This is a genomic window from Streptomyces albicerus (assembly GCF_008905045.1).
Lineage (GTDB): Bacteria > Actinomycetota > Actinomycetes > Streptomycetales > Streptomycetaceae > Streptomyces > Streptomyces albicerus.
Genome location: NZ_VWMY01000039.1, coordinates 1 through 55,629, shown reverse-complemented (window position 1 = coordinate 55,629; position 55,629 = coordinate 1). Strand labels below are relative to the sequence as shown.

The 55,629-nt window shown below is 68.7% G+C and carries 53 protein-coding genes and 12 pseudogenes (1 of these 65 only partly in view); 38 read left to right on the top strand and 27 right to left on the bottom strand.

The features are described 5' to 3' along the window. Positions 1-129 (top strand): annotated as a pseudogene (locus GAS53_RS32240) (SDR family NAD(P)-dependent oxidoreductase) (its annotated part extends 402 nt beyond the left edge of the window); the annotation flags it as partial. A 43-nt stretch (positions 130-172) separates the two neighbouring features. Here GAS53_RS32240 and GAS53_RS55415 read toward each other — a convergent pair. Both GAS53_RS55415 and GAS53_RS32230 read right to left on the bottom strand, forming a co-directional pair. After that, positions 173-499 (bottom strand): hypothetical protein, encoded by a 327-nt coding sequence (locus tag GAS53_RS55415; RefSeq protein WP_225859218.1) that lies wholly within the window; start codon positions 497-499, stop codon positions 173-175. A 28-nt stretch (positions 500-527) separates the two neighbouring features. After that, entirely contained in the window at positions 528-920 is a 393-nt protein-coding gene (locus GAS53_RS32230) for a winged helix-turn-helix transcriptional regulator (RefSeq protein ID WP_151481254.1), read from the bottom strand. A gap of 106 nt (positions 921-1,026) precedes the next feature. Between GAS53_RS32230 and GAS53_RS32225 the strand changes: the two genes are divergently transcribed. Next, positions 1,027-1,860, top strand: coding sequence for an enoyl-CoA hydratase/isomerase family protein (locus GAS53_RS32225; RefSeq protein ID WP_151481253.1), 834 nt, complete (start codon positions 1,027-1,029; stop codon positions 1,858-1,860). 65 nt (positions 1,861-1,925) lie between these two features. Here the strand turns inward: GAS53_RS32225 and GAS53_RS32220 are convergent. Beyond that, positions 1,926-2,477 (bottom strand): annotated as a pseudogene (locus GAS53_RS32220) (IS5 family transposase); the annotation flags it as partial. A 349-nt stretch (positions 2,478-2,826) separates the two neighbouring features. Here GAS53_RS32220 and GAS53_RS58495 point away from each other — a divergent pair. Together GAS53_RS58495 and GAS53_RS32210 are read left to right on the top strand one after the other, a co-directional pair. After that, on the top strand, positions 2,827-3,279 hold the full coding sequence (locus tag GAS53_RS58495; RefSeq protein ID WP_151481252.1) for a peptidoglycan-binding domain-containing protein: 453 nt from the start codon (positions 2,827-2,829) through the stop codon (positions 3,277-3,279). A 107-nt stretch (positions 3,280-3,386) separates the two neighbouring features. Beyond that, positions 3,387-3,803: a nuclear transport factor 2 family protein gene (locus GAS53_RS32210; RefSeq protein WP_151481251.1), complete on the top strand. Its 417-nt coding sequence runs from the start codon at positions 3,387-3,389 to the stop codon at positions 3,801-3,803. A 159-nt stretch (positions 3,804-3,962) separates the two neighbouring features. Here GAS53_RS32210 and GAS53_RS32200 read toward each other — a convergent pair whose 3' ends face one another. Next, positions 3,963-4,289 carry a DNA polymerase thumb domain-containing protein gene (locus tag GAS53_RS32200; RefSeq protein WP_151481250.1) on the bottom strand — a complete coding sequence of 109 codons (327 nt, stop codon included), beginning with the start codon at positions 4,287-4,289 and terminating at the stop codon, positions 3,963-3,965. A 145-nt stretch (positions 4,290-4,434) separates the two neighbouring features. Here GAS53_RS32200 and GAS53_RS58085 point away from each other — a divergent pair, with 145 nt between their 5' ends. Genes GAS53_RS58085 through GAS53_RS32180 form a run of 7 tightly spaced genes read left to right on the top strand, consistent with a single transcriptional unit; the run spans position 4,435 to position 8,296 of the window. Continuing rightward, the gene (locus GAS53_RS58085; protein ID WP_318723277.1) at positions 4,435-5,025 is read left to right on the top strand and encodes a hypothetical protein; all 591 of its coding nucleotides are present in this window, start codon (positions 4,435-4,437) and stop codon (positions 5,023-5,025) included. Further along, complete coding sequence (locus GAS53_RS58080) at positions 5,004-5,252, top strand: site-specific integrase (RefSeq protein ID WP_318723276.1); 249 nt, start codon at positions 5,004-5,006, stop codon at positions 5,250-5,252. The genes GAS53_RS58085 and GAS53_RS58080 overlap by 22 nt, the downstream gene beginning before the upstream one ends. Before the next feature lie 13 nt (positions 5,253-5,265). Next, the gene (locus tag GAS53_RS58075) at positions 5,266-5,463 is read left to right on the top strand and encodes a hypothetical protein (protein ID WP_318723275.1); all 198 of its coding nucleotides are present in this window, start codon (positions 5,266-5,268) and stop codon (positions 5,461-5,463) included. Between the two features lie 9 nt (positions 5,464-5,472). Further along, a complete protein-coding gene (locus GAS53_RS58070; RefSeq protein WP_318723274.1) occupies positions 5,473-5,598 on the top strand; it encodes a hypothetical protein in 126 nt (41 codons plus the stop codon). A 4-nt stretch (positions 5,599-5,602) separates the two neighbouring features. Beyond that, positions 5,603-5,953: a helix-turn-helix domain-containing protein gene (locus GAS53_RS32190; protein WP_151481249.1), complete on the top strand. Its 351-nt coding sequence runs from the start codon at positions 5,603-5,605 to the stop codon at positions 5,951-5,953. Positions 5,954-5,955: 2 nt separating this feature from the next. Next, positions 5,956-6,843: a hypothetical protein gene (locus GAS53_RS32185; RefSeq protein ID WP_151481248.1), complete on the top strand. Its 888-nt coding sequence runs from the start codon at positions 5,956-5,958 to the stop codon at positions 6,841-6,843. Then, complete coding sequence (locus GAS53_RS32180; RefSeq protein WP_151481247.1) at positions 6,788-8,296, top strand: site-specific integrase; 1,509 nt, start codon at positions 6,788-6,790, stop codon at positions 8,294-8,296. The genes GAS53_RS32185 and GAS53_RS32180 overlap by 56 nt, the downstream gene beginning before the upstream one ends. Before the next feature lie 700 nt (positions 8,297-8,996). Here GAS53_RS32180 and GAS53_RS32175 read toward each other — a convergent pair. The 3 genes and pseudogenes from GAS53_RS32175 to GAS53_RS32170 all read right to left on the bottom strand — a co-directional run. Beyond that, positions 8,997-10,124, bottom strand: a complete 1,128-nt coding sequence (locus GAS53_RS32175) for an amidohydrolase family protein (protein WP_192583368.1) — start codon at positions 10,122-10,124, stop codon at positions 8,997-8,999. A gap of 136 nt (positions 10,125-10,260) precedes the next feature. Further along, a complete protein-coding gene (locus GAS53_RS58490) occupies positions 10,261-10,473 on the bottom strand; it encodes an aromatic-ring hydroxylase C-terminal domain-containing protein (protein WP_404829346.1) in 213 nt (70 codons plus the stop codon). 5 nt (positions 10,474-10,478) lie between these two features. Further along, positions 10,479-10,890, bottom strand: a pseudogene (locus tag GAS53_RS32170) (IS110 family transposase); the annotation flags it as partial. Between the two features lie 258 nt (positions 10,891-11,148). Here GAS53_RS32170 and GAS53_RS32165 point away from each other — a divergent pair. From GAS53_RS32165 to GAS53_RS32155, 3 genes and pseudogenes are all read left to right on the top strand, one after another. Beyond that, positions 11,149-11,448 (top strand): annotated as a pseudogene (locus tag GAS53_RS32165) (transposase); the annotation flags it as partial. 127 nt (positions 11,449-11,575) lie between these two features. After that, complete coding sequence (locus GAS53_RS32160) at positions 11,576-12,259, top strand: response regulator transcription factor (RefSeq protein ID WP_151481246.1); 684 nt, start codon at positions 11,576-11,578, stop codon at positions 12,257-12,259. Further along, the gene (locus GAS53_RS32155; protein ID WP_151481245.1) at positions 12,256-13,707 is read left to right on the top strand and encodes a sensor histidine kinase; all 1,452 of its coding nucleotides are present in this window, start codon (positions 12,256-12,258) and stop codon (positions 13,705-13,707) included. The genes GAS53_RS32160 and GAS53_RS32155 overlap by 4 nt, the downstream gene beginning before the upstream one ends. A 204-nt stretch (positions 13,708-13,911) precedes the next feature. Here GAS53_RS32155 and GAS53_RS32150 read toward each other — a convergent pair whose 3' ends face one another. Together GAS53_RS32150 and GAS53_RS58065 are read right to left on the bottom strand one after the other, a co-directional pair. Then, complete coding sequence (locus GAS53_RS32150; RefSeq protein WP_151481244.1) at positions 13,912-16,059, bottom strand: MMPL family transporter; 2,148 nt, start codon at positions 16,057-16,059, stop codon at positions 13,912-13,914. A gap of 86 nt (positions 16,060-16,145) precedes the next feature. Then, positions 16,146-16,991, bottom strand: coding sequence for an aromatic-ring hydroxylase C-terminal domain-containing protein (locus GAS53_RS58065; RefSeq protein WP_318723273.1), 846 nt, complete (start codon positions 16,989-16,991; stop codon positions 16,146-16,148). On the opposite strand from GAS53_RS58065, the gene GAS53_RS32140 reads away from it, so the two are divergent. After that, a complete protein-coding gene (locus GAS53_RS32140; RefSeq protein ID WP_151481243.1) occupies positions 16,990-17,322 on the top strand; it encodes a hypothetical protein in 333 nt (110 codons plus the stop codon). The genes GAS53_RS58065 and GAS53_RS32140 overlap by 2 nt on opposite strands. A gap of 213 nt (positions 17,323-17,535) precedes the next feature. Here GAS53_RS32140 and GAS53_RS32135 read toward each other — a convergent pair whose 3' ends face one another. Next, positions 17,536-18,471, bottom strand: coding sequence for a DNA polymerase Y family protein (locus GAS53_RS32135; protein WP_151481242.1), 936 nt, complete (start codon positions 18,469-18,471; stop codon positions 17,536-17,538). Between the two features lie 759 nt (positions 18,472-19,230). On the opposite strand from GAS53_RS32135, the pseudogene GAS53_RS58475 reads away from it, so the two are divergent. The 6 genes and pseudogenes from GAS53_RS58475 to GAS53_RS58825 form a co-directional block, all read left to right on the top strand. Then, a pseudogene (locus GAS53_RS58475) lies at positions 19,231-19,491 on the top strand (transposase); the annotation flags it as partial. Positions 19,492-19,630: 139 nt separating this feature from the next. Next, positions 19,631-20,014: a hypothetical protein gene (locus GAS53_RS58470; RefSeq protein ID WP_225859217.1), complete on the top strand. Its 384-nt coding sequence runs from the start codon at positions 19,631-19,633 to the stop codon at positions 20,012-20,014. A 1,067-nt stretch (positions 20,015-21,081) separates the two neighbouring features. After that, positions 21,082-22,191 carry a hypothetical protein gene (locus tag GAS53_RS32120; protein ID WP_151481306.1) on the top strand — a complete coding sequence of 370 codons (1,110 nt, stop codon included), beginning with the start codon at positions 21,082-21,084 and terminating at the stop codon, positions 22,189-22,191. Positions 22,192-22,358: 167 nt separating this feature from the next. Next, positions 22,359-22,544: a hypothetical protein gene (locus GAS53_RS32115; RefSeq protein WP_151481241.1), complete on the top strand. Its 186-nt coding sequence runs from the start codon at positions 22,359-22,361 to the stop codon at positions 22,542-22,544. Positions 22,545-22,620: 76 nt separating this feature from the next. Then, positions 22,621-23,307, top strand: coding sequence for an IS5 family transposase (locus GAS53_RS32105; protein WP_225859216.1), 687 nt, complete (start codon positions 22,621-22,623; stop codon positions 23,305-23,307). A 29-nt stretch (positions 23,308-23,336) separates the two neighbouring features. Next, positions 23,337-23,525, top strand: a complete 189-nt coding sequence (locus GAS53_RS58825; protein WP_225859228.1) for a transposase — start codon at positions 23,337-23,339, stop codon at positions 23,523-23,525. On the opposite strand, the gene GAS53_RS32100 is transcribed toward GAS53_RS58825, so the two are convergent. Further along, positions 23,473-23,994 carry a hypothetical protein gene (locus GAS53_RS32100; RefSeq protein WP_225859215.1) on the bottom strand — a complete coding sequence of 174 codons (522 nt, stop codon included), beginning with the start codon at positions 23,992-23,994 and terminating at the stop codon, positions 23,473-23,475. The genes GAS53_RS58825 and GAS53_RS32100 overlap by 53 nt on opposite strands. 438 nt (positions 23,995-24,432) lie before the next feature. Here GAS53_RS32100 and GAS53_RS32095 point away from each other — a divergent pair, with 438 nt between their 5' ends. Together GAS53_RS32095 and GAS53_RS58465 are read left to right on the top strand one after the other, a co-directional pair. Next, on the top strand, positions 24,433-24,825 hold the full coding sequence (locus tag GAS53_RS32095; protein WP_151481240.1) for a nuclear transport factor 2 family protein: 393 nt from the start codon (positions 24,433-24,435) through the stop codon (positions 24,823-24,825). Positions 24,826-25,260: 435 nt separating this feature from the next. Further along, positions 25,261-25,500: pseudogene (locus GAS53_RS58465) on the top strand (DUF4158 domain-containing protein); the annotation flags it as partial. Between the two features lie 59 nt (positions 25,501-25,559). Here the strand turns inward: GAS53_RS58465 and GAS53_RS32085 are convergent. From GAS53_RS32085 to GAS53_RS32065, 5 genes are all read right to left on the bottom strand, one after another. After that, on the bottom strand, positions 25,560-26,303 hold the full coding sequence (locus GAS53_RS32085) for an NADPH-dependent F420 reductase (RefSeq protein WP_151481239.1): 744 nt from the start codon (positions 26,301-26,303) through the stop codon (positions 25,560-25,562). 229 nt (positions 26,304-26,532) lie between these two features. After that, positions 26,533-27,270 (bottom strand): NADPH-dependent F420 reductase, encoded by a 738-nt coding sequence (locus GAS53_RS32080; protein WP_151481238.1) that lies wholly within the window; start codon positions 27,268-27,270, stop codon positions 26,533-26,535. 105 nt (positions 27,271-27,375) lie between these two features. Next, positions 27,376-27,969 (bottom strand): TetR/AcrR family transcriptional regulator, encoded by a 594-nt coding sequence (locus tag GAS53_RS32075; RefSeq protein WP_151481237.1) that lies wholly within the window; start codon positions 27,967-27,969, stop codon positions 27,376-27,378. A gap of 247 nt (positions 27,970-28,216) precedes the next feature. Continuing rightward, entirely contained in the window at positions 28,217-29,053 is an 837-nt protein-coding gene (locus GAS53_RS32070) for a helix-turn-helix transcriptional regulator (protein ID WP_151481236.1), read from the bottom strand. Positions 29,054-29,698: 645 nt separating this feature from the next. Then, positions 29,699-30,259: a hypothetical protein gene (locus GAS53_RS32065; protein WP_151481235.1), complete on the bottom strand. Its 561-nt coding sequence runs from the start codon at positions 30,257-30,259 to the stop codon at positions 29,699-29,701. A gap of 155 nt (positions 30,260-30,414) precedes the next feature. Here GAS53_RS32065 and GAS53_RS32060 point away from each other — a divergent pair, with 155 nt between their 5' ends. The 5 genes from GAS53_RS32060 (at position 30,415) to GAS53_RS32040 (ending at position 36,695) form a co-directional block, all read left to right on the top strand. Further along, positions 30,415-31,608, top strand: coding sequence for an RNA-guided endonuclease InsQ/TnpB family protein (locus GAS53_RS32060; protein ID WP_151481234.1), 1,194 nt, complete (start codon positions 30,415-30,417; stop codon positions 31,606-31,608). A gap of 296 nt (positions 31,609-31,904) precedes the next feature. Then, a complete protein-coding gene (locus GAS53_RS32055) occupies positions 31,905-33,104 on the top strand; it encodes an MFS transporter (protein ID WP_151481233.1) in 1,200 nt (399 codons plus the stop codon). 177 nt (positions 33,105-33,281) lie between these two features. Continuing rightward, positions 33,282-34,226 carry a C45 family autoproteolytic acyltransferase/hydolase gene (locus tag GAS53_RS32050; RefSeq protein ID WP_151481232.1) on the top strand — a complete coding sequence of 315 codons (945 nt, stop codon included), beginning with the start codon at positions 33,282-33,284 and terminating at the stop codon, positions 34,224-34,226. A 232-nt stretch (positions 34,227-34,458) separates the two neighbouring features. Further along, entirely contained in the window at positions 34,459-34,611 is a 153-nt protein-coding gene (locus GAS53_RS32045; protein WP_192583365.1) for a carboxymuconolactone decarboxylase family protein, read from the top strand. 605 nt (positions 34,612-35,216) lie between these two features. Continuing rightward, complete coding sequence (locus GAS53_RS32040; RefSeq protein ID WP_225859214.1) at positions 35,217-36,695, top strand: hypothetical protein; 1,479 nt, start codon at positions 35,217-35,219, stop codon at positions 36,693-36,695. A gap of 16 nt (positions 36,696-36,711) precedes the next feature. Here the strand turns inward: GAS53_RS32040 and GAS53_RS32035 are convergent, their stop codons facing one another. From GAS53_RS32035 to GAS53_RS32020, 4 genes and pseudogenes are all read right to left on the bottom strand, one after another. Beyond that, positions 36,712-37,446 (bottom strand): GPP34 family phosphoprotein, encoded by a 735-nt coding sequence (locus GAS53_RS32035; RefSeq protein ID WP_151481231.1) that lies wholly within the window; start codon positions 37,444-37,446, stop codon positions 36,712-36,714. Positions 37,447-37,747: 301 nt separating this feature from the next. Further along, a pseudogene (locus tag GAS53_RS32025) lies at positions 37,748-38,110 on the bottom strand (ABC transporter ATP-binding protein); the annotation flags it as partial. Then, a complete protein-coding gene (locus tag GAS53_RS55405; RefSeq protein WP_192583364.1) occupies positions 38,095-38,259 on the bottom strand; it encodes a hypothetical protein in 165 nt (54 codons plus the stop codon). The gene GAS53_RS55405 and the pseudogene GAS53_RS32025, both read right to left, overlap by 16 nt. Next, complete coding sequence (locus GAS53_RS32020) at positions 38,256-39,473, bottom strand: outer membrane protein assembly factor BamB family protein (RefSeq protein WP_192583363.1); 1,218 nt, start codon at positions 39,471-39,473, stop codon at positions 38,256-38,258. Before GAS53_RS32020 ends, GAS53_RS55405 begins: the two co-directional genes overlap by 4 nt. A 406-nt stretch (positions 39,474-39,879) precedes the next feature. Here GAS53_RS32020 and GAS53_RS32015 point away from each other — a divergent pair, with 406 nt between their 5' ends. Both GAS53_RS32015 and GAS53_RS32010 read left to right on the top strand, forming a co-directional pair. Beyond that, positions 39,880-40,416 (top strand): transposase, encoded by a 537-nt coding sequence (locus GAS53_RS32015; protein WP_151481229.1) that lies wholly within the window; start codon positions 39,880-39,882, stop codon positions 40,414-40,416. A gap of 111 nt (positions 40,417-40,527) precedes the next feature. Then, positions 40,528-41,043 (top strand): hypothetical protein, encoded by a 516-nt coding sequence (locus GAS53_RS32010; protein ID WP_151481228.1) that lies wholly within the window; start codon positions 40,528-40,530, stop codon positions 41,041-41,043. 230 nt (positions 41,044-41,273) lie between these two features. Here the strand turns inward: GAS53_RS32010 and GAS53_RS32005 are convergent, their stop codons facing one another. The 3 genes and pseudogenes from GAS53_RS32005 to GAS53_RS31995 all read right to left on the bottom strand — a co-directional run bounded on the left by GAS53_RS32005 (position 41,274) and on the right by GAS53_RS31995 (position 43,478). Continuing rightward, positions 41,274-41,450, bottom strand: a complete 177-nt coding sequence (locus GAS53_RS32005) for a hypothetical protein (protein WP_398940117.1) — start codon at positions 41,448-41,450, stop codon at positions 41,274-41,276. 67 nt (positions 41,451-41,517) lie between these two features. Next, a pseudogene (locus tag GAS53_RS32000) lies at positions 41,518-41,914 on the bottom strand (dihydroxy-acid dehydratase domain-containing protein); the annotation flags it as partial. A 103-nt stretch (positions 41,915-42,017) separates the two neighbouring features. After that, positions 42,018-43,478 carry an Nramp family divalent metal transporter gene (locus GAS53_RS31995; RefSeq protein ID WP_151481227.1) on the bottom strand — a complete coding sequence of 487 codons (1,461 nt, stop codon included), beginning with the start codon at positions 43,476-43,478 and terminating at the stop codon, positions 42,018-42,020. Positions 43,479-43,549: 71 nt separating this feature from the next. Between GAS53_RS31995 and GAS53_RS58820 the strand changes: the two are divergent. Continuing rightward, positions 43,550-44,085, top strand: a pseudogene (locus tag GAS53_RS58820) (FadR/GntR family transcriptional regulator); the annotation flags it as partial. A 284-nt stretch (positions 44,086-44,369) separates the two neighbouring features. On the opposite strand, the pseudogene GAS53_RS56685 reads toward GAS53_RS58820, so the two are convergent. Further along, a pseudogene (locus tag GAS53_RS56685) lies at positions 44,370-44,522 on the bottom strand (PadR family transcriptional regulator); the annotation flags it as partial. Between the two features lie 133 nt (positions 44,523-44,655). Here GAS53_RS56685 and GAS53_RS31980 point away from each other — a divergent pair. Then, positions 44,656-47,713, top strand: a pseudogene (locus GAS53_RS31980) (Tn3 family transposase). Positions 47,714-47,941: 228 nt separating this feature from the next. Here the strand turns inward: GAS53_RS31980 and GAS53_RS31975 are convergent. Continuing rightward, positions 47,942-48,511, bottom strand: a complete 570-nt coding sequence (locus GAS53_RS31975; RefSeq protein WP_151481226.1) for a TetR/AcrR family transcriptional regulator — start codon at positions 48,509-48,511, stop codon at positions 47,942-47,944. An 84-nt stretch (positions 48,512-48,595) separates the two neighbouring features. Between GAS53_RS31975 and GAS53_RS31970 the strand changes: the two genes are divergently transcribed. Beyond that, positions 48,596-49,519, top strand: a complete 924-nt coding sequence (locus tag GAS53_RS31970) for an SDR family NAD(P)-dependent oxidoreductase (RefSeq protein ID WP_151481225.1) — start codon at positions 48,596-48,598, stop codon at positions 49,517-49,519. A gap of 141 nt (positions 49,520-49,660) precedes the next feature. Here the strand turns inward: GAS53_RS31970 and GAS53_RS31965 are convergent, their stop codons facing one another. Beyond that, complete coding sequence (locus GAS53_RS31965; protein WP_151481224.1) at positions 49,661-50,638, bottom strand: tyrosine-type recombinase/integrase; 978 nt, start codon at positions 50,636-50,638, stop codon at positions 49,661-49,663. A 196-nt stretch (positions 50,639-50,834) separates the two neighbouring features. After that, positions 50,835-51,029, bottom strand: coding sequence for a hypothetical protein (locus tag GAS53_RS31960; RefSeq protein ID WP_151481223.1), 195 nt, complete (start codon positions 51,027-51,029; stop codon positions 50,835-50,837). A 462-nt stretch (positions 51,030-51,491) separates the two neighbouring features. Here GAS53_RS31960 and GAS53_RS31955 point away from each other — a divergent pair, with 462 nt between their 5' ends. From GAS53_RS31955 to GAS53_RS31935, 5 genes and pseudogenes are all read left to right on the top strand, one after another. Further along, positions 51,492-52,013, top strand: a complete 522-nt coding sequence (locus GAS53_RS31955) for a hypothetical protein (protein ID WP_151481222.1) — start codon at positions 51,492-51,494, stop codon at positions 52,011-52,013. A gap of 740 nt (positions 52,014-52,753) precedes the next feature. Then, positions 52,754-52,912, top strand: a pseudogene (locus GAS53_RS56680) (prepilin peptidase); the annotation flags it as partial. Between the two features lie 203 nt (positions 52,913-53,115). Beyond that, positions 53,116-53,754, top strand: coding sequence for a dihydrofolate reductase family protein (locus tag GAS53_RS31945; RefSeq protein WP_151481221.1), 639 nt, complete (start codon positions 53,116-53,118; stop codon positions 53,752-53,754). 589 nt (positions 53,755-54,343) lie between these two features. After that, the gene (locus GAS53_RS31940; RefSeq protein ID WP_151481220.1) at positions 54,344-55,177 is read left to right on the top strand and encodes a PIG-L family deacetylase; all 834 of its coding nucleotides are present in this window, start codon (positions 54,344-54,346) and stop codon (positions 55,175-55,177) included. A gap of 240 nt (positions 55,178-55,417) precedes the next feature. Then, on the top strand, positions 55,418-55,629 hold a 212-nt coding region (locus GAS53_RS31935), incomplete at its 3' end, for a helix-turn-helix domain-containing protein (protein WP_151481219.1).

The following is a 55,629-nucleotide window of genomic DNA, read 5'->3' as shown; positions in this document are numbered from 1 at the left end:
CGGCCCAAGCGCACCTACGCGCGGTCGAAACTGGCGCAGATGTTCTTCGGCTTCGAACTTGACCGCCGCCTGCGCGCCGTGGGCAGCACGGCACCGCCGAGTTCGCAGGCCACCCGGTGGCCAGGCGGCCGTTCTTCGCGCCCGAGACGGTGACCAGCGATCACGGGAGCGTCTACAAGAACCACCACATGGTCCGAGTCGCCCGGACGCTGGGGATCGCTCTGCTGCCCGCCCGCCTGATGCGGCCGAGCGACAACGCCGCCTGCGAACGCGCCTCGCCGGGATCCAGTCCCTGCTGCTGGAACTCCTTCTGGGCTACCGGGGCGTTGACGTCGCGGACCGCGGCGCCGACCCGGAAGGGGACGCGGTCTGGACCCTCCAGGAGATGGAGCAACTGCTGGCGTCGTGGATCGTGAAGATGCGGCAGAACCGGCGCCTTGATCAGTACGCGCCGGTGCGGGCCAGCTGAGCCCTGCTCGTCCATGTCACTGCGCTCCACCTACACATCGACACCATCGAACAGGCGGTTAACCGCCAGCCCTGCTGTCGTACGCCCGCTGGTAGTTCTGGATCTCTTTGCTGTGCTCGACGGTCCAGTCGTAGAGATGCCCGAACGGCTCGCGCAGGGACTCGCCCAGCGGTGTGAGGGAGTATTCGACGCCGACTGGTGAGGTCGGCAGTACTTTGCGCTGAATCATGCCGTTCCGCTCGAGGCGACGCAGCGTCTGGGTAAGGACGCGCTGCGTCACACCCTCCAGACCGCGCTTCAGTTCATTGAACCGGGTAGGCCGCTCAAGCAGCGCCATGACCATCATCGACCACTTGTCCGCGATCTGGTCGAGGATTGGCCGGCTGGGGCAGTCCGCCCGGAAAACGGTACGTGTGTCGGTGTCAACACCGTGCAGATCGGTGTCCTTCATGATCCTTGGTTCTCCCAAAGTGCGTTCTTGACGATCCGAGCGGCGCCGCCGACGGTAGGTATGCATCGCAAACTTACATACCTTTTGACAACCTAGGGAGACCTTCATGGCGAACGATGCCTACCTCACCCTGCGCGTGAGCAGCGAACACGGCGTCACACGGATCATCCTCGACAATCCCCCGGTGAACGTGATCGGCGCGACGATGATGCGCGAGCTCCGCACCGTGCTGACCACGCTCGCGGACGATTCATCGGTCCGGGTGATCGTCTTCTCGAGCGCCGACCCGGAGTTCTTCCTCGCTCACGTGGACATGCGGATCGGGGAGAAGATGGACGTCCTCCAGGAGCTCGCCGCGTCGGCGCCGGCGGACGTCAACGTGTTCCAGGCTGTCGGCGAGCTCATCCGCCACCAGCCCCAGGTAACCATCGTCAAGCTGGCCGGGAAGGCCCGCGGGGGCGGGGCGGAATTCGTAGCCGCAGCGGACATGGCATTCGCCGCCGTCGAGACCGCCGGACTCGGTCAGATCGAAGCGCTCATGGGCATCATCCCCGGCGGAGGCGGAACGCAGTACCTCCGGGACCGTGTGGGTCGCAACCGCGCACTGGAGGTGGTCCTCACCGCCGACCTGTTCGATGCCGAGACCGCAGCCTCCTACGGCTGGATCAACCGGGCCCTGCCCGCCGACGAACTCGACGAGTACGTCGACCGTGTCGCTCGCAATATCGCCGCGCTGCCCGACGGTGTCATCGAAGCAGCCAAGCGCTCGCTGCCCGCCGATGACTTCAGGGAAGGACTCCTGCGTGAGAACGAGGCCTGGACTGCTACGTTCGGTCTGCCGGCCGCTCAGCAGCTGATCAGCGGGGGCCTGCAGGACGGGGCACAGACACCGGTCGGCGAACGCGATCTCGAGGGACTGATGCGCAGCGTCGCGCACTGATTGTCGGACGTCCATCTGCACACCGATGGCCCCCGGCCCGAAAACGCGCCGGGGCATCTGGCAGTTCAGGTGTCGCGCCAGTTCGGGGTGGATTCGGTGGTGAGTCTGCGGCTTATGAGGTCGATCATCTCGATGTGGATTATGGCTTCGGAGCGGTGTGCGTGCCTCTCGTAGTCGCGGGCTAGGCGGCGGTGATGCATCAGCCAGCCAAGGGTTCGTTCGACAACCCAACGTCGAGGGATCACCTTGAATCCCTTGACGCCGGGGTCGCGTTGGACGACTTCCACGTCGATGCCCAGGCGGGCGCCGTGGTCGATGGTCTTCGTTCGATAGCCGGTGTCGGCCCACGCCTTGGTCACGCGGGGGTTCGCGGTGGCGATCCGGGAGAGCAGGTGGATGCCGCCGACGTTGTCGGAGACACTCGCCGCGGTCACCCACACGGCCAGCGGCAGGCCGAGTGTGTCGACACCGAGGTGGCGCTTGCGACCTGCAATCTTCTTGCCTGCATCGATGCCTTGGCCGGCCGCGGGCATGTTGGCGGAGGTCTTGACGCTCTGGGCGTCCAGCACGCAGGCGCTCGGCTCGGCATCCCGGCCTTCAGCCTCACGCACCAGGCGCGATGCCGTCGAAAAGTTGTCGAACCAACACCCCAACACCCCAACGCCCCAACACCCCAACACCCAGCCCTCCGCACTCCGCGGTGCTCCGCGCCTTCGCTGGGAGCCACGGATCTGACGGACCGGTAGGGCGGCTTCTCGTGGTCCCAGCGGTAGCGGCAGTCGAGTTCAATAAGGTCGCGGCTGTAAAACCAGAGGCGGTCTCGACCGCCGCCTTGCCCGTATTCCGGTGTGCGCGGTGGCCGTTCCTTGTGGGGCAAACGACCGGCACACCCAGCGACCGGGCCGGGCTACCGTGCCCGTCGTACGGGGCTGACACTGGCCGACCTGGCCGGAAGATTGCGGATCGATGAGAGGGCTGAGTATGTTCCTGCGCACGCGTAAGGGCGCCACATCACTTGTTGCTTCAGGGCTGTTGGCTGCTTCGCTGGGAGGGGCCGTCGCTGCCGCGCCCTCTGCTGCAGCTGCGGCATACCCGTGGTGCACCTCGTCCGCCTGGACGCAGAGTGCGGACACCACCTGGACCACCAGGCCGTCAACCAGTAACACCAACACAACGTGCGTCATGGCCCAGGGAAGCACCGGTGCGGGTGTCACCTCCCTGCAGAAGGCATTGCGGCACTGTTATGGCAGGAACATCGCGATTGACGGGGAGTTCGGGCCCGCTACCAAGGAGGCACTCCAATACGCGCAGGGCAGAGCCGGCGTGAGCCAGGACGGCGAGTACGGTCCCGTGACACGCAACGCAATCCTCTGGGGCCGGTACAGCATCGAAACGGGTGCCAAGGTCCGTTGTGCATGAAGATAGTGCCGTATCAGGCAACGTTCGCCCTGTCGACCACGGAGCGTTGGCGCCGGTCGTCGGCGTGGCAGACAGTGGCAGCCGGCATTCCCTACTAGATTCGAACGATGGGCGACATCGCTGGCACACCCCGGAAGGGCCCCGAGGGCGACCCTGTCCACACACGGCTCATCGCCCTCGCGAAGGACTGGGCGGATGCCATCGTCTCCAACGACGCCACCCTGATCGGTGGCTTCATGGCCGATGAGTGGGTCATCGTCTCCGAGTCAGGCATCTCCGCCAAGGAGCAGTTTCTCTCGCTCGTCGAGTCCGGGGAGTTGACCCACTCGGCAATGACCAGCGTCAGCCAGCCGAGGATCCGGGTGTACGGCGATACCGCGGTATCCACGGGGCGGGTGACGAACACGGCCCACTACAAGGGCCAACGCTTCGACGCCGATGAGTGGACGACCGATGTGTTCGTGAACCGGAACGGCCGCTGGCTGTGCGTGCTGAGCCACATCACGGCGGCAGCCCCGGACTGAGATCCACGAGTCCCCCCCGTGCCGTATCAGGCAACGTTCGCCCTGTCGACGACGGCGCGTAGGCGCCGGTCGTCGGGATGGCGGTTTCGCCAGATCGAGAAAGGCATCGTCTTCGACATCAGCGGCTGACTGTCACCCACCGCTGAGGCGGCGCCAACCTCATGCGACGCGGTGCTCGGTGCTGATGGTCATCGGCGCCGGGGCGGAGTCGACGATAGTGGTGGCGCGGCCCTGGGCATGCTCGTGGAGGGCGCGGGCGGCTCGGGCACTGAGGAGCCGTTGCAGCGTGAGCTGGGGGACATCGGCGACGTCGCCGACGGTGTGCAGGCCGTACTCGCCGAGCGTCGCGGCGATTTTCGCGCCCAGGCCGGGCAGCTCCTGGACCGGGCGAGGGTGCAGGAAGGCGGCGATCGCCTCGGGGGAGTCGTCGATGACGGTGCGCTGCCCGGGCGGGGTGGGGCGCAGGCCATCGCGGCGAGCATCCAAGTGGAGTGTCGACGGGTTCGTCGGTGGACGATCTGTGGGTGTTCGAGCTGTTCACCCTAGCTGACTGCGCCTGCTCGTCGGCCACTCGAATGGGTGAAGATGTGCCAGTAACTCGCAAATTTCAGGAGTCAGTTCCGTAATTTGCATGTCCGTGGTGGATTCCGATATCGGTCGCTTCACGCTGATCAGTGGACGCGGCGAGCCGAGCGGGACCGCGGGGCAGGAAGAGGGCCTGGCGGACGTCCTCACGCTGCAACGTCGTGGTTTCCATCCCTCGTCCCGCGAGGCCGAGGAGGCGCTCTACCAGGACACTCTCGCCGAGTACTGCTGGGCCCGTGATGTTGCCGGGCTCGCGGCGACGACGCTGAACCAGCTGGTGCAGCCGGTGATCGAGATCTGCAGCTTCCACGGTGTTCTGCCGTGGGAGCTGTCGTCGCGGATGCTGGACCAGTACTTTGCCGGGCCCGGCAAGCGCGCCCATTCCACGGTCCGCAAGAAGATCACGAGTATCGACCAGTACTTCGCGTTCCTGGAACAGCGGTACGCCGGCGAGATCCTGCGCAGGTTCGGCGCGGCGGTCGAGTCGCCGGTCGACGCCTTCAACCGGCCGCGCCACCGGGGGATTTCGGGCTGCGGATTCCTCCGTCGCGGGCCGAGACGAAGGCGTTCTTCGGCTCCTGGCGCCAGGAGCTGGAGACGGCGCGCAAGTATCCGGTGGCCGTCCGCAACTACGTGATGGCGAAGACGGCCTACCTCTCCGGGGCGCGCGCCACCGAGCTGTGCCTGGTCCGGCTCGGGGACCTGCACTGGGACAGCGGCCAGTGGGGCCGCTTCCTGGTCCGGGGCAAGGGAGCCCGCGGGTCCGGGCCGCGCGAGCGGGAGGCGTTCATGTTCGCCGAGGGGCGCGCTGCTGTGGTGGTACGTCGAGAACGTCCGGGGCCTGTTCCCGGACAACTGTCTTGATCCGTATGCCCCGTTGTTCCCGTCCGAGCGGCTGCCGACCGCGCTGGGAGCGGACCTGCCGATCGCGCCGGCGATGTGTGCCGACACCTTCCGCCGTTCGCTGCGCCGGGCCTCGCTCGCGCACCTGAAGGGCACGGTGACCGTGCTCTTCCCGCATCTGCTGCGCCACGCGTGCGCGACCCACAACTATGAGGACGGAATGCCGCTTTGAGATGTTCAGGTGCTTCTGGGGCACGAGTGGCCGACCACCACGGTGGGCTATCTGGCGACGGCGAAGGGGGATCCGGAGCGCGCGAGTCTGGAGTCGTCCCGGCGCGCCGTACGCCGGCTGAGCGGGGAGGTGTGAGGCCGTGAAGTGGAATCTGCGCTGGGTGGCGGCGAAGCGGGACATCTGGCGGCCCAGTGATCTGAAGACCGCGTTCGAGCAGGTCGGGTTCACACCCTCGCTGAGCAAGGTGTGCGCGCTGTGGTCGAGCAAGCCGGTGACCGTACGGCTCGATGATCTCGACATGATCTGTGCCGCCCTCAACTGCACGGTCGCGGACCTGATGACGGCGGAGCCGGTCGCGGTCGAGCAGACCGAGGAAGGGGACCGGCCCCAGGCCGTCGGTGAACATCCACGCGCAGGCAGCGGCAGCCGTCCCGTACCGAAGCAGACGGGCGGCGCGGTCGGCCAGCGCCGCCCGCTGCCACCCAACTGACCATGCAGCGCCCGAAATTGTCGGCGTCGTGCGCCCTGTGCGCGGCCTGGGGACCGGTCACCGCCCGCGGCCTGTGCCCCGGATGCCGGGACGGCCGCTACCGGGTCGCGCAGGGACGGCTTCACAACGACGTCTGCCGCCGGTGCGGCTGGCCGGCGGTCGTGGGCGCGGACGGCACCTGCCGGGGCTGCCGCATCGCCCTGCGCCTGAGCGAGGATGATGAATGGATGCGCGCCGAGCTCGAGGGGCGCGCACTCCCGTCCGGACGGCCGCTCCAACTGGCTCTGCACATCGACGGCGTACGGCTGTCCAGCTTCCCGCTCCGCCACAGCCGTACGGGGCGGCGGGTCCGTGAGCGTGTACCTCGGCGGGTGCGCGCCCGGGTGCCGGCCCCTCTGGATGATCCGTGGGTCTGTGTCGAGGAAGTCCCCGGGCAGCTGGGACTGTTCGCGCCGTGGCCGCGGTCCTTCACGCGCGAGCACGGGCGCCGGCTCCGCGGCCGACGACACATCGCGGGTCTGCCGCCCCTTCTGGCAGTCCTTCAGGAGATGGCCGCCGAGCGCGGGGTGGGCGAGACCTGGATGTTCCACACCGGTGACTGCGCCCGGCTCGCGCTCGCCTCACGGCCGCCGGACGAAGATCTGGTGCGGCCCGAGGCGCTGGTGGACCTGCCGCAGATGCGTCCCACGCTGCTCGAAGCCCTGGACCGGGCCGGCCTGCTGGCGGCCGCGGCTCGTACCGTCCTGGATGTCGCGGGGGCCCGGCAGTTGCCGGGAGTGCCTGGCATGGACGAACGAGCGGGAACAGCGCTGCGCACTCTGTCTCAGCTGGGGCATGGACCGCTCTCCCAGGCCGTGTCATCGCTGCGGGCGCGTTCTGCCACTGCGTGACGACCACTGCCGCCGGTGCGTCCTCTTCCTCTCCGAGACCCAGTACGACCTCGACGGCGTCGCTCTGGCCGGTGGCGACCAGCTATGGTTCGGCGGACCGTTCGCACCCCACCTGCGGGTCGACCACGACCGGGCCGGCGAGCCGGACGGCCTCTACGGCTGGCGCCGTCTGCAGGCCAAACGCCGCGCTGCCATCCAGACTTCGCGCGCCGCCCGCCTCGTCTCCCCGCATCTCGCGCTGCCCGGCCAGTTGGACCTGTTCCCTCTCGCGCGCGACTGGTCCCGTGTCGACGACCGGCGTCTTCCGGCGCTGACTCCCTCGGCCCAGGAGGTCCTGGACGGCTTCGTCGCCCACATCCGCGAGCGCGGCTGGAGGCGGCGGGCCCTCAGTACGAGCATCCGCACCCTGCGGGTCCTGGTCGCCCACCTGGGCGCCGAAGCACCCCTGCGGGAAGAGGACGTCCGCCTCCTCGCCCGCCGCCACGACTTCAACGGCGCCCGGGTCGTCAACTACCTGCGGGTGACGGGCCGGCTCCTCCCTGACCGCCGCTCCGATGCCGCCTCGGCCCGCGCCCGCCGCCTCGCCGACACAGCCCCGCAGCCGTTCCGCGCCGCGGTCCACCGGTGGATCGATGTCCTCTCCGGCCAGGCCTCCCGGCCCAGCGTGCCGCTGGCCCCGACGACGGTCTGCGCCTACGTACGCCGCGTCTCGCCGTGTCTTCGCGCCTGGTACGAGGCCGGCATCGGCGATCTGCGCGCCGTAACGGGTGAGCACGTCCGGGAGGCACTGAAGGCGTTGAAGGGCGAGGAGGCCAAGGCCCTTGCCACGCCGCTGCGTTCGCTCTTTCGCGCGCTCAAACGCGAGAAGCTGATCTTCAGGGATCCCACCCGCTCCATCGTGCTGTCCGGCAGCCGGAAGCTGCCCGTCCCACTGCTCGACGATCACCTCCACGGCGTCCTCGACCAGCTTCCCGGGACGCGCAACCAGCTCAGCTTCGTGCTGGCCGCCGTCCACGCCCTGAGCACCCACGACCAGCGCGGACTGCTGCTCGACGATGTGGACCGCAGCCAGGGCCGCCTCACCGTCCGTCGCCCCGGACGGCTCCACCACACCGTCTACCTGGACGACGTCACCTTCCGCCTCCTCACCCGCTGGCTGACCGAACGTCACCGGAGATGGCCTACCACCACCAGCCCCCACCTCCTGGTCACCGCACGGACCGCCACGGACGACTCCCACCCCCAGGTCAACCCACAGGCCATCACCAAGACTCTGCGCCGTCTCGGCCTGCAGATCACCCGCCTGCGCGTGGACCGCATCCTCGACGAAGCGAAACACACCCGGGATCCACTTCATCTCATCCGGCTCTTCGGACTGTCCCCTATCACGGCCATGAAATACCTCCGAGCGGCCCACCCCTCGGGCACACGCCCCGATCCCATCTCGGAATGACCCACCCGCCCTCACCAACAGCGCCCGAGCTGCCCGCCGACCGCACGTCCCTTGGCGGCTCAGCTAGTTGTCCGTGATCGCGGACGGTCCGGTGATCAGCGACCTCGCAACGACTCTGCTGTCAGGTGCTCGGCGCAGGGCGCGCTCCGGTGCGCCCCGTACCACCGGCCGAGCGGGCGATCTTCCTGTTCGCCGTCCGACAGGCCCGGCAGAACCGGCAACGGGTGCCATCCGCACGGCAAGGTGGCAGGTGTCCGCCGCAGACTCAGTCCGCGTCTTCGAGCCCGGTCCGTGCACGCGGATCCGGGGGCGGGACTCCGAACGGCCCGCTGTGCGCGGGTCCGTGTTCCCCTCCCGCGCGTCCCGGGCCGCACGACCTCAGGAGCACACCTTGTCTCTGCTGTTCCCGGGCCCCGCAGCAGACCCTTGCGAACCGCGCCGTTAATCACAAGGCGGGTCAGCGCGCTGAGGATCTCAAGAGAGTCGCTACTACGCTCGTCTTGCTTGCCTACAGCGAACTAGCGCGACACTTCGATCTCTCTAGAAGAGCATGCGATCCGCCGTTGTATGAAGACCGCGTGATGCGGCAGCCGCGCATCGCATGCTTTGGCTGTACTCTCGCCTTACAGCCAAAGCATTCTCCACTTCTGCCGACGCTGGCGCGTCACTTCACGGGCATCATTCTGCCCGTCGGGACGTGTCAGGCTTTAATTCCGAACAGTTTTTCCGCATTTCGGAACGCAATTTTTTCCTTGGCTTCGCGTGGCAAATCGACTCCGCGGAACCAGTCGGTCTGCTCCTTTATGTCCGCGAACGGGTAGTCGGTTGCGAACATCACTCGATCCACGCTTATGTACTTCAGCAGGAGATCGAGCAGTTCGGTCTGGGGGAATGCGCTGGTTGTGACCCAGAAGTTGTCCTGGAAGTATTGCCCGATGGGCTTCTCGAGCGAGTCTTTGGTCGGCTCGCCCATGTCATTGACGATCCGCTCGTAGTAGAAGGGAAGACCTTCGCCCATGTGGCCGATGATGATTTTCAGTTTGGGGAATCTGTCGAAAACCCCGTACGCGATCATCCGAATGCATTGGGTCAGCACCTCCTGGTGCCAGCCATATCCAGACCCACTGAAAATGTAGTCTTGGTACTCTTCCGTGTATTTAGACCGTGTGGTGCTGTAGTAGATCTTGAAGACCTCGTCAGCTGGATAGCCGGGATGCAGGTAGATCGGCACATCGAGAGCAACGGCACGTGCCAGCACAGGCTCGAAATCGGGATGATCGAGATACTTCTTCGCGATGTGTCCGTTGGTCAGTGCGCCCAAGAAGCCATCTTCCCGAACCGAGCGTTCCAGTTCGTCCGCCGCCGCCTCCGGGCTCTGCAAGGGCAAGGTGGCGAAAGCCTTGAAGCGGCCCGGATATTTGGCGATTGGCCCGTCTACAAGTTGCCGGTTAAGACGATAGGCAAGGTCGATGCCCCTTTGCCCAGGGACATTTTGTACGGAGGGTGTATGAGCAGAGAGGATTTGAACGTTGAGTCCCCCCGCATCCATATCGCCGATGCGGCGTTGGCCTAGATCCGAAAGACCAATTTCCTCAAGGAACGCTACGTGATCCTGATTGATGGAGTTCAGCTTCAACAACGTGGGAGTCGAAAAGGTCTCCTCCGTGCCGATGAAGGGCAGGTCCTGGTCCCGCCGTGAAATGTCCGAAGTCTTGTCCGAAGTCTCGTTCTCGCTCGCTTCCGAGACAATGGCGTGCGTGGACAAGCCGGCACCAATGCCAAGTGCCGTGCTGGCGGTGAGAAAGCCGCGGCGTCCCATGGGCTTCATGTCAGTCCCTCTCTTCAGGCGTTTGTGTGGTGCGGTATCCGTGCGGCATCCGTCTGCAAGACACGACGGGTTACCTCGCTTATCCGGATGCCTACTTCCTACCAAGCGAACCTGAGACGAACGTTAATACGGCCGCTCAGGCCGGTTGGCCGAACCAGGTGCCCAGCGCACGCACCAGCGTGGTGGCGTCGAGGTCCTGCCCGGTGGGCAAGGCCCAGGCGACACAGCCGTCGGGCCGGATCAGCAAGGCGTCGACGTCCACCCGGTCCGTGCGGGCGATGACGGAGTTGACACGTCCGGTCCACGCGGCCGCGGCGTCGCGGACCTCCGCGCGGTCGACGAGGTCCAGCAGGAGTCCGCAGCCAGGTGCAGGCGACGCGAGGTGAGAAACCGCGTCGACCGCAATGTCGTCGCCGCGGTGAACCGGCTGAAGGTCACATCGCATGCGCGCCTGATCCGCAATGACGAAGGCATCCTTCGCGTCCGTCTTCCCATCGCCCCGGTAGGATCCGGAGGCGTGATGGACGGTGCGGCCGGGGATGTAGAGGACCTTTTGCCCGTGGTCGGTCAGCAGCGCGATCATCAGGGCAGCCCCGCCGGCGTTGAGGTCGATCGCCCACGTCACCGGCTCACCGACGCTCAACTCCAGCACATCGCTGATCAGTTTGAGCAATGCATTCTCGTCGTTGACCACACGCTGCGACAGCTCCCGCGTGCCGTCAGCACCGAGCAGCACGCAGTGGTGCTCGGCCTTGCCTGCATCCATACCAGCCCACAGTTGGGGCACGGCCGCCTCCGAAGTCGTTCCTCTGTCTGTCGCAGGACGACCTCGCCAGCGTGTCCTTACCAAGCGATCTTTGCCGCGCATCCCAATGAGTGGCCGGGTCGTCGCGGGATGGCGGGCGGCCAATCGTTTGAAGCCACCACTGGGCTGGAGACACGCAGTCACACCCAGCATCCCTGGGCCTTCCGATCCTACGAGTGACCGGAATCAGCCCCAGGAACAATGTAAGGAGACACGACCCCTCACCGCGGCCGGTACTTCAAGCCCCAGCGCCTACACGCAGACAAAGCCTACGACCGCGCCGACCTGCGCAGATGGCTCCGATGGAAACGTATCGGAGTTCGCATCGCCCGGAAAGGCATCGAATCCAGCGAGCGATTAGGGCGTCGGAGGTGGGTGATCGAGCGCACGATGTCATGGCTGTCCGGTTACCGCAGACTCAGTCCCCGCTACGAGCGCCAGCCCCGCAACTACCTGGCATTTCTCGGACTTGCCGCCGCCCTCTGCTGCTACAAGCGCCTCGTCCGCCTCACCACGTAGGACACGATCTTAGGCATCCGTAAGAGCACGGCCCGCGGGCACCACAGCGGCGACGCTCTAATCCTGGCCTCAGGTTGATCGGGGATAATGAGCGGCAAAAGCATCGACTGGAGGGGGGCGGGCCGGCGTGCGGATCATGATCGCGGATGACGAGGCGGCCATCCGTGAGTCGCTGGAGCGGGTGCTCCAGGTCGAGGGTTACGACACCAGCACCGTCGCCAACGGTTTCGCCGTGCTCGACGGGGTCGGTGGCGACGCGCCGGATCTGCTGCTCCTCGACGTGATGATGCCCCGCCTCGGCGGGTTGGAGACCTGCCGGCGGTTGCGGGCCGCGGGCCGGGATCTGCCGGTGCTGATGCTGACCGCCCGTGACCAGGTCTCCGACCGGGTCGCGGGGCTGGACGCGGGCGCCGACGACTACCTGCCCAAGCCGTTCGCCACCGAGGAGTTACTGGCCCGGGTGCGGGCCCTGCTGCGCCGACGCACGCCGACCGACGAGGAGTCGCAGATCCTGTCGTTCGCCGACGTCCGGCTCGATCCCGACAGGTTCGAGGCGTGGCGGGGCGCGCGGCCGCTGCGCCTGACCCGGACCGAGTTCTCCCTCCTGCAGGTCCTCGTGAGCAACGCGACCCGGGTCGTGACCCGCGACGCGCTGTTCGAGGCGATCTGGGGCTTCGGCATGAGCTCCACCGCCAACAACCTCCAGGTATACGTGAGCTACCTGCGCCGCAAGATGGAGGCCGAGGGTGAGCCGCGATTGATCTACACGCTGCGCGGCCTGGGATACACGTTGCGGGAGACTCCTCCGTGAGCAGGCCCGCCGGCCGGGAACCGCGCCGGCTGACCCGATGGTGGCGCCGGCGGTCCCTGCGGGCCAGGCTGACGGTGATCGCGGCGACGGCCATCGCGGTCAGCGTGTTCGTGGCCTTCCAGGTGGCCAGCGAGCTACTGGACTGGGAGCTGCGGGACACCGCCGAGAATCAGCTGCGCGCCGACTCCCGCGTCCTGGCGACGAACGCGGAGCGCGCCGGTCTGGCGCAGGTCCAGCTACCGCCGTATCCCGGATCCGGTCGGCTGGTGCGGGTCATCCTGCCCGACGGCTCGATCCGGACGCCGGCCGGCCAACCCGCGCTGCCCCCGGTCAGCGAGGACGCCGGGCGCGTGGCGCAGGGCGCGTCGGCCGACCTGATGGAGTCGAACGACAGCGACGAGGACGGCTACGTCATCTACACGCTGCGGGCGGGCGACGGCGCGGTCCAGGTGGCCCGCGTCGTCGACGACGGCCCGATCAACCGGTTCGGGTTCGGCATGCTGCTGATCGGGTTGCTCTGCGTGGTCGGCGGCGCCCTTGTCGGGCGGACCGTGGCGCGGACCGGGCTGGCACCGATCGACCGGCTGACCGCCGCCGCGGTACGTGTCGCGCACACCCGGGATCTCGACGCCGACATCCCGGATGAGGGCGGTGGGGAGATCCGGCGGCTGATCCAGTCGATCAACGACATGCTCGCCGCGCTCCGGGACTCCCGGCGGGCCCAGCGGCTGCTCGCCGAGGACGCCGCCCACGAGCTCAAGACCCCGCTCACCAGCCTGCGCCTCAACGTCGAGCTGCTGATCCGGCTCGATCGGCGCGGCACCCTGGACAGCGCACTGCCGGCGGAGAGCCGGACCCGGCTGCTCAACGATCTCGGCGCCCAGGTGGCCGAGTTGAGCACCCTTGTCGCCGAGCTTTCCGACCTGGCGCGCGGTGACGTCAGCGACGAGAGCACTGAGGTGCTCGACCTCGCCGACGTGGTGGTGGCCGCCGCGACCCGGGCGGGTTCCCGCGTGCCCGACATCGAGGTCGCGCTCGACGTGACCTCTGTGTGGGTGAGCGGGCGTCCCGCTGCGCTCGAGCGGGCGGTGCTCAACCTCATCGACAACGCCGGCAAGTGGTCCCCCGCGGACCAGCCGGTCCAGGTCCGGCTCCGTGCCGAGGGCGCGTCGGTGGTGCTCGAGGTCGACGACGCCGGGCCGGGCATCGACGCCGCCGACGTACCGCGGGTGTTCGACCGGTTCTACCGTGCCGACAGCGCCCGGGCGTTGCCGGGATCCGGTCTGGGGCTGTCGATCGTGCAGCGGGTCGTCGACGCCCACGGCGGCCGGGCCACCGTCGCCCGCTCCGCACGCGGTGGTGCGCTGCTTCGGGTCGGCCTTCCGGCCGCGGCCCCGCCCGCCCCGATCGTGCGGCTCACCGCCGGGGAGGACACCGCGGTGCGCTGACCCGCCCCGGCGGCGCGGCGCAGGACAAGGGACGGCGGCCCTCGGGCATGGCCCCGCGCGGCTCACCGTCGGGGCAGGACACGGTGCGCCGACCCCAGCCCCGGCCGCACGGCGCAGGACCAAAGGGCGGCGACTGTCGGGCCCATGAAAAAAATCCGGGACGGGCCTGGGTCCCCGTCCCGGATCTCGTCCGTGCCGCCGCGCTCACCGTTGCAGCGCGGGCTCCTCGTCGGCGAGCGGCTGTTGGCCGTCCGGCAGCTCCGCCGCTGGACGGGACAGCCGGCTCGGCCACCAGATCCGCCGGCCGATCAGCAAGGTGAGGGCGGGCACCAGGACCGACCGCACCAGCAGGGCGTCGAGCAGCACGCCGAAGGCGACCAGGAACCCGACCTCGATCAGCATCACCAGCGGAAGTGTGGCGAGGACCGCGAACGTGGCCGCCAGGACCAGGCCTGCCGAGGTGATGACGCCACCGGTGGCCGAGAGGGCTTTGAGCACGCCCTCTCTGGTGCCGAGACGCACGGTCTCCTCCCGGGCCCGGCTGGCCAGGAAGATGTTGTAGTCGACGCCGAGAGCCACCAGGAACAGGAATGCCAGCAGCGGCACCGAATAGTCGATCCCCTTGAACCCGAGGATCGTGTCGAAGACGAACACGCTGCCGCCGAAGGCTGCGGCGAATGAGACGATCACGGTGGCCATCAGGACCAGCGGGGCCAGGATCGCGCGCAGCAGCAGCCCGAGGACGATCAGGACGACGACGAGCACCAGCGGGATCACTAGCTTCTCGTCGCGCTTGGTGGTCACCTCGGTGTCGAGGTTCTCCGCACTCGGCCCGCCGACGATCGCCTCCGCCCCGCTCACCGCGTGCACGGCGGTGCGCACCCGCTTGATCGTGTCGTACTCTGCGACGGTGTCCGGCGCGTCCTTCGGGAACAAAGAGATGTTGGCCCAGCCACCGCTGGTCTGCTCCGGGATGGCCAGGGCCACACCGCGAGTGTCCTTGACGATGTCGAGCACCCGCTCCTGGTGCGCCGGCCGCGTGAAGATCGTCATCGGCTGGCCGCCGAGCTCCGGGAAGTGCTGGCGGAGAACGGTGAAGCCGGTGACCGACTCCGGCGCGGACAGGAACTGGTCCTGCTCCCGCAGGGCGCCGGTGTTGCCCGCCAGCCCGAGGGCGAGCCCGCCGAGGACTCCGAGCGAGCCGAGCGTCGCTACCCACCGGCGGCGGCTGATGGCGGTGCCGAGCCGTCCCCACAGCCCCGGCTTCTCCTCCACGGCCGTGCTGAACCGCGGGATGGCCGGCCAGAAGATCCGCCTGCCGAGCACCACGAGCACCGCCGGGAACAGCGTCAGCATGGCCACCAGCGCGCACAGGATGCCGGCCGCACCGATCGGGCCCAACCCGCTGGTGCTGTTCAGGTCCGCGACGAGCAGGCAGAGCAGGCCGGCGACCACGGTGGCCGCGGACGCGACGATGGCCGGCGCCGCGCCGCGTAGCGCGTGGACCATCGCGACCCGGACGTTCTCATGGTGGTGCAGTGCCTCCCGATATCGAGCGATGAGCAACAGCGCGTAGTCCGTGCCGACGCCGAATACCAGGATCGTCAGCAGCGCCGAGTTCTGGTCGTTGACCACGATGCCGAAGCCCTTGACGAGCAGGTAGACGGTCCCCATCGAGGTCAGTGCGGCCGCGCCAACGGCCACCAGCGGGATGATCCACAACACCGGGCTGCGGTAGGTGAGGATGAGCAGGAGCGTGACGACGACGATGGTGGTGAGGAGGACCTGCACGTCGATGCCGTCGAAGACGGCATCCATGTCGCCGTCGATCGCGCCCGGGCCGGTCACGTCGAGTTCCAGGCCGGAGGGGCGGTCCTTCGCGGCGTCACGTAACGGGCCGACGATGTCCTCCGGTGCGCCGTAGGCCGTGCTCACCTCGAGGGTGAACATCATCGCCTTGCGGTCGGTGGAGGGGCTCGTCGGTGAGCCCTCGTCGTCCTCGCCGGCCGCCGCCGTCGCCTTCGGCGGGTACCGCTTGGCAAGGGTGTTGTAGTGGCGCTCGACCGTCGCGCGGTCGGCGTCGGTCATGCCGTCGGCGCGGTGGTACACGAAGACGAACGTGTTGTTGTCACCGCCGGGGAGACTGTCGTCCAGCACCGCCACCTTGGTGGACTCGGCACTGGCCGGCAGGGTGTCTACGGCGCTGTCGGTGGTGACCGAGCTCAACTTTCCGCTCAGCGGCACCATGCCCGCCGCCAGCACCAGCCACAAGCCAATCACCAACCATGGCACCCACCGGCCTGCCAACCGACCGGCCGGCGCTTCCCCGGACGGCGCTGCGTTGACTGCCATCACTAGCCTCCTACATACGGGTTGCATCGCTTATCTGGATGCCTACTTCCTACCGAGCGAACCTGAGACGACTGTTAGTACGGTGCTCAGGCCTGTTGGCCGAACCATGTGCCCAGCGCACGCACCAGCGTGGTGGCGTCGAGGTCCTGCCCGGTGGGCAAGGCCCAGGCGACACAGCCGTCGGGCCGGATGAGCAACGCGTCGACGTCCACCCGGTCCGTGCGGGCGGTGACGGTGTTGACCCGTCCGGTCCACGCGGCCGCGGCGTCGCGGGCCTCCGCGCGGTCGACGAGGTCGAGCAGGAGCCCACGACCCTCACGCAGCAGGTCCGCCGACCGGGTCACCGCGGTGACGACGTCCGGGTCGGGCCGCTCCAGCGTCAACTTCATGTCCGGGCACAGGGTGCCGACGAGCCGGTGGTCGTCGCCCAGGTCGTACCGGACGTCCATGCCGGCGAGCATGTCGGCGACGTACCGGTGGGCGTCGTCGAGGTCCATCAGGTCGGAGAACATCTCCCACAGCGCGCTCGTCTGCGGGTCGGGTCGCATCAGGGCGATCTGGGCCCGGGTGTTCTGCAGCAGGCGCGCCGCGACCGGATGCCGTTCGGTGGTGTACGTGTCGAGGATGTCCTCGCCGCCCAGCCGCATACCACGGCCGCGAGCTTCCAGCCGAGGTTCGCCGCGTCGACGATACCGACGTTGAGGCCCTGGCCGCCGACCGGCGCGTACACGGGGGGCCGCGTCCCCGGCCAGCAGGACCCGGCCGGCCCGGTACGTGGTCGCCTGCCGCGCGGTGTCGATCCAGCGGGTCCCGGACAACATCGTGGTGATCGTGACATCGGTGCCGCTCACCCGCCGGATTCTGTCCTGCAGCTCCTCGACGGTGAGCGGCTCGACCTGCCGCGGCGGGCCGTCGAACTCCACTGTGGACATGCGGCTCACCCCCGAGCCCGTGCACGTACACGCCGTGCGGCGTGTAGTGAAATCCTGGCCGCGGCTTCTCCTGGTCCACCATGTCGACAACTGCCATCCGACCGGTGACGGTCGCGTCGGTGCCGGCGGCGGCGCGAGCACCAGTGACGACGCGTGCAACGTGGACGAGTCGCCCGAATCCGGCGGGCAGGGCGGCAGCGGCAGCTCGGCTGTTCCCGGCCTCGGCGGTCCCAGCGAGCTGGGCGGCGCCGACGGCCTCGGCGGTACCTTCGGCAGGGCGTTCCACGGCGCCAATGGCAAGGTGAAAATCACCTGGAAACCCGAGAACTGACCCACGGCACCGTCGGCCCGTCGTCGCGGTACCTCCGCCGGACCACGGCCCTCGCGCGACGGGCCTGCCCCACAGTTCCCGGCCGGCCGGTCCCCGCCCTGGCAGCCGACGTCGGCTGCCGCCAGGACGAGCAGGCCCGTGACCTCTGCACCCGCCTGCAACGAAGTCCCAGACGTGCAACGCGCGAAACACCGGACAGCGGAGGGAGTCGCCTCATGCGAGAGCTGCCGCAGGGCCCACCGTCCCGGGTTCGTAACGGTCGTTGAGCCGGTCGATGACCGGCTCAACCCGCAGCCGCGCCTCGCGGGCGCCGTCCAGTGTCAACTGCGTGTGGGCGAGCCCTCCGTCCACGGCCTCCGCGACCAGCGTGAGGCGCCGTATCCGGGCGCGTTGCAAGCCGAAGCCGTCCAGGACGCCGTACACAGCACGGCGAAGATCGTCCGTGTGCGCCGAAGGAGCAGCCAGCGTACGGGCCTTCGACACCTCCGTCCGGTCAGCCATCCGCATCACCACCGTGATCGAACGCGCCGCCCGCTCACCCGCCCGCAGCCGGGCCCCGAGCTCCGCGGCCAGCCGCAGAGCCGCAGAGCGGACCTCGAAGCCGTCCAGGACATCCACGGCGAAGTCGGCCCGGACGCTGACCGTCTCCGCCGCACGGCCCGGCACGACCATCCGATGGTCCACTCCCAGCGCGCGCTCCTGCAGCGCGCGGCCCGGCCGTCCCAAGATCCGCAGCACCGTGGCACCGGGCAGCACGGCCAACTGCCCGATCGTCAAGACCCTCAGGGAACGGAGCGCCGTGGCCTGCGCCCGCCGGATCCCGTACAACTCGCCGATTGGAAGCGGCCCGAGGAAATCCGCGGTGTCGGACGCCGGCACGTGAAGGACGCCGCCCGACCCCGTACGCGAGGACGCCATGGCCGCAACGCTCCAGGACGGACCGATCCCCACGACCGTGCCCAGGCCGTACAGAGCAGCCGCCTGAAGCCGCAGCCGCTGCGCCAGACCGACCGGGCCGACGCCGAACAGCCGCAGAGCGCCGCCCACCTGGGCAACGGCCGCCGACGGCGCCAACGACTGGGCGAGCGGGGTGAACCGCTCGATCACCTCCAGGAGCTCCGCGAGCCCTTCACCCTGACGAAGCCTCACGTGGAGGAAGACCGCCTCCCTCACCACACCCTCCCGAACGCAGCCTCTACGAGCCCTTGCCGCTTCAACCGGCCGTACGATCGCCGTCTCGGCCCCGGGTGGCCAGCCAGTTCACGGTCTTGGGCCTTCAGGAATCCGCGAACCTGTCGGCTTCGGTTGGGCGCGCAACCCGCCGAACTGCGCAGGCCGAAGTGAGCGAGAGCGCGCAACTGAACCAGCTCAGCCAAGCCGCGAGCATCCCGGTGCCTTCTCTAGGGGGCGGAGAGTGGTGCGCCGGCCGAGGATCGCAAAAGTGCAGCTCAACAGCGCAACCGGAAGGGTAGTTGGTGCCCAGGTGTTGCACCATCACCTGAGTGGGTGACACGCGTGCCCGGGCGGCGTAGATCAGCGGGTCTTGGGTGGAGGGTCACGTCCAGAGCAAGGGGACTGGCCATGGCGTTGCTGGAGTTCTCCGACCGGCTGCCGCAGTGTTTAAGTCGTCGGTCGTAGCCCTCTGAAGTTCTGCCAGGTCCCGGCCCTGCAATCGACCGACCTGGCGCCCCGATGATCGCTTCAGGGCCAGATCCAGAGCGACTATTAGAAGCCGTATCTGAACCGATCATGGAACGTGTGGGTCGAACAGGTTTTTCGCCGGGGTGATCTTCCCGTCGTACGCGTATGAAGACGGGGCCTCTCGGTAGCTCGAGGATGTGAATCCAACCGAGCAGTGCCGGGAGGCCCTGATGTCGTTGTTGTGCGCCTCCGAACTCCTCCCGTCCAATGCGGCTGCACGATCGTGTGATCACCTCGCGCACGCGTACGGCAACGCGGTCGGCCACCGGGACCGGGAACGCCGGTATCCCTCCGACAATGTCGGACGCGGAATGGGCGGCCGTCCGGCCTCTGCTGCCGGTGCCGGCCTGGCTTTGGGGGAGGGGCGGATCGCCCGAGGGTCACTGTCACCGGCAGCTGCTGGACGTGATCCGTCACCTGGTCACGGGCGGGATCTCGTGGCGGGCGATGCCCTCGGACTTTCCCGGCTGGGGGCGGGTCCGCGCCTTCTTCCGCCGCTGGCGCGAGCGCGGGCTGATCACAGACTTCCACGACCGGCTGCGCGGGAAGTCCGTGAACGGGAGGGCCGCGAGGCAGGGCCCACGGCGGGGGCATCGACGCGCAGTCGGTGCGGGCCGCCGCGACGGTGTCGGCAGCCTCACGCGGTTACGACGGCGGCAAGAAGGTGCCGGGCCGCAAACGGCACATCGTGACCGACACCCTCTTGCGTCAGTGGCCGCATCATCGATGTCACCGTCGGCCTCGCGGCGTCGTCGGCCGTGTTGTCAGTGGCCTGCGGCATGATGCGGGGCACGTGACGGCCTGCCCGACAGGGGCTTTGAGGCCGTCCTCGACGAGGGGAGTGCTGTGCGTAGGCCGGTCGCAGGCGAGGTGCGTGTTCACGATCGTCAGATCTACGTCGAGAGCGATCCGGACAGCGCCAGACCTGACCTCGCCAAGGCGCGCGCGTACCAGATCGGGGGGTTGTGCGGGGCTGCGGTCCCAGGTGTGATCGTCCTGTCCACCGGGCTGTACGCGGGCGACGTCGGCTTTGTCGTGGAAGTCCACGACGCAGCCCCTGTGCTGGACCCGGTCTGGGATGACGTGGTGGAGGTGTCCTTCCGCCCCGAGTCGGAACGCACAAGTTTGGTGCAGGGGGACGGCGAGGCCGCGTGGGACCTGGGTCTCGCTCGAACCGACTACCGGGTCCGGTACTGCGCCCGGGGGATGGACGAGGGACGGGAACTCTCCACCAGAGTGGCTGGGGAGTCCCGGGCGGACAGCTACCTCCTGCAGTTCTGGCCTGCCCCACCCCGCCCGGACGAGGTGATCCGCCACACCTCGCGGATGGCCGGGGACCTGCACTGGAACGTGCGCCAGACGGCGCGTACGCCCGAGCAGCTCGCCGAGGCCGAACGCCTGACTCGCCAGGTGTTCCAACGGGCGGCCGAGGAGCGGGCCGAACAAGCCGCCGAGGGGCGCCGCCTGCACCACGAGGAGTGGGAGTGGGGCGGGCGGCTGCCGAGCGAGAGGCTGCGCGGTGCCCGCGAGAGCAACGTCCTCGGTCTGCTCCGCTTCGACAGCGACCTGGTGCACGCCCTCGATGTCGTGGGTCCCGAGGTCCAGCGTGCAGTGGCATTGCTGGCCGCGCGGCGGGCCTGCGAGGCTGCGGGCCTGACCGATGTGCCGTGGGTCGCCCAGGCGCTCTCGGAGTCGGCAGAGGGACGCCCTCTGCCGCCGCCGTTCGACGACCCGGCCCGGATGTGGGAGGCCCTGCGCTCCGACCCTCGTGTACCGGACAGGACGGTGCTCGAAGCGATACCTCCGGAGTGGCCGCCGTACGTCTCGCCGCCGTTCGCGGACACAGGGCGCAAGGTCGTCGTGGTGCCCCTTGCCGTTACGCCGCGCACCCCGGGACGGATCTCACAGCCGCACTTCGCTCTTCCCGCCGTGCTCGCCGTCGCCAAGCCCGCCCCGCTCATAGCAGCACTGGACGCGGTGTGGCATGCGCTGAACACGTACGGCGAGCACTACCCCGAGCTGCTGGACGAGATCCGGTCGGTGTGCGCCGAGCGGGCAATGAGCATTGCCGCCGCACTCCGTATCCGTACCACGCCGCCGCGGCTGGTCGACGTCACCGCGGTCGCCCCGCAACTGGCCCCGCTGGCACGCACGGCGACCCGGCTGCATCCCCGCCCCGGGTCGCCCACGCCGTACGACAGCTCCGTCGGCGGGCCGCTGCTGTGGCCCGCCGACGAGCCGTGGCCGCACTGCGAGGGACCGCACGAGTGGGACGGGTGGAACGAGATCCTCTCGCCCGAGGACGTGCGGCAGCGGCGACGCATCCGGGCAGCGGTGGCGAACCGGCCGGGCGGCGATCCCCCGGGGACCCGGTACACGCCCGAGGAGCTGGCGATCGAGGAGCGGATCAAGGCCGGCCGCCCGTGGCCCGAGGGCCCGATCGTCATGCTGCCCGTGGCCCAGTTGTACGTACGCGACGTCCCCTTGCTGCGCCCGCCCAAGCAGGCCGAGGCAGATCTGCTCCAAGTGCTGTGGTGCCCCTTCGACCACCCCGCGCAGCCCGAGACGGCGCTGTTCTGGCGGTCCGCCGCCACAGTCACCGACATCCTCGACACACCCCCCGAGCCGCCCGCGATCCAGTTCCCCGGCTACCTGCCGGAGCCGTGCCTGCTCGCGCCGGAGCAGATCACCGAATACCCCAACATCATGGAACTGGGCAAGGAGCTCCAGCGGCAGCTGGAGGACTGGCGCAGGTGGCAGACGGCCGGCGCCGCTCTGGACAGCTTTGACAACACGCCGTACCCGCTGGACAGCTCTGACACGCCCTACTCGAAGGATTTCTACAACGAGCTCTACACGGGCAGGATGTCCGTCGCTCCCGGCTGGAAGGTCGGTGGATGGACCCGTTGGGGCCTCACCGATCCCCTACCCCGGCTCTGCCCCTCATGCGGCACCGAGATGGATCCGCTGCTGACCATCGCCTCGGGCGAATGGAACTCCAACTATCCCGACTGGATTCCCGACGAGGACCGAGCCCGCTCTCTGTCATCCACCACCCATCCCGAACCGCACAACCCGACCATGCTCGACCTCGCCCGAGGCTACGATCTGCAGCTGCACGTCTGCCCGGTATCCCCGGACCATCCGCACATCGAGCTGATCCAGTGAGCCGTTCCCCAGTCAGCGGCTGCGCCGCCGTCTGTCGGACTTCGGCGGCGGCCGCCAGCTCCAGTTCCAGCAGGTGATGCTCCGGCGTCGGCGATCTCCAGCCGACCCGCCAGGTAATCCGTGACCTCCACCGGTACCTCGCACGGGTCCAGTAGGAACCGCGCGAGGTGAATGCCCGTCAGTTCAGGCGTCCGCCGCTGGCCGCGGAGGTCGACGAGCGCGGACGCACCGCGGTCGTGATCGACGAGTCGCACCTGCTGGACCACCAGGAGTTGATGAGGACGATGACCACCAGGCCGCCCACCATGAACACTGTTTCCCGCCGGGGTGATCTTCCTGTTGTGCGCGCATGAAGACAGGGCTTCTCGGTAGCTCGGGGATGCGAATCTAACCGAGCAGCGCCGGGAGGCCCTAGTGTCGTTGTTGTACGTGTCCGGACCCGTCCAGTCCAACTCGGCTGCTCCATCGTGTGACTGCCTCGCGCATGTGTACGGCAACGCGGCCGACCATCCGGACCGGGAACGCCGGTATCCCTCCGACATGTCGGACGCGGAGTGGGCGGTTGTGCGGCCTTTGCTGCCGGTGCCGGCCTGGCTCCAGGGCAGAGGCGGGCAGCCCGAGGGCTATTGCCACCGCCAGCTGCTGGACGCGATCCGCTACCTGGTCGCGGGCGGGATCTCCTGGCGGGCGATGCCCGCGGACTTTCCCGGCTGGGGCCGGGTCTACGCCTTCTTCCGCCGCTGGCGCGAGCACGGGCTGATGACAGAGTGCCACGACCGGCTGCGCGGACGGGTGCGTGAGCGGGAGGGCCGTGAGCCGGAGCCGACGGCCGGGATCATCGACGTACAGTCGGTGAAGGCCGCGGCCTCGGTGTCGGCCGCCTCACGCGGCTACGACGGCGGGAAGAAAGTTGGCGGCCGCAAGCGGCATATCGTGACCGACTGCCTCGGTCTGCTCCTGGTCGTCGCGGTCACAGCCGCGAACATCGGCGACCGGGACGCCGCCGCAAGCCTGCTGATGCGGCTGCGCCGCCTGCACCGCGACATCACCTTCGTCTGGGCCGACGGCGGGTACACCGGCTCCCTCGTCGACTGGTGCCGTCAAAACTCGCACTGACCTTGGAGATCGTCAAACGCACCGACGACATGGAGGGGTTCGCGGTACTGCCCAGGCGGTGGGTGGTGGAGCGCACGTTCGCGTGGCTGATGCATTCGCGCCGACTGGCCCGGGACTATGAGACGTTGCCAACCAGCAGCGAGGCGATGATCCGGTGGTCGATGGTCACGCGGATGGGCCGGCGTCTGGCACGGCCACGGGCCGTCGGCCGACGCTGAATGCCCCCGAGGTCTCCTGCAGGAGCCACCCGCGCTCCGCCAGACGCCGGGCTTTCGAGCGCACCCCCTCGACCTTCGCCGACGTTGTCTCCAAGCCCAGCTGAACCGTGATCTCCCTGGCCTTCAGCGGTCCTTGACCCGCGGGCCGCCGTCCGTCGAGCACGCCCAGAATCCGCTGGTAGTCCGGCGCCAGCACAGTCACCGGCAGTCCTTCGCGCCAAGGCGGCACGATCGAGCCCGGCACCGGCGCGGGCACGGTTTCTGCCTCCGCCTCGGTCACGGCGGTGGTATCGGCAGCCGAGGCCGCCAGGGCCTCGACCAGCTCCTCCCGCGCGATCACCCGCCGGTCCAGCTCGATCTCCGCGGCCTCCAACACCCCGGCCAGCCGCGCGACTTCCTCCCGCAGCCCTTCCACCCGCACCCGGGCCGCTGTCTCCCGCTCCTCCAGCATTCCCAACACCGACGCCATCGCGCACCCCTCGATCACGGAGCCGAAACAAGACGTCGCATGCCTCCCTCATCCCGAGCTAGACCATGCCTGACCAGCGGAAATCAAGCGATCAGGTTCGGTTCAGATACGGCTTCTTAGGTCATACGTCCGTCGAGGCTCTGGCTTGGGAAAACGTCCGCGAAATCGAGCTAGCCAGGACACTCCCGCTAGGGTCCGCAGCTCCTTCTTGTGCACGATCTCCATGGTGGCCGGCTGGGGAGGATCGTCGGTCCATGGATATGTGATCCTCTCCCGCCCCTGCCGATACACCCCCATAGTCGAGACTGCCGGGCGCGCCCGGCCCCTGCGGCGAAGGAGAGGATCGGCTGAGGCCAACGGCGCGCCTACGACCAGGTGCTGGCCATGCTGAGCGGCGCCAAGGCCTGATCCAGCAACGCACAAAATGGAGAGCCGAACGTGACACCCACGAATGAAGACATCGTCGAAATCAGCAGGGCCCTGGCGCTGTGGGCGCACATCATGGACGACCAGGAACTGGACCGTCTCGGTGAATGCCTCACCGAAGACGCGATGTGGGACGGCAGCGTCTTCGGCTTCGACCCGGTCGTCGGGCTGGACGCGATCGCGACCATCCTGAACGTCCCCGGACACGCGAAAGCCCACCACACGACGAACATCGTCGTGTCGGAAGGCCCGGGCGACGAGGTGCGGGCCCGATCCAAAGGTCTGAGCCTGCTGGAGGGCGGCGGTGTCGCCAGCGTCGTCTACGCCGACGACCTGCGACGCACCGATGACGGCTGGCGCATTTCCCGGCGGGTCATCCATCTCACGTGGCCACATCGCTTCTAGGAGGCCGCTGATATCGCCGTTTCCGGGGCTGGGCTTGAGGCCGTCGGCGGGGTGTCCGGCGGCCGGGATTGGTTGGGGTGGCGGGTTGTGGGCGTGGTGGGGTGCCTGAAGGGCCTGCTGTGGGGCTGGCCCCCCGCATGCGGGGGTGTGTGGCGCCTCGGGCCCTCAGGCGGTGGTGAGGGTCCATCGGGCGGCGTAGTCCAAGCCACGGTTGATGAGGTTGCGCAGGTTGAGGGCGGCGGTGCGGCGTTTGAGCCAGGCGTTGTTGCGGTCTGTGCCGCGGTAGCGCAGTTTGAGGCGGCGTCCGCCTCGGCTGGCGACCTGGGAGACGACGCGTTCGATGTTGGGCCGGTGCCAGCGGTAGTCCGCGCGGAGGTCTGGGTTGTTCTTCCAGTGAGGTGCCTGTTGCCTAGCGTCACCACCTGTGGCAGTTGACTGAATTTCAGGAGAGCAGAAGGCCGGTACGCGCGGTTCGCCGGCGAGCCATCCGTTCAGGAGCTGGAGGGGTTTTCTAGCTGGACGTGGTGGCCTTGGAACAGGCCCCGGGCCAAGCGCCGGTCTCATAACAGGCTGGGCTGGGCGGTGCAGTGGGGCACCGCCCAGATGCTGGGCACCTTCTTGTCGGCGCCGGCCGACGTGCCGCCGGGGGTGGCGGCGTTCGTCGCGGAGCAGCTGGAGACGGGGGCGAGACACGAGGGACTCTCACGGGGCACCGCGTCAGCCCCCGTCCCTCCTCACATGGAAATTGCGCGGTTCAGGCGGACAAGGTATTCCGCGTCTGGTTGCACGCCGGCCCCGAAGCGTTCCTGGACCACGGCGAGCCCGAGGTCGCGCCGCTTCGGTGATCGCGCCGCGTCGGCCGTCGCCAGTGCGTCCGGCAGCTCATGACGGGTGAGATCCGTGCAGTAGGCGGGTGTGCCGGGCTGCTGCCGCCACGATTCCGCGAGCGGCCCCGCATCGAAGGCGTCGAACCCGGTGTCCTCAACGAGTGCCATTGCCAGGTCACGCTCTCGCGGGCTGTCGGCCGCGACGGGGAGCGAGATGCGGTCCGCACTTCCCGCCGGCTTGTTCCTGTGCGCGAACGACTCGGCTCCGATCGAGTTCCACGCCTTGGCGATGGGCCGGCCCAGCTGCTTGGCAGCCCACACGCTCTCGGCCTGGCCGGCCTCGATCGCCGCGATTCCGTTGTCCCGATGCGGGAAGTAGTTCGACGTGTCAATGACAACCGTGTCAGCCGGCACCTTGGCGATCAGTGGTGCGACCTGCGGAATGCGGTCGAAGGGAATGGAGAGGATCACGGCGTCGACGTCCACTACGGCTTCCGCCGTGGTCACCGCGCGTCCGCCCGAGGACAGCACGTCCGCCTCGATCGTCTCCGGGCCGCGCGAATTGGCCGCCTTTACCTCGTGCCCGGCCGCGCTCAACCGCCTGGTCAGCGTCTTGCCGATGTTCCCGGTGCCGAGAATGCCGATCTTCATGGTGAAACTCCTTGTCCGGAGCGGAGCCCCGGTGTCGGTGACCGGGGTTCCGGGGCTGGGTCCCTGCGGCGCGACCGGGGCTGCGGCGGACCGCGGACGCGGTGGTGTGGGTGGGTGATGGCGGCCTTGCCGAAGTGAGCGCCGGTCTTCGTGTTCGTCGTGTGTGCTCGTGGCGTGCCGGCGCTGTCGCTCTCGTGCCGTTGCGTGCACGAGAGCCGCGTCGGGTGACTCAGCGGTGGGCGGCGCGGTTCATCTCGACGACGTCGTCGACGGTGGGATTGGCACCGAGGGCGGCGAAGCGTTCCGGGAGGCTGTCGCGGATGGCCGCGTCCTTGACGCGGTCGGCCGCGGCCAGGGCCGCCGGCAGTTCGTCGAGGGTCAGTTCGGTGCAGTAGGCGGGGCCGTTGGGCTGCTGGCGCCAGGAGTCGGCCAGTGTGCCGGCGTCGTAGGGGTCGAAGCCGGTGTCGTCCACCAGGCTCATGGCCACCTTCCGCGCCTCCTCGGAGTCGCCGGCGACGGGGATGGCGAGGCGGCCGGGCGTTCCGGCCGGGACGCCCTTGGTCCGCTGGGTTTCGGCCAGCGCGGCGTTCCACGCCTTGACCACGGGGCGGCCGAGCAGCTCGGCGGTGTGCACGCTCTCCACCTGGCCGTTGTCCACCGCCTCGATCGGCTCGCTGAGCATGCCGGGGTAGTAGTTCGAGGTGTCGATGACCACCGTCTCGTCGGGCACCGACGCGAACAGGTCCGCCAGCTGGTCCGCCACCCCGAACGGGATCGACAGGACGATGACGTCCCGGCCCTGGACGGCGTCGGCAAGGTCCACCGCGCGGGCCCCGGACTCCAGCACCTCCGCCCGGACGGCCTCGGGGCCGCGGGCGTCGGCCACCTGCACGTCGTGACCCGCCGCGCTGAGCTTGGCGGCAAGGTTCCCGCCGATGGCACCGGCGCCTATGACAGTAAGTTTCATGATTTGTTCCTTAAGAGGTTGTGCCGCGCCTGAGGGCAGCGCGATGTGATGGCCGTGTGGTGGTGCCACCTGGCGTTGCGGGGGCGGGGAGGGGTGCCTGGCGGTTTACGCCTGGGTGTCCCGCTCGCGGTAGCCGCTCGCGATGAGCGTGCGGAGCCGGTCGAGCGACTCCTCCTCGGTACCGGTGCCCTTGATCCAGGCAACGGAACAGGCCGCGAGGAACAGGTCGTGCCCCCGTACCGACGCGCGCACGCGCCCCGCGAGCTGCGCGGCTCGCACGTACTGATCGGTGGCGGAGATGAGGATGCCGCAGGGAATCGTGAGCGGGTTGTCCGGCTCCTGCGCCCGGGCCGCGGCCATGAGCGGGTCCGGCAGCCCGCTGAAGGCGCTGAAGTACTCCTCCATCGCCCGCAGCCACTGCTCCAGCGCCTCGGCGGGGTCGCCGAGCTGCTCGATGTCCGCCTGGCGGGCCACCAGCTCCTCGGAGCGCGTCTGCAGCACAGCCGCCAGCAGCGCCTCCCGGGTGGGGAAGTGCCGGTACAGGGTGCCGGGCCCGACGCCCGCCTCCTTGGCCACCGCCTCAAGGGAGGTGCCGACCCCGTGCTGCAGGAAGTGACGCTGCGCGGTCTCCAGGAGAGCCGTGCGATTGCGCTGGACGTCCGCCCGGGGCTTGCGTCCTCGCTGTTCGCCGGCGCTCATGCGCCCTCCTGCCTGCCGTGATCGCGCGGCCGCATCAAAACGGATGCTGCCTCCGTATGTATGCGAGAGTAAAACGGAGGCGGCATCCGGTCAAATGGGCGGCCTGAGCGCGGAGCCCGGACATCGCAGGGGGCCGACATATTTGGCCGTAGAGCGCAGGGCAAAAGCCGTGCGGGCTGCACCATTCCACGGTGCCCTTGTCCGGCCCCTCCCGCGCCGAGCCCGGCCCGATCCCCGGTCCAGGACGTCAGGGGGTGAGCTGCTGGTGTCCGATGACGGAGAGCAGTTCGAGTTTGCTGTGGCTCTCCGTGCCGGGGCGAGTGGTCAGCACTACCAGAGTCTGGGCGCGGTTCTCGGTGTACAGGACCTGGGCGTCGACGTCGATGCGGCCGAGTTCGGGATGGAGGATGGTCTTGCAGTCGCCATAGCGGGCGACCTCCTGAAGTTCCCACATGCGGACGAACTCGGGGCTGTGTTCCTGGAGTTCGGCGAGGATCTGGGCGGCTCGGGGGGTGTCGCTGCCGGCTGTCAGCGCGGCCCGCAGGCGTGCTGCCTGGGCGCGGCCGTGGCTTTCGTGGGTCTCCTCGGGATACACCAGACGTTCGGCCGGGTCCATGAACCAGCGGTAGTAGCCGCTGCGGGCCAGACCGGTGTGGCGGGTCTGGTCGCCGAGCAGCGCGACGGCCAACGGGTTCATCGCGAGGGTGTCGACCAGGTCGGTCGTTACCAGGGCCGGGGAGTCGTCCAGGCGGTCCAGGACCCGTAGCAGCGTCGGGCTGACATGTTCGGAGCGGTGGAAGCGGGCCGGGGCGTTGTGGCCGATGAGGACGAAGAGGTGGTCGCGTTCGTCCAGGGTCAGCCGCAGTGCCCGGGCGAGAGCCGTGGTGATCTGGACGGAGGGCTGCGGAGCGCGCTGCTGTTCCAGCCGGGCGTAGTAGTCGGTGGACATGCCGGCGAGCTGCGCGACCTCCTCGCGGCGCAGCCCCTCCGTACGCCTGCGCGGCCCCTCGGCCAGCCCGACGTCGCGGGGCCGCAGCGTCTCACGCCGGTGGCGCAGGAATTCCGCCAGTTCCTTGTTGTCCATGCGCCCATCCTCGCCGCATCCCGCCCGGCTATCCAGAGACCGCCGATCCATGGCTGAGCCTGGACCTGGTGCATCTCCTCCAAGCCACAAGCCCCACCCGCCGAGGAACAGGCAACCCAGGTACGGGCCCTCGCCGACGACTACGGGCTCGACATGCCAGCACGCAGCAGCCTCGTCGACGCCATCCTCGACCGCCAAATCCGCAATGCCCTCTGGTGGCGTCAGCACCTCAACGCACCTCAGCCACGCGTGGCCGACAACGAACAGATCCCTGCCCGGATCGCCTGGTCCAGGCGTGAGCACGACTACACAACCGCCAACCGCGCCGTCTTCACAAGCGCTCTGCGCCGACTGCCGTCGACTTCGCCACGAGGGGGCTCGAATACGCAGCGTCACGCTCCGCCTCTGCGTTGCCTCCTCTGCCGTTCTTCCTCTGCGATGCAGTCGCCAAGTCAAGCGGTCAGGACGGCCGTAAAGGGTGCACCACGTGTGGTGCACGGGCTCGGCGGAAGGCTCACTCGGTAGGAGACTGTCCGGGAAACGACAATCGGCGACCACCAGGCTCGCGGTGGCCGGTCGACCGGCCACCGGGTGGCGTGCGCGCGGAGCCGTCCGGCGGGCGGCTCCGCGTACGGCGCGTCGGGTTCAGTCGGTGATGTACCAATCGTTCTTGAGGTACTCCAAGGTGTAGCTGCCGAGGTCGCTCTCGGAGAAGGTTGCGGAAGCCTTGACTGCTTCGACCGGCATCTCGATCTTGTCGGGTGTGCGCACGGTGATGCGCTGCGGGTCGACCGTCGCGGTTTGCAGGGCCTTCTTCTGCGCGGGCGAGATCATCTGGAACACGACGGAGTACGTCGACGTGCACGGACCCAACCCCTGGTCCTGTGCCTTTTTCGCGGCGGGCCCGGCCACTTCGCAGACCGTGTTGATGTCCTCACGGCCCAGGGCGTGGAGGTACTGCTCGTACCGTTGGATCGCGCGCTCCTTCGTCCTGGGCGCGGGCTGGTCGCTGGTCGGCTCGGCCGACGGCTTCTCGGTCTGAGCGGACCCGGACGGCGTGGCCGACGGCTCTTCGGCCTGTGCAGACGCGGACGGCTGCGAAGGCTTCGCGTCCGTGTCCTCCGTCGATTTCTCCGGACCGCACGCGCACGCCACCAGCGCCACACAGGCCGATACCGCCACGCTCACCATCGTCCGAGCTCTCATCGGATGCCTCCGTGGATACGCCGCCGTTCAGGGCGGAGAGGAAACGGACTCCTGCGGAGCAGGGCAGGAAAAGCCGAATCGCCGCCCGGGCGATTCGGCGTCCACCGCTGACAGTCCGCCAGGAAGTCACAAGCTGACGTGATAGTTTGTGAGTCGTGACCACTCACGCGAAGCGGGCGTTCAAGTACCGCTTCTATCCGACGGATACGCAGGCAGCTGAGCTGTCGCGCACGTTCGGGTGTGTACGCAAGGTCTACAACATGGCCCTCCAGGCCCGCACCGAGGCATGGACGCGACAGGAGCGGGTCAACTACAACGCAACGTCGGCGATGCTGACGGTCTGGAAAAGGACCGATGAACTCGCCTACCTGAACGACGTGTCGTCGGTGCCGCTCCAGCAGGCGCTGCGGCACCTGCAAGTCGCATTCACCAACTTCTTCGGCAAGCGGGCGAAGTACCCCCGCTTCAAGAGCCGGAAGAAGTCCCGCAAGAGCGCGGAGTACACCACCAGCGCGTTCCGGTTCCGGGACGGACGGCTGACGCTGGCGAAGATGAGCGAACCACTCGACATCCGCTGGTCCCGGCCCCTGCCCAAGGGCGCGAGCCCTTCGACGGTGACCATCAGCCAGGATGCGGCCGGCCGCTGGTTCGCCTCGTTGCTGTGCGAGGACCCGTCCGTGAAGCCGCTCCCGGCCACGGATGCGGCGGTCGGTATCGACGTCGGCCTGCACCACCTCCTGACCCTCTCCACTGGGGAGAAGGTCGCCAACCCACGACATGAGCGCCGCGACCGCGCAGCGCTCGCGAAGGCTCAGCGCCGCCTGGCGAAGAAGGCCAAGGGCAACGGGGCCAACCGGGCCAAGGCCCGCCGCAAGGTCGCCCAGATCCACGCCCGCATCACCGACCGTCGCCGGGACACTCTGCACAAGCTGACCACTCGACTCGTGCGTGAAAACCAAACGCTCGTGATCGAGGACCTGACCGTGCGCACCATGGTCACAAACCGGAGCCTGGCCCGCGCCATCTCCGACGCGGCCTGGTCGGACTTCCGGAGCATGCTGGAGTACAAAGCCCAGTGGTACGGGCGCGAGGTGATCGCCGTCGACCGATGGTTCCCCTCCTCGAAACTGTGCTCCGTCTGCGGCACCCTGCAGGACAAGATGCCCCTGCACGTCCGTACCTGGACGTGCACCTGCGGCACGACCCACGACCGGGACGTGAACGCGGCGACGAACCTTCTGGCGGTCGGGCTGACCGCATCTGTCTGTGGAGCTGGTGTAAGACCTCAACGGAGTTCTCCGGGCGGGCAGTCGGCGACGAAGCAGAAAACCTCACAGCGCGAGCCGTGAGAATCCCCCTCACTCAGGAGGGGGAGAAGTCAATCGGGTCTCCCCATCACCAGCCAACAACACGTCAAGAGATCACGCAGGATCCGGGGCAACGGTTCCCGACCCGCTCCAGGCGAGACGCCAGCCGGTTCACCAGCAGTGCCTGCACTCTCATCTGCTACCGCAGACGCGCCGAAGGAGATGACGAGGTAGGGGAGTTGTCGGTCGCCAATGACAGATTGCAGCGACGAACAGGCCCCTTGAACAGGCATGGAAACGGGGAGCCTTCGAACGGCTCCGTCCCCTAGGTTCATCGCATGGCCTCGTCCTTCGACCCTGAAGACCGAGTTGCCACGGCGCGGCCGCGTCTGGTGACACGTCCGCTGCTACTGCGCTTTGTGACGGTCGTCGGCTCCTCGGCGAGCTTCTTCCTGCTGCTGTCGGTCGTCCCGGTGTACGCGCAGAGCGTGCCGGGCCGGGGCAGTGACCAGGCGGGCCTGGTCACCGGTGCGTTGATGCTGGCCACGGTGGGCGGTGAGTTGATGGCCCCATGGCTGGCCGCACGCTGTGGCCACCGCGTGTTGTTGGGGGCGGGGTTGTTGTTGCTCGGGGCTCCTGCACTGGTCCTGACCGCGTCGCGGAGTATGGGGTGGATCGTGGCGGTGTGCCTTGTCCGGGGGCTCGGCTTCGCTTTCACCTTGGTGGCGGGTGGAGCGCTGACGGCGTCGCTGATCCCGCCCGAACGCCGCGGGGAGGGGCTGGCCCTGATCGGCGTCATGGCCGGTGTGCCGTCGCTGGTGTGCCTGCCGCTCGGGACCTGGCTGGCATTGCACACGGGGTACGGGCCCGTCTGCACAGCAGCGGCACTTCTTGCCCTGGTCTCCATCGCCGCCGTCCCGGGCCTGCCCGGCCGGGAAGCGGCGTCGGGGCCGCCCCTGGGAATTGTCGCCGGGGTTCGTTCCGGCACGCTCGGCCGGCCCACGGCCGTGTTCGCGGTGACGGCAGTGGGCGCGGGGATCGTCGTCACCTTTCTGCCACTGGCCGTGGCGCCGGGCAATTCCGGCGTGGTCGCCGCGGCTCTCTTCGTGCAACCGGCCGCCGCGACCGCATCCCGCTGGTTCACCGGTCGGCGCGCCGACCGGCGCGGAGCCGCCGGGCTGGTCGTGCCGGGGCTGGTCGCCTCAGCCGCAGGTATCCTCGTCGTTGCCTTCACGGGCTTCCCCGTCGCGGTAGTCGTGGGTGCGGCCGTGTTCGGGGTCGGCTTCGGCATCACCCAGAGCGCAACCATCACGCTGATGTACTCCCGGGTCCCGGCCTCTGGGTACGCAACGGTGAGCGCCCTGTGGAATGTCGCCTATGACGCGGGTATGGGCATCGGCGCCGTCGGTTTCGGCGTGGTGGCCGGCTTGACCGGCTACCCCTGGGCATTCGCCCTGACCGCGCTCCTGATGCTGACGGCTCTCGTTCCCGCCTGGTGGGAGATTGACAATTGCTCCCGCCGGCGCTCGCCTACTTGACTCCGGCTCCTCCAACGCGGGACGTAATCGCCTGCTTGGAATCGGCCACGCTCGCGTTCAGCGGCTTCAACCAGATCCAGCGCCTGGCCGTCGCCGATGGCGGCCACCTGGTGATTCACCCCGCAACTGGCTAGGTTGCCCTCACCTCGTCCGATTCTCACAGGGGGAGTGGTAGCCGTGCGGCAACGGCACATGACCTTCCGGGCGATCGAGGTCGGCGACGGCGGCGACGGGCGGTGGGCCGCCTACGCCCGGGTCCTGTGGCAGGAGATGGAGGGCCTGTTGACCGAGGAGGGCCAGACTCCGCAGGGCGCGGACCGTGTTCGGGCGCTGTTTCGTGCGCACATGCCGGAACTGGTCCCGGTTCTGGACCGCCTGGCCGGCCAACTCGACCGGCCCGAGGCGGAAGTCTTTCTCACCCACGCGGCACTGCGGCCGTTCTCCCCGGCCTGCACCCAGATCGGCACGAACGGCACTCTGCTGCGCAACTATGACCTACGGCCCGATCAGTGCGAGGGCACCATCGTCTCCTCCTGCTTCCTGCGCCCCGTGATCGGGATGCAGGACATGCTGTGGGGCTTGCAGGACGGCATGAACAACGCCGGTCTCGCGGTCTCGCTCACCTGGGGCGGACGTTCCGTCTACGGACGCGGCTTCGCCATTCTCATCGTGGTGCGCTACCTGCTGGAGACGTGCGACACCGTCGATGAGGCGGTCGGCAGGCTGCGGTCCCTGCCGGTCGCCGTTCCACAGAACCTCACCCTTGTCGATCCCGCGAAGGCGGTGACGGTGTTCGTGGGGCCGGATATGTCGCCGACGGTGGCGCCGGATGCCTGCGCCGCCAATCACCAGCACCTGCCGGTGACCGACGGGCAGGAGCGGGCCTTGCGGACGCAGGAGCGGCTGCGCGCCATTCGCGCCGCGGGTGCGGACGTGGCGGCGATGCTGAAGCCGCCGCTGTACCAATCCGTCGACGAGCAGGGGTCGAGAACGCTCTACACAGCCCACTACCGGCCCGTCGAGGGCCGCGTGACGTACTACTGGCCCGGTGCGTCCTGGCAACAGTCCTTCGGCGACTTCACGCCCGGATCCCGCACCGTGACCTTGGGCCGGGCCGGCTGAGAGGCTTTCCGGACCCCCGCTCACCCCTGCACGAAGATCTCGCAAGAACGTGATTTCACCCGCCGCCCACAGGCCCTCCCCCGGCCGGCCCCGCCACGGCCGCGCGATGAACCGGCAGCGGCTCGGCACCGCTCCAACGGCCGGACGAGCGCCCGGCCCGATACACCCCGACAAGGCGTCTCTCGCTACGCGGTCACCAATCCACAGGTCTTGACAATTGCTCTCTCCAGGCGTGTCCGACGACGTGTGGAACGAGGCCGCCGCCCACTACGACGACCGGCAACTGGCGGCGCTCGTCATGACGGTCGCCACCATCAACGCCTGGAACCGGATCGGCGTCAGCACCCGCATGGTGGCCGGCTCACAACGAGCCGACAGGGCCTGAAACTCGCCAAGGGGGCTGCGGGCGCGGAAGCACAGCAGCTCTCGGATACGTCCGGGTGGGATTCCGGCCGCCCAGGAGTTGTTTGCCGTGGCGAGCGCCGGGCCCTGGCGGGGCACTGCCTCACGTCCGGCCCGGCCCGTACGCCAGGCCACCCCACGCCGATCCACCAGCTCTCAGCCCTCAATTGTTTTCAAGTCGCACGCGTGCCAGGACACTTGCCGTCCGTGCTCCCGTGCGGGGCAAGGGCCGGGCACAGTTGGGGCCCGACCAGCGGGTTTGCGGGGCGAACCGCAGGCCCTCGTGTGGGTGCGGGCCGGTGTTCTCCGCGCCGATCTCCCTTACCCGCGCGCCCAGTTGGGCTGACCGGCGGGGCGAGGACAGAGCATGGCCGAGAAACCCGGTTATTTATTCCGGATCATTGACGAAAAAGACGGAAGGCCACCATGCTGTTTGGCATGCGGACAGCGGGCCGCCACGGAGGCCGGCCTCAAGATGACCCCGGCTGACAGCGGGGCCGGGCCGTCCTCGGCCACATGAAGCGCGGCGCCCACATCCCCGCGCGGCTGAGCGGCAATCCCGCGCGATCCGGGCGGAGTTGAGCGTCGGTGCCGCGCGTGCAAGGCCACTGCCAGTGGCAATCCGACCACAGCCATGAAGATCACGATGCGTTTCACAGCGCCACGAGCTGTGGCGCGAGAGACGCGAAAGAAAGGAGAGTTGTGATGGGGGAAGACTTCGGCGTGAACTCGACCGGAGCCCATAAGCACCCTGTGTTCTCCCGCCGGCGGATGCTCGGTGTGTCCGGGGCTGCCGGGCTGGCCGCGTTGGGCGCTGCGGGGTCCCGGGACGATGTGTCCGGACCGAGTAGGAACGCCGGACCGGGCCAGAGTGCGGAAGCGGGGCAGAAGGCAGGGCAGAGCCAGAACGCGGGGCTGAGCCAGGACGCCGTGCCGGGCGAGGATGCGGCTCGCGTTACGGCACCGCCCCCGGTCGGGGTCCTCGGGGCGAACTTCAACGGTGACCCGGGCAAGTTGAGGTTCGAGCAGTTGGAGGATGTCGAGGCCACTTGGCTGCGTGGGTTCTACCCCATGCGCGACGCCGACGGTTCCTCCGCGGACGAAATCGCCGGGAGCCCGCAGATCGGAATGCTCCTGGAGGCCGGTGCACGTGGATACGGCACGGTCCTGTCGCTGAAATTCGAGTACAAAGAGAATCCCATCCCGACCCCGGGCAGCGATGCCTGGACGACCGCGTTCGAGCGTCTGGAAAAGGTACTGCCGGTCGTCATGAACAAGGTCGACATCCTGGTGATCGGCAACGAACCGTTCATCGAAAGCATGCCCGAGGACCGCAACAGCCGCCTCAACGTCTTCTACGAGAAGCTTGCCCAACGCGTCATCGCCTACCGCGACGAGAACTCGGCGGACAAGACCGAGCTCTACATGGGTGCGCTCAACCACCTCGATGACGAGAGCAGGATCACACGTGCCAAGAAGCGCTGGATGCGCTTCGTGAGCAACACCATGGCCATCAGGGGAGTGGACATCCATCCGCACCTGGCGGTCCCGGGCGACGGCCAGGACTACCTCACATTCATACTCGACGGCCCCGATGGCCTGCGCGCCGACCAGAAGTTCCTTGCCACCGAATTCTCCCTGGTCAACCTCTGGTTGGACCACCTGACGGACCCGGTCTCCGCCGAATTCGCACACGATTACCCGAAGGAGCAGGGGAAAGAGGTGTGGGAGGTGCTCAAGGGAGCCATCGATGACCCCTCCACCCAGGAGGATGAGCGCTTCACCCAGAAGAAGTGGGACGATTTCCTCGCCATGAGCCCCTGGTTCAAGAGCAACAACACCTTTCTCCAGGACCAGGTCGAGAAGTTCCGCAGCACCGAAAAGCTCGCGGTGGCCACCTACGGGGTGATCCAGGACGACGCCATGACGACGGACTTCACCGAGACGAAACAGCCGTGGATCCTCAACAGCCTGTTCTGCCCGTACACCGTGGTGGACGGCGAGGACGGTCTGCCCGGACGGAACCGTGTGTGGATCGACCAGTTCCGCGCACTGCAGAAGACCTGACGGCCACGGCCGCCCGTCAGACCCGGGGGCGGCCGTACCGCGCGTCGTTGTCACGCGTCGGCACCAGCGCGGCGAGCGCTGAGCTGGTGTCCCGCAGGTCTTCGGGGAGGTACTCCACCGCACCGACACCACGACCGCGATCCAGCCTCCGGCGCACGCTCATCGTGGCACCCAGGTCCTTGCTCAACCCGACGGTCTCCACCAGATCGGACAGGAACAGCATGTGTTCGTCGATTCGGCTCTGCTCGCCGGCGGCGGCGCGGACCTCCGCGATGAGCGCGTCGCGCACCACGTGGTCGGGGTAGTGGCGTTGCCTCGCGGGGAATCGGAAGAGGCCGGTGTGCCGGCCGGGCCTGGGGCGCAGTACGCCTCGCTCGGCGAGCGCCGCCCGGTGCAGCGAGAACCCTTGATGGTGCCGCCGGAACCACCAGGGGAGGCGGACGCGGCCGTGTCCGGAAGCGGAACCGTGCTGCTGCAACTCGGCCAGCAACTCGTCGGCCCAGGCGAGGCCGGTAGGGCCGGCGTCCAGCAGCTCGATCTCGACACCGTGCGTGCGGTAGACGTCGAAGCCGAGCATCCTGGATTTCCGGGAACGGACCAGCAGCTTGCGGCGCAGCGCGAGTTCGCCGAGTTCGGCCGCCGCGCATCCGATCACCGCCCGAGCGGAGCCGTGCACCTTGCCGGAGGCCAGGTGTGAGAGCAGGACGAACTCCTCGGGCAGGGACAGGTTCCGCGGCGGAGGCACGGACATGTGACTCGTCTTCCCTTCTTCTGGCGGGCGGCCGGGCGGCCGGGCGGCCGGGCGGCCGGGCGGGCAGGCCGGGCAACTGTCAGCCTGTCAGCCGCGGTACGTACGCAGGTAGCCGAACCGGGCGACGGCTCCCGCCGCGTTCAATGAGATCAGGCCGATCCAGCCGCAGCCACATGGTGTCCGCGGTCGGTCCGCCGAACGTCTCGCCGTACGCCACCGGGGTCGGCGGTGTGGTGGTCGGACGCTCGCCCTCCTTGGCGAACTCGCTGTTGCGCAGAAAGACACAGAAGTCACACGCTGCCTACGCCGCCGCCTCTCCCGCCACGGCGATCTCCGGCACGCCGTCCCGGGGGACGTCGGACCGTCCCGGCTTCTCGAACTGCGTCCGGTACAGCTCCGCGTACCGTCCGCCCGCCGCGAGCAGTTCCTCGTGCGTGCCGCGCTCGACGATCCGTCCCGCCTCGACGACGAGGATCCGGTCGGCGGCCCGTACCGTCGACAGCCGGTGTGCGATGACGACCGCGGTGCGCCCCTCCAGGGCCTCGGTGAGCGCCTCCTGCACGGCGGCTTCGGAGGTGTTGTCCAGGTGGGCCGTGGCCTCGTCGAGGACGACCACCCGCTGGCGGGCCAGCAGCAGCCGGGCGATGGTCACTCGTGTTTGCTCCACAGGCACCGCAGCGCGTCGCCGCCGAAGTCCCGGTTTATGAATCCCCAGACGTACGACATCTCGGCCGTCTTGTCCGGGTGCCTGCTGTCGTTCAGGTACCGGACCCACTCGTTCAGGATGTCCCAGCGGAGCGCGCTGACGATCACGCCGGTCGGTGCCTCGCTCGGTAGACCTTGATGATCCTGTCGAGATCGTCGTACACCAGCCCGTACCGGTCGTTGACCATGGATGGGGCGAGGCTGATATCCGTGCGGAGGTCCTTGCCCGTGCGGGCGTCGAGAGTCATGGGACCGTTGGCTTCGGCGTAGACCAGGCCGTGCCACGCTGAGGTCACCTGCGGCACGATCCGGTTCGCGGCTTCGTCCGGCAGGCGCCACAGTACGCGCGCGCTGCGCAGGTCCACGGCTGTGACGGTGGCGGAACCGGATCCATCGGTACCGGAGCAGACAGTCGTGGTCCAGCCGTCGTAGTGACAGTCAGATGCCCCATCCTTCATGTCCAGACTGGTCTTCCCCGTGACCGGGTCGACAAGCAGGTCTTCTTGCCCGATCCCGCCTGCCAGGGTCAGCCCAGGACCTGGATCGGCCGTCAGCCCCTCGCCGATGACGACTTGCCGCTTCCACAACTGGCGGCCGTCCGAGGTTGACTTGCCCACGAAAACGCCGTCGTCGCGCCTACCGACGGCCACCGTGTCCTCCAGATCGACCCCTTCGAAGTCCCGGTCGGTCCAGACCAGTCGGCCAGTTCGCACGTCGACCAGGGCACTGGAGCCGTCCTCAGCGGATACGAGTACCCGCCGGTCGGTGGCCCCGACGATGTGAGCGGTGGGAACCGCAGTGCCGTCGCCCTCCACGACGTCACGTGTCCAAAGCGCCTTGCCGGTAGCCGCGTCGTACGCGGCGACCGTGATGGCGTGGTGGCCCGCGGAGGTACCTCTCCCCTCGGTGCTTCTGGCGAAAGCGCCGATCACGGCGGTGCCTGCCAGGCGCGGCGCCAGCGCGACGGAGTCCCCGTCCGGCACCTTCTTGCACCATGTGATTTCCCCGTCGTCCAGCCGGTAGGCGGTGATGCCGACGTCCTTTGTGTCGTAGGTGTACGCAAGACGGTCGCCGAGTGCCAGGAAGTCGCCGGCACCGCCACCGAAGGTTGGTGGCAATGGCCACTGCCCTCCGTACCAGTCGAACGAGCCGATGGCTTCTGGCTCGAAGTCCTGGGGTGGGCCCTGCGGCCGCGTTCCGCCGCTGCCCGCAATCGAGGTCGAGCCCGATGAGGCCTCGCGCGGTGCCTTTCCCTCGGCGGGCGCCTGGCCGCCGCCACAGGCGGCCAGGGAGCACACCGCGATGGAGGCGGCTGCCCTCACGAGTACTCGTCCCCACATCTTCCGCGTCCTCCTGGGCACGCCAACCGCAGCTGCATAACGTGGACTTCGCATCCCGACCCGTCTTCGTACCGACAGAGACCCGTCTTCGTACCGATAGGCACGTAGAAACCTTGCGTGCGTGACGGGCGGCGGCGCCCTGTGCTCCGTACCGCCACAGCCTGGACCGTACGGAGCACAGGGCGTGCCTCTCCTCGAAAGATCACAAAAGAGCAGGACCGACCGCTACAGACCGCGTCGGTGGCCTTCTGTGGCCTTCGTTGGTCGTCGGTCAGCGGTCCTGGGCGAGGGCGTACAGCTCGCTCAGGAGGCTTCCCTTTGTTGCGACGAGTTCGTGACGGCTACGCGCCGCCGTCAGCAGCGGCGCCGGGGGAGGTGAAGAAGCAGCATGGCTTTTCCCGCCCCGCACGTCCAGGACGTCGTCACGGCCGGGGCGTTGACGATCTCCCGCATCTGGCCGCCTCACGTCGAGCGGGAACTGGGCGCGGCACCGCCTTCACCAGCCCCGCCGGACCCCACAGCCGCCCCGGCACCGCCGACCGCGCGGCAGGTCACCGGCTGGCTCACCCGCCGGCCAGCCTCGCTCACCGAGGACGAACACCAGCAGCTCAAAGCGGTCCTGGACACCTGCCCCGAGCTGGCCACCGCGCACCAACTCGTCCGTGACTTCGGTGACATGCTCACCCAGCAGACCGGCGTCCTCCTGCCCGCCTGGATCGACGAGGCTCTTACGGCGGACCTGCCCGGCCTGACCGGTTTCGCCCGCGACCTCACCAATGATCTCGACGCCGTCACCGCCGGGCTCACCCTCCGCTGGAGCTCGGGCGGTACCGAGGGCGCCGTGAACCGCATCAAAAAGATCAAGAGGCAGCTGTATGGGCGCGCCGAATTCGAACTCCTACGGAAGATGATCCTGCTCGCGTGACCCGCCGCGACGGCTGCCTGCGCCAACGCAGGTTGGGCATTGTCACCGGAGGTTGGTCACCAGTAGGTTCGAGCCGCTGACGTTCGAGCGACAGGGGATGCGGGGCCTCGGGTGGCACTGCTGGACACACTGGTGACAACGGCCGCCGGGGCGCTGTCCGCCACGATCGGGGTCCTGGTCGGGGGCATTGTCACGCACCGGGCCCAGGACCGTCAGTGGCTGCGGGACAAGCAACTGATCGCTTACCAGGAACTGATCAGCCACTACGCCAAGTTCACGATGACCATCAGCCGCGCCCATGCCGACCGACAGGGATGGGACTACGACTGGAGCGAGTGGAGTGCAGCCCTGACCCGTGCCAGCCTGGTCGCCCCCGCCGCCGTCGCGGCGGAGATCGACAACTTCGGCAAGGCCATCGGCGCGTTCCTGGACCAGGTGGCGCGTGACCCGGCACGCGACCCGTCGCGTGATCCGTTGAGCGCGGAGGAGTTCGCCCAAGCCAATCGTGCGCCCGCCCAGGCGCAGGTGCAGTTGGTCAACGCCATACGACGGTCACTGAGCAAAGATCAGAAGGAACTGCCCTTCTGGATAGGCGGATCCCTCGCGGGCCGTCACGACCACCCCTGACAGACACGGAACGCCCTTCCACGGCCCACTTTCGCCCAGCGCACCCCGGCTCAGACACGGGAATCGAACACGCCCTTCACCGACCGTGACAGCTTCCCGTGATCGCTGCCAGAGCCCACCTCACAACGCCTGATCTTCACAAGTCACCCGCGAATTGGGGCCAGTTGGAGTCGCCTGGGTGGAGCCGCTGAATGGCTCTGGCACAGATCTTGGGGACCGGTCGCAGAGGGTCACTGGAGCAGGATCATCTTGCGGAGTAGTTCGAATCCGGCTCGGCCGTAGAGCTGCCTCTTGATCTTTTTCACGCGTGTCACGGCGCCCTCGGTGCCGCCGGAGCTCCAGTGCAGGGTCAGTCCGGCGATCACGGCTTCGAGGTCGGAGGTCAGTCCGCGGGCGAAACCGGTGATCCCGGGCAGCTGTGCGGCGCGGGCGGTGTTGATCCAGTCCGGCAGGTCAGCGCCGGTGCGCTGGGTGAGCGTCGGTCGCGGGCCAGTTGGCCGATCCCGGCAGCTGCATGCCGAGCGATTCGGCCATGCAGGCCATGGTCGAGGCGGTGCCCATTGTCATGCGTTGGCCGGTCGAGCGGGCCATGCGGCCCTCGGCGAAGAAGCACTCCTCCTGGGTCATCCGGCCGGTCGTGAGGTCCTTCTCGAACTGTCTGACCGCGGTGCCCGAGCCGACGTCCCGGCCCCGGTATTTGCCGTTGAGCATCGGCCCGCCGGTGACCATCACCGCCGGCAGGTCGACGCCGGCGGCGTGCGGAAGAGCAGGGCGCCGGCTCGGAGGCGCTGACGGCTATGCCGATCGTCGTGCGGCCGTCGAAGACCTCGTGGCCGAAGCCCTGGTTGCGCATCCAGGAGCGGTAGATCATGCCGGCCCGGCCCTCGGCGCCGAACCAGGACTGGCTGCGGCGGTCGGGGCGGGCGTTGTCGGCTGCGTTTACCTCAGTCGCGGGGGTTCGCACCTGGGAGGCTTCAGAAGTTGTCGATGTACTGCTGGCGGATCGTGAGGGCGGCGAGGGTGCCGTACAGCAGCACCGCCCAGATCAGCGCCGCTACCCGGTAGTTGCGGATCTTCAGGGGGCGGGGGAGTGACTTGCGGTTGAGGACGAGCAGCAGGATGGAGTAGACGAACATCATCAGGCCCGACACACAGGCGGAGATGACGAGCAGCACCAGCGGCTGGTCGAAGCCGGCGAGCAGGATCGCGGCGCCGACGGCGACGACCCCCCACACCAGCCAGAAGTACAGCTTGCTTTCGGTGACGGGGCGCCGGCGGAGATACGTCGACTTGAGGATGTCCGCTGCCATCCGCGACGTGTAGTCCACGATGCCGGTCGCCGCGGTGAAGAGGGAGAAGGCGCCGATCAGCCAGAACGTCGTACCGAACCAGCCGCCGACGGTCGACTTCAGCTCCTCGCCCTCGGCCTCCACGAAGGAGACGTCGTTGGCCAGGCCCTCCATGCCGAAGACCGTGGAGTGCGCGAGCAGCGAGGTCAGCACGATGGTCACGATGGTGACCAGGACGAACGTCATGCCCTGCTCAAGGTTGGCCAGCCGCCACCAGCGCCGCCAGCGGGACATGTTCTCGCGGTCGGCCGGGTCGAAGACGTAGCCCGCGGCGGCCTCGGTGGTCGAGGCTGCCTCCTCCTTGCCGGTGATCGGGCTGACCACCCGCGGCACGTAGCGGCCCATGCCGAAGCCCTTGTCGCGGATCCAGTTCGACTGGCAGAGGTTCTGCCCGCCGCCGGCGCCCGCGTACGCGATGGCGCCCATGAGCACCGCGACGCTCAGCTCGGTGGGCATCCGGCCGAAGTGCGTGGCGCCGTCGGGGAGGTCGCCCCAGCTGGAGGCCTCGACGGCGAGCAGGACGGCCAGGACGAAGAAGACGGCGACGACGGCCAGTTTGAAGAAGAGCAGCTTCTCCAGCGCGTTGTAGACCACGGGAGCCAGGGTCAGCATCGCCCCGATCGCGGCCAGCAGGCAGATGCCGATGATCGCCGGATCGCCGCCGAAGACGTAACTCAGCATCGTCGCGGAGCTGGTCGCCCAGCCGGGCCAGAGGTTGGCGGCGTAGGTGAAGACCACCATCACCGCGCCCCAGTGCTTCCAGTACCGGTTGAACCCGGAGACGGCGGTCTCGCCGGTGGCGAGCGTGTAGCGCTCGACCTCCATGTTGATGAACCACTGGGTGAGCACGCCGACCACGGCGCCCCAGAGAAACACCAGGCCGGCCTGCGAGGCGATGTACGGCCAGAGGATGAACTCCCCGGAGGAGAGCCCGACTCCGGCCGCTACGACGCCGGGGCCGATGATCGGCCACACCCGTCTCGGCGGGGCGGGGAGCTCGCGGAGCTCGGGGGCCGGGAGATTCTGTGTGCGCAGGGGGAACGCGCTGCTGTGCGTTGGGGTCGCGTGGCCTGAAGCATGCGTCATGCCGAGCACTCTCTTCGTTGAGGACGGCTCTCGCGAGGGCAGTTGACGGGGAAAGTTAAATCATTCGATGTTTGCCGTCGAGGGGGCGGGAGGAACATTTATGCGCAGACATCGGACGATGCATGAGGACGATGCATGAGTGGGCGGTCGACGAGCTGGTACGCCGGATCGTGTCGGGGGAGGCCGCGCCCGGGGACGCGCTGCCGGTCGAGGAGAAGCTGGCCGCCGAGCTCGGGGTGAGCCGCGGGGTGCTGCGCGAGGCGGTCAAGTCGGTGGTGGGCAAGGGGATGCCGGGCATCAGACCGCGCACCGGTACCAGGGTGCTGCCGCCCGCGGGGTGGGACTACCTGGACGCGGACGTGCTGCGCCGGCGGCAGGAGTACGAGCCCCGCCGGCTGCTGCGGGAGACCGTTGAGCTGAGCCGCAGGGTGGAGCCGGCCGCGGCCCGGCCGGCCGCCGCGCGGCGATCGCCCGGCTACGTCGAGGCGGACGCCGCCGTCACCGCGCCCTGCTCGACGCCGGCGGCAACCGGCTCTTCGGCTCGCTGGGCCGCGCCCTGGACGTCGCCCTCCAGCACAGCTTCACGATCAGCAGCGCGGCCTACGGCCGAACTACGCGACGGCGCCGCCGAGTTCGCCGACGAACAGACCCCGCCACTCTCCGAGAAGGAACACGGCCGACCTACGAGCCCTGCCCGGCGACGCGATCCGCTGCATGCCGCAGCGCTCGAGTACGCCGAGCGCGTGCTGGAACTGGGCCGGTCCGGATGGGGCCACAGGTCGGAGCCGAAACACCGCAGGAGTTCTCGCTTCGCCCGCGTCCGCGCGGCACCCGCTGGCAGGTCGGTGCCGTCCGCAGGTCGATGCCGTCGGCATCGACCATCCGCGGGAGCTCCTGGGTGACCACGGCACCGACGAACCGTTCACCCTCGCCCTCGAAGGTGTACGCGCCACCCTCGATCCGCTCGATCAGGCCGCGGGTCCACTCCACGCCCGCGTCCGCCGAGTGCACCCAGAAGTGCATGATCTCGCCGATGTGGCCGAGCTGGGGGTTGAGGAACATCGGAACGAAAACCGGCGCTAAGCCTCCCGCGTACCTGAGAGCGCTTTGACCTGGACTTCTTCGAGGGCGGAGCCTTCAGCAGTCGTGTTGATCATTGACTGTGTGGAGGTCCGGGGTGCCGGTCGAGTTTCTGACGGATGCACAAGCCGCTGCGTACGCGGCGTACGACGGGGCGCCGTCCCGTACGGAGTTGGAGCGGTTCTTCTTCCTGGACGACGCGGACCGGGAGCTGATCGAGGGCAAGCGGCGGTCCCACAACCGGCTGGGCTTCGCGGCCCAGCTCACGACCGCGCGCTACCTCGGGGTGTTCCTGGACGACCCGACCGACGTTCCGCCGGAGGTCGTCGACTACCTCGCCGAGCAGCTCGGCATCGCGGACGCGTCGGTACTGAAGGCGTACGGGGAACGGGAGAACACCCGGCTGGCCCACGTCCGTGAGCTTCGGAAGGTCCTGGAGTACACGGAGTTCGCCGAGGCGGAAGCCGAGTTGCGGGTGTGGGTGGATGCGCGGGCCTGGACGACCGGGGAGGGCCCGAAGGCGTTGTTCGACGCGTCGGTGGGGTGGCTGCGTGAGCGGCGGGTGCTGCTGCCCGGGTGTGACGACGCTGGCCCGGCTGGTCGCGTCGGTGCGGGAGGCGGCGAACCAGCGGCTGTGGGACAGCCTCTACGGGCTGCTGAGCATCGGTCAGCGGGCGGTGCTCGACTCGCTGCTGACTGTGCCGCTCGGTGCGCGGGTGTCGGAGCTGGACCGGCTGCGGCGCGGTCCGGTGCGGATCTCGGGGCCGCAGATGAAGTGGGCGCTTGAGCGGGCGGCGGAGATCGACGCGTTCGGGATGGGCGAGTTGGACGTGTCGGGGATACCGCCGCGGCGGCTGGCGGAGCTGTCGCGGTACGGCGTGGACGGCAAGGCGTCCACGCTGCGGCGCCACGGCGACTCCCGGCGCCTGGCCACCCTGCTGGCCACCGCGGTCTACCTGACGTCCCGGGCGGTCGATGACGCGCTGGACCTGCTGGAGGTGCTGATCGCGACGAAGCTGCTCGCGCGGGCGGAGCGGGAGACGGCGAAGCAGAAGCTGAAGACGCTGCCGAGGATGGAGCGGGCCGGGATCAGGCTGGCGACCGCGTTCCGGGTCGTGTTCGACACCACGAGCGAGCAGGTCGACACCGAGTCCGGGGAGATCAGTCCGCCGGAGGTGGCAACGCTGACGGCGATGTGGGAGCGGATCGAGGAGGTGGTGCCGCGCGAGGAGCTGGCCGCCGCGATCGCCGCGTTGTTCGAGCTGGCGCCGCCGATCGACTCGGACGCGGACGAGGCATGGCGGACGATGCTGGTCGCCCGGTTCCCCACCGTACGGCCGTTCCTGACACTCCTCGTCCAGGTTGTCGACTTCGGCGCCACCCCGGAGGGCCTGCCGGTCCTCAAGGCGCTGAAGTCACTGCCCGACCTGATGGGGCGCAAGAAGGTGAGCCCAGATGAGATCGACACGTCGCTGCTGACCGGCTCGTGGCGGCGGCTGGTCCTGTCCGCGCCGCACATGGAGCCGGGGACGGTCGACTGGAAGGCGTACGTGTTCTGCGTGCTGGAGTCCTTCCACCGGCTGCTGCGCCGGCGGGAGGTGTTCGCGAAGAACTCCTCGAAGTGGGGCGACCCGCGGGCAAAGCTGCTGGACGGCGAGGGATGGGAGCAGGTCCGCCCGACCGTGCTGGCCTCCCTGAACCTGCCCGGCGAGGCGGGTGAGCACCTGGCGGCGCGGGCCGCGCTGCTGGACGGCACATACCGGGAGGTCGCCGGGCGGGTGCCGGCGAACTCCCAGATCGTGTTCGACGACGACGGCCGCCTGCACTTCGCCGCCCTGGAGCCGGAGCCCGAACCCGCCTCCCTGAGCGACTTGCGGAAGGCGGTGGAGGCAATGATGCCCCGCGTCGACCTGCCGGAGGTGCTGTTGGAGGTGTTCTCGTGGACCGGCGCCGACCAGGCGTTCACCTCGATCACCGGCGGCGAGGCCCGGCTCAAGGACCTGCACGTGACGGTCGCCGCGCTGCTGGTCGCGCACGGCTGCAACATCGGCTACACGCCGGTCATCGGCGGGATCGACGAGCTGAAGTACGGCAGGCTGTCGCACGTCGACCAGACGTATCTGCGGCTGGCCACCTACCGGGCCGCGAACGCCACCCTCATCGAGCACCAGGCGTCCATCGGCCTCGCGCAGGCGTGGGGCGGCGGGCTGGTCGCCTCCGTGGACGGCATGCGGTTCGTCGTCCCCGTCCCCTCGGTCTACGCCCGGCCGAACCCCAAGTACTTCGGGCGCCGGGGCGGCGCCACCTGGCTCAACATGATCAACGACCAGGCGGCGGGGCTCGGCGGGAAGGTGGTGGCCGGCACCCCGCGCGACTCCCTGTACGTGCTCGATGTCCTCTACGACCGCGACGGCGGCAAGCGCCCGGAGACGATCGTCACGGACACCGCCTCGTACAGCGACATCGTCTTTGGACTCCTCACCCTGGCCGGGTTCGCGTACGCGCCGCAGCTCGCTGACCTGCCGGACCAGAAGATGTGGCGCATCGACCGCACTGCCGACTACGGCGCCTTCCAGGAAGCGGCCCGCGGCCGGGTCGACCTCGCCCGGATCGAGCGCTGGTGGGAGGACATCCTGCGGATCATCGGCTCCATCCACACCGGCGCGGTGCGCGCGTACGACGTGATCCGGATGCTGTCGCGGGACGGGCGGCCGACCCCGCTGGGGGACGCGATCGCGCACTACGGGCGGATCGCCAAGTCCCTGCACATCCTGCGGCTGGCCGACGAGCCCGGCTACTGCCGCCAGATCAAGGCGCAGGCCAACCTCCAGGAGGGCCGCCACGCACTCGCCCGGAAGATCTTCCACGGCCGCTCGGGGCAGCTCTACCAGCGCTACCAGGACGGCATGGAGGACCAGCTCGGCGCGCTCGGCCTGGTCCTCAACGCCGTCGTCCTCTTCAACACGAGGTACATGGACGCCGCGGTGAACCAGCTGCGGGCGGACGGGTTCGACGTCCGCGACGAGGATGTCGCCCGCCTCTCGCCGTTCGTGCGACAGCACATCAACATGCTGGGCCGGTACTCGTTCAAGCTGCCCGAGCTGCCCAGCGGTATGCGCCCGCTGCGCGACAAGGACGCTGCCGACGACGAGTGACGTCGTACGGCGGCGCGTCGAGGTCGCCACCATCTTGACCTAGGCGTCCGGGCTGGCCAGAGCCCCGGAGCTGGTTCCGCGGGTCGTCACAACGGCCGGGGCCGTTACGGCTTCGCGGACCCGCTCGGCGGCCCGTCGGCGGGCCCGGTACGCCTTCTGTCGGCAGGCGAGGCGGTCGTAGAGGGCGTCCCGGCGGTGGCCGCGACGGCGGCGTACCCCCGCGGTCGGTCAGCGGGCGGTGAGCCCGGTGAGCAGGAGGGCGAGCCATCGGGCGCGGGCGGTGGGTGGCTGGTCGGCGGGGAGGGTGTAGAGCATCAGGTACAGGTCGTCGACGGTGAAGTCGGCGCGCAGACCGCCCTGGGCTTGTGCGGTGCGGATGAGCCGGCCGAGGGCCTGGGTGACGCGGGTCTCCACCTCCTGCATGGCGGGGTGGGCTGCGTGGTCGGCGCCGAGCGCGTACGCGGCTGCTTTGACGGCGCGGTTGTGGGCGACGGTGTCCATCACGCGGCTGAGGAAGCCGGTCAGCTCCGCCATGGCGGGTGAACCCTGGCTCTCGCGTTGCAGGCACTCTTCGGCGTCGTCGGCGAGTGTTTCGAACGAGGCGGCGACCACGGATGCGACCAGGTCGCTCTTGTTCGGGAAGTGCTTGTACAGGGTTCCGACCGCGACGCCCGCAGCAGCGGCGATCTGCTCCATCGACACCTCGGGCCCGTGCTCGGTGATCTGCTCATGCGCCGCGGTCATGATCCTGGCGCGGTTGCGGGCCGCGTCGGCACGCAGCGGTCGGGGTGAGGTCATGGAGCCCTCCGGGACCATTTGACGAAAGATGAATGATGCTTCACTCTACAACATGAAGCGTCATTCACTTTATGGAGGTTGATCATGGCCAGCACGACCGACCGGTGGACCGAACAGGACATCCCTGCCCAGGACGGCAGGGTCGCCGTCGTCACCGGCGCCAACAGCGGCCTCGGGCTGCAGGCCGCGCGGGCCCTGGCCGAGCATGGCGCGCACGTCGTCCTCGCCGTGCGCAACCTCGACAAGGGCCGCGAGGCCCTCGCCCGCATCAGCGAGCGTGCCCCGGGCGCCAAGCTCAGCCTCCAGCGCCTGGACCTCGCCTCCCTCAAATCGGTACGCGCGGCCGCCGATGAGCTGCACACGGCGCATCCGAAGATCGACCTGCTCATCAACAACGCGGGCGTGATGTTCACACCCCGGCAGAAGACCGAGGACGGGTTCGACATGCAGTTCGGGGTCAACCACCTCGGGCACTTCGCGCTCACCGGCCTGCTGCTGGACCTGATGCTGCCCGTGCCCGGCTCCCGGGTGGTCACCGTCAGCAGCTTCGGCCACCGCATCCGGGCCGACATCCACTTCGACGACCTGCAGTTCGACCGCTCCTACAACCGGGTTGTCGCCTACGGTCAGGCCAAGCTGGCCAACCTGATGTTCACCTACGAACTCCAGCGCCGCCTCGCCCCGCACCACACCACCATCGCCGCCGCCGCGCATCCCGGCGCGTCGGATACCGAACTCACTCAGAACATGAGCGGCCTGGTGCGCAAGGGGGCCGAACTGGTCCAGCCTCTGCTGGCCCAGCCGGCCGCCATGGGAGCGCTGCCCACCCTGAGGGCGGCCACCGATCCCGCCGTCACCGGAGGCCAGTTCTACGGCCCCAACGGCATGGGCGGAACCCGCGGATACCCCGAGGTGGTCGCCTCCAGCAAGAAGTCCCACGACACGGCCGTCCAGCAGCGCCTGTGGGCCGTGTCCGAGCAGCTCACCGACGTCCGGTTCTCCGTCTGAGGCCTCCACCCGCGATCCGGCCGACCAAGAGGAGAGAGTCGGCCTGCGCTGCTACTCGCGGGCCCCGGAGGATCTTGGCCGACTATGCCCGTGGCGGCGTGGGCGCCGGGACGGCGGTAGGGCACACCGGTGACAGCAGGGTCAGCGGCGCGCGTCGCCGGGTGCGAGCAGGCTGGTGACCTCGGCGATCGCTTCCGCCGACGGGTGGAAGTAGCGCCGTACGTTCTCCGGCTTCTTGTGCCGGGACTTGGCCATCAGCATCGGCAGGCTGGCCCCGGCCTCGCCGAGGTGGGTGAGCCCGGAATGCCGGTATTCGTGCAGGTCCCAGCCCGTGCCCGGTACGCCGCCGATGGCCGTGTGCGCATCCAGCAGGGCGCGGGCCTGGCCGTAAGACAGCCGGACCAGCCCGGTGTCCGGGCACACGTCACGCGGCGCGATGGCCTTGCTGGGACCCGGCTTGCGGTGGGTGACGAACACCGGCCCCCGCGTACGGCCCTTGATCAGCCGGGGCAGCAGGCGGGCGGTACCGGCGTCCCAGTACACGGGCTCCAGGACGTAGTCCTCGCGCGTAACGCCGCGGCGGCGGGTGCGCGGCTTCGCGCCCTTGGCCTTCACCGGAGCCCGGCGCCCGGCGAGGTCCAGCTCCTCGATGTTGACGCCCAGGATCTCCTCCGACCGCGCGACGGTTTCGTAGAGCATCCGCCACAGCGTCTTCTCCCGGAGATGGACGTCGCGGCGGGCGATCAGCCGGTCGACCGCCATCTTCGAGCGGGCCGGAGTCTCCGAGTCCGGCGGGGGCATCCGCTTCACCCAGGCTGGCACCTTCGGGCCGTCGTACCCGCGCTCGGCACACCAGCCCAGCCAGGACAGCACCGCCGCCCGGCGGGCGTTCCACGTGTTGACCGCCGCCTCGCCCCACAGTTGTTCGAGGGCGCCGCCGATCTCGTCGTCCGCGACGGTGGCGAGCGGGCGGGCCTCGCCGAGGTGTTCGGCGGTCTTGCCGACGCCGATTCCGTACGACCGGAGCGTGTTCGCGTTGTCCAGCGAGTCGAGGAACACGTCGGCCGCCGCGCGGACGGTCAACGCCTTCCCGGCAGGCAGTCGTACGACAGCGGGCACCGCTTCCCCTTGCCACAGATAACGGGGCCGCTTCGCGCACGGCCCCGAGAACGTCGCCGCAGGTCGTGATCAGCGATGCCGCAGATAATAGGGCGTTATCTGCGGGAAGACTTCAGACGGGTCCGGCCGCCGACGCTCCGTCAGCCGCCCACCAGGGCCGACAGATCCTTAGCGCCGGTTTTCGTTCCGATGTTCCTCAACCCCCTGCCCACGCGGCCGCCAACTGCACTGCGAGCGTGCCGAGCTCGTACCGGTCCTCCAGCAGGAACTGCACCGTGCGCCCGTTGCGCGAGGGCGAGGCTGTGCGCCGGACCTGGGTGTAGCGGACACCAGCGGCCTGCTGCGCCTTGCGGGCACGGGCCTTGGGGCCGCTCGCACCGGACTTGGTCATGAGGAGCGATCTCCGCTCCAGGGCCCCCGCTGCCCCGCAGAGTCGATGACGCGCGGGCATGGGCGAAACGGTGCGGGACCGTCCCTGGAACCGAGTCGGTTCCGGTGTCCTTCGCCTGGTGCATGACCGGTGCGGGGTACCGGACGCAGGCTCGCGGCGTGCGCATCCTGCCGCAGCCCAGAACCATAGCGGCACAGCAGATCAACGAGACGGCACGACACCGCACCTGCCGAAGCAGTCCGCAGGACCCGCCCGCGTGACCGCCCGGGAAACGAGTCGTTGTCCCGGCTGGTGCCGCCTTTTCATGTCCGCTGTGACGGTGCCCGGCCGAGTGCCGCATCAGCCCCCGACTGATACGGACAGGTAAGCCCTAGACGCACTGCGTCGTTCACAGCGCCCACCGTGTGGCCCCGCCACCTGAGGAGTGCCGGATGGCGGGGACCGGCCGGAGAGCGCACCGCCATGACCTCGTATCCGCGCAAGCGCCCTGTACGGCGCAGCGAGACCCCCCGAGGCCTCCAGCAGCCTGAAGGCCTCCAGCAGATCCGTGACGCCCTGCCACCCGCTCCTGGGGCGCGTACCGTGCCGCCGGCCCCGCGCCCGGCCGGTGACGGAGTGCCGGACGAGCTGCTCGCGCTGGTCACCCATCACTGCCGCCACATCAACGCCTACCTCGCCCGCGCCCAGAGCCTCGGCACGCAGCACCAGGCCTGCATGAGCGAATGGCGGCGCCTGATCCTGTATGCCCTGACCGACGCCCTCGCTCACAACCACCTCCTGGTCGGCACGATCGCCGCCTACCTCCAGCGCCAGGACCTTGACCCCGAACTCCTGCGCCGCTACCTGCAGTCACCCGACCCCGACCGCTACATCACCCGCCACGCGGTCAAACACCTCGACGGTCTGACCAATGCCACACCCGAAGAACGCGCCGAGCCGACATGGACCTACGTCGGCCGGAGCATCGCCCGCGCCACCGAGTGACGAGGCCGGCAACTGGGAGGGAGCGACTGAAGCGACTCATGGCCGAAGTCGCTGTCGCAGACAAGCCGTCGCAGGCTCGTGTCGGTCGCTCAGTCGCTTCAGTCGCTTGGATCGCTGCCGCGGTGAAGGAGCAGCGACCGAAGGGCAGCTACTCAGCGACTGTCCGGTCGCTGCTCTCGGTTGGCGTGAAACGCTCAGGTCAGCGCGATGCGGAGGAGTTCGCAGCGACTGAAGCGACCCAAGGTCGGGGTATATGAGTCCGTTCGGGTGTGTGCGTGTGTGCCATATATAGGAAGCTTCAGTCGCTTCAGTCGCTGTTCTGGGTTCTGCACTTCGCTGACCTGGTGCTTTACCCGAGGCGTGGTAGTAGCGACTGACCGTGTCTCGGTCGCTGGCCCCTGGGTCGGGTCGCTGCCAAACGGCAGCGCGCAAACAACGCGTGGCGACCAGGGAGGGCCGGGCGGTTGCGGCGGAGGGTGAAGGACACTCTCCGACAGCTGCTCACCGACTGGCTCGGGCCGTACGGCATCCCAGTCCTCGTGGTCCGCGGCTTCGGCTCCCAGTCGTACGTCGACGTCGTCCGCGAACGCACCGCCGGTGACCCGCGCGCAGCGCATGTGGCCGCCGGCGCGCCGACTCTGAACGAGATGGCGGCTGCCATGGGTGATGTGGATGCCGACGATGAGATGGTGAAGGCCGCTCCGTCGCGGGACACTATTACCCCTCCGGCTCACGGGCGGTGGGCCGCCGTCCTGGTCGGAACTTTCGCTGGGTACCCGCTCGGGGCGCTGTACGGGGGCGGACTCATCCTCGCGGGACCGGCCGGACGCAAGACGACCATCCCGTTCGGCCCGTTTCTGATCGCCGGGGCACTCGTCGGCGTACTCGTGGGCTCCCACCCGGAGGACTGGGCAGGGCCGTCTTGGCGGCGCGGGACGGCTGCTCGTCGGCGTAGCCCCGCCCGCGCCGCGCACTCGGCGCCGAGGCGCGGTGCCGGGCACCAGAATGACCCGCCGAAAAAATGTGCGCGGGGGTGTCGATTCAGGCAGGCTCCGTACGACGCAGGGGTGAGAGAACGACATCAACACGAGAGGTGAAGGCCATGCCCAAGGTCCGCGTACACAACGTGACGATCTCCCTCGACGGCTTCGCGGCCGGCGTGAACCAGCGACTGGACGCCCCGTTCGGCGACGGCGTCGGCTGGGGTGACGACCTGCACAGCTGGTTCGTCTCCGCGACGGAAGACTCCGCCGCGGGGAAGACCGGAATCGACGTCGACTACTTCGCCCGCGGCGACCAGAACATCGGCGCCACGATCATGGGGCGGAACATGTTCGGGCCACAGCGCGGGCCGTGGGAGGACGAGTCCTGGAAGGGCTGGTGGGGCGACAACCCGCCCTACCACCACGATGTTTTCGTGCACACCCACCATCTGCGCCCGACGCTGGAGATGGACGGCGGAACGACCTTCCATTTCACCGATGAGTCGCTGGAGACGGTGCTCCAGCGCGCGTTCGACGCCGCGGGCGGCAAAGACGTCCGGATCGGCGGCGGCGCGGCGGTCATCCAGCAGTATCTGCGTGCCGGGCTGATCGACGAGCTCCACCTGGTGATCGCGCCGATGCTCATCGGGCGCGGGGAGCGGCTGCTCGACAATCTGGGTGACGGGATCGACGGCTACCGGGTGTCCGAGATGGTCGGCTCGCCGACCGTCACGCACGCGGTGCTGGTCCGCCGCTGACGCGCGGGGTCAGGGTTTGCCGGGGTGGGTGTGCTGCCGCGCCCGCCTCGGTGGTTCGTCGTCGTGCTCTTGGCCCTCGTCGCTGCGCGGCGGGCAGTCGGCGGGCGCCGTCGGTGTACGGGCTCAGTGGGTGTGCCGGGGCCGGCCCCGTGTGGGGGTGGGGCCAGCCACCTGATCGTGGCCGAACACCGCGACGGTGTCACCGCGACAATCACGGTCGCCTTGCAGGGCCGCTCCTCACGCTTCGTCGACATGGCGCAGACGTAGAAGAAGATCTGTACGGTCTCAAATTTCGTGTCGGAATCTCACGGCTGGTGCTGGATGGAAGTCGGATCCGACGTGGCGCTGAGACATGCGGGTCGCACCTGTACCTCGTTTGCGTTGAACGCCGACGTTTGGACGGCCAAGCGGCCGCGCCGGGAACAGCCGGTCCGGTCTGCGCGGTTGCATCGACCGAGGGACCGGCGCCGCACGGTCGGGGAACACGGAGACCACAAGGTCGTCCGCCCCGCCAGGATCCGGGCCCCAGGATCGCGGTACGCCCGCCGCGCACTCGGACCAAGACGTATTTCTGCAGGAGGACTGTTTCATGACTGACCGGCCCTTGACGCTCATGGCAGTACACGCCCACCCCGACGACGAGGCCACCGGAACCGGAGGGGTCCTCGCGCGGTACGCGGCGGAAGGCATCCGCACGGTTCTCGTGACGTGTACCGACGGCGGTTGCGGTGACGGACCGGGGGGTGTCAAGCCGGGCGATCCCGGGCACGATCCGGCGGCGGTCGCCTTGATGCGCCGTCAAGAACTTGAGGCCAGCTGTGACGTCCTGAAGGTCAGCGATCTGGAGATGCTGGACTATGCCGACTCCGGGATGGCGGGCTGGCCGAGCAACGACGCCCCCGGATCCTTCTGGCAGACCCCCGTGGAGGAAGGCGCCTCCCGACTCGCGGAACTCATGCGGCACTACCGACCTGATGTGGTCGTCACGTACGACGAGAACGGCTTCTACGGCCACCCCGACCACATCCAGGCCCACCGCATCACGATGGCGGCGCTGGAGATGACCGCGCTGGCACCGAAGGTGTACTGGACCACGATGCCCCGCTCGATGATGCAGCGGTTCGGCGAGATCATGCGCGAGTTTCATGAGGACATGCCGGAGCCGGATCCTGCCGAGGCCGCCGCGCTGGCCGAGATCGGCCTCCCCGACGATGAGATCACCACGTGGGTGGACACCACCGCGTTCAGCGGTCAGAAGTTCGATGCGTTGGCCGCGCACGCCAGTCAGGGCGAGAACATCTTTTTCGTCAAGATGGGCAAGGAGAGGTTCGGCGAGTTGATGGGCATGGAGACCTTTGTACGTGTCCAGGACGCCACCGGCGCGGCCGTACCCGAGAACGATCTCTTCGCCGGACTGCGCTGATCCGCCGTCCGACCGGCCGGACACCAACCGCGAGACCCTACAAGATCTCTGTAGGTTCGCATTTCGGATGACCCTTTCTCATCGGGTTGCTCCTTCGTGGATATCCCCGGCTTCAGCCGGGGGAGGAAACGAAGCTCCTGCGGAGCAGGGCAGGAAAAGCCGGTTCGCCGCGAGGGCGGACCGGCGTCCCCCTCCAACTACCCGCAGTCCGTCACAAACTGATGCGGTAATATGTGAACCGTGAAGACCACCCACGTGAAGCGGGCGTTCAAGTACCGCTTCTATCCGACCGATGCGCAGGCGGCCGAGCTGTCGCGCACGTTCGGGTGCGTGCGGAAGGTCTACAACCTGGCCCTCGCGGCGCGCACGCAAGCGTGGACGCGGCAAGAGCGGGTGAACTACAACCAGACGTCGGCGATGCTGACGGCCTGGAAGAAGACCGAGGAACTCGC

Coding starts and splice junctions, on each gene's coding strand:
- GAS53_RS32230 (WP_151481254.1), bottom strand. CDS start 920: ATGAAGGACACCGATCTGCACGGTGTTGACACCGACACACGTACCGTT.
- GAS53_RS32225 (WP_151481253.1), top strand. CDS start 1,027: ATGGCGAACGATGCCTACCTCACCCTGCGCGTGAGCAGCGAACACGGC.
- GAS53_RS58495 (WP_151481252.1), top strand. CDS start 2,827: ATGAGAGGGCTGAGTATGTTCCTGCGCACGCGTAAGGGCGCCACATCA.
- GAS53_RS32210 (WP_151481251.1), top strand. CDS start 3,387: ATGGGCGACATCGCTGGCACACCCCGGAAGGGCCCCGAGGGCGACCCT.
- GAS53_RS58085 (WP_318723277.1), top strand. CDS start 4,435: ATGTCCGTGGTGGATTCCGATATCGGTCGCTTCACGCTGATCAGTGGA.
- GAS53_RS32185 (WP_151481248.1), top strand. CDS start 5,956: ATGCAGCGCCCGAAATTGTCGGCGTCGTGCGCCCTGTGCGCGGCCTGG.
- GAS53_RS32180 (WP_151481247.1), top strand. CDS start 6,788: ATGGACCGCTCTCCCAGGCCGTGTCATCGCTGCGGGCGCGTTCTGCCA.
- GAS53_RS32175 (WP_192583368.1), bottom strand. CDS start 10,124: ATGAAGCCCATGGGACGCCGCGGCTTTCTCACCGCCAGCACGGCACTT.
- GAS53_RS32150 (WP_151481244.1), bottom strand. CDS start 16,059: ATGGCAGTCAACGCAGCGCCGTCCGGGGAAGCGCCGGCCGGTCGGTTG.
- GAS53_RS32140 (WP_151481243.1), top strand. CDS start 16,990: ATGCGGCTCACCCCCGAGCCCGTGCACGTACACGCCGTGCGGCGTGTA.
- GAS53_RS58065 (WP_318723273.1), bottom strand. CDS start 16,991: ATGTCCACAGTGGAGTTCGACGGCCCGCCGCGGCAGGTCGAGCCGCTC.
- GAS53_RS32120 (WP_151481306.1), top strand. CDS start 21,082: ATGAGCATTGCCGCCGCACTCCGTATCCGTACCACGCCGCCGCGGCTG.
- GAS53_RS58825 (WP_225859228.1), top strand. CDS start 23,337: ATGGAGGGGTTCGCGGTACTGCCCAGGCGGTGGGTGGTGGAGCGCACG.
- GAS53_RS32100 (WP_225859215.1), bottom strand. CDS start 23,994: ATGGCGTCGGTGTTGGGAATGCTGGAGGAGCGGGAGACAGCGGCCCGG.
- GAS53_RS32085 (WP_151481239.1), bottom strand. CDS start 26,303: ATGAAGATCGGCATTCTCGGCACCGGGAACATCGGCAAGACGCTGACC.
- GAS53_RS32080 (WP_151481238.1), bottom strand. CDS start 27,270: ATGAAACTTACTGTCATAGGCGCCGGTGCCATCGGCGGGAACCTTGCC.
- GAS53_RS32075 (WP_151481237.1), bottom strand. CDS start 27,969: ATGAGCGCCGGCGAACAGCGAGGACGCAAGCCCCGGGCGGACGTCCAG.
- GAS53_RS32070 (WP_151481236.1), bottom strand. CDS start 29,053: ATGGACAACAAGGAACTGGCGGAATTCCTGCGCCACCGGCGTGAGACG.
- GAS53_RS32065 (WP_151481235.1), bottom strand. CDS start 30,259: ATGAGAGCTCGGACGATGGTGAGCGTGGCGGTATCGGCCTGTGTGGCG.
- GAS53_RS32055 (WP_151481233.1), top strand. CDS start 31,905: ATGGCCTCGTCCTTCGACCCTGAAGACCGAGTTGCCACGGCGCGGCCG.
- GAS53_RS32035 (WP_151481231.1), bottom strand. CDS start 37,446: ATGTCCGTGCCTCCGCCGCGGAACCTGTCCCTGCCCGAGGAGTTCGTC.
- GAS53_RS32015 (WP_151481229.1), top strand. CDS start 39,880: ATGGCTTTTCCCGCCCCGCACGTCCAGGACGTCGTCACGGCCGGGGCG.
- GAS53_RS31995 (WP_151481227.1), bottom strand. CDS start 43,478: ATGACGCATGCTTCAGGCCACGCGACCCCAACGCACAGCAGCGCGTTC.
- GAS53_RS31975 (WP_151481226.1), bottom strand. CDS start 48,511: ATGACCTCACCCCGACCGCTGCGTGCCGACGCGGCCCGCAACCGCGCC.
- GAS53_RS31970 (WP_151481225.1), top strand. CDS start 48,596: ATGGCCAGCACGACCGACCGGTGGACCGAACAGGACATCCCTGCCCAG.
- GAS53_RS31960 (WP_151481223.1), bottom strand. CDS start 51,029: ATGACCAAGTCCGGTGCGAGCGGCCCCAAGGCCCGTGCCCGCAAGGCG.
- GAS53_RS31955 (WP_151481222.1), top strand. CDS start 51,492: ATGACCTCGTATCCGCGCAAGCGCCCTGTACGGCGCAGCGAGACCCCC.
- GAS53_RS31945 (WP_151481221.1), top strand. CDS start 53,116: ATGCCCAAGGTCCGCGTACACAACGTGACGATCTCCCTCGACGGCTTC.
- GAS53_RS31940 (WP_151481220.1), top strand. CDS start 54,344: ATGACTGACCGGCCCTTGACGCTCATGGCAGTACACGCCCACCCCGAC.